The 56,183-nt window shown below is 61.0% G+C and carries 53 protein-coding genes (1 of these 53 running past the window's edge); 28 read left to right on the top strand and 25 right to left on the bottom strand.

Going from position 1 to position 56,183, the window contains the following annotated elements:
• Nucleotides 1–192 precede the first annotated feature (192 nt).
• Together ACP7AP_RS11575 and ACP7AP_RS11580 are read right to left on the bottom strand one after the other, a co-directional pair.
• Nucleotides 193–1,344 carry a fumarylacetoacetate hydrolase family protein gene (locus ACP7AP_RS11575; protein ID WP_426034363.1) on the bottom strand — a complete coding sequence of 384 codons (1,152 nt, stop codon included), beginning with the start codon at nt 1,342–1,344 and terminating at the stop codon, nt 193–195.
• 96 nt (nt 1,345–1,440) lie between these two features.
• Nucleotides 1,441–2,802, bottom strand: coding sequence for a four-carbon acid sugar kinase family protein (locus ACP7AP_RS11580; RefSeq protein ID WP_426034364.1), 1,362 nt, complete (start codon nt 2,800–2,802; stop codon nt 1,441–1,443).
• 73 nt (nt 2,803–2,875) lie between these two features.
• Between ACP7AP_RS11580 and ACP7AP_RS11585 the strand changes: the two genes are divergently transcribed.
• Nucleotides 2,876–3,703, top strand: coding sequence for a phosphogluconate dehydrogenase C-terminal domain-containing protein (locus ACP7AP_RS11585; protein WP_426034365.1), 828 nt, complete (start codon nt 2,876–2,878; stop codon nt 3,701–3,703).
• A gap of 49 nt (nt 3,704–3,752) precedes the next feature.
• Here ACP7AP_RS11585 and oiaX read toward each other — a convergent pair whose 3' ends face one another.
• Nucleotides 3,753–5,000: a 3-oxo-isoapionate-4-phosphate decarboxylase OiaX gene (gene oiaX / locus ACP7AP_RS11590; RefSeq protein ID WP_426034366.1), complete on the bottom strand. Its 1,248-nt coding sequence runs from the start codon at nt 4,998–5,000 to the stop codon at nt 3,753–3,755.
• 99 nt (nt 5,001–5,099) lie between these two features.
• Between oiaX and ACP7AP_RS11595 the strand changes: the two genes are divergently transcribed.
• Genes ACP7AP_RS11595 through nanR form a run of 3 tightly spaced genes read left to right on the top strand, consistent with a single transcriptional unit; the run spans nt 5,100 to nt 8,512 of the window.
• Nucleotides 5,100–6,119 (top strand): Gfo/Idh/MocA family protein, encoded by a 1,020-nt coding sequence (locus ACP7AP_RS11595; RefSeq protein ID WP_426034367.1) that lies wholly within the window; start codon nt 5,100–5,102, stop codon nt 6,117–6,119.
• The gene (locus ACP7AP_RS11600; RefSeq protein WP_426034368.1) at nt 6,116–7,753 is read left to right on the top strand and encodes a hypothetical protein; all 1,638 of its coding nucleotides are present in this window, start codon (nt 6,116–6,118) and stop codon (nt 7,751–7,753) included. The genes ACP7AP_RS11595 and ACP7AP_RS11600 overlap by 4 nt, the downstream gene beginning before the upstream one ends.
• A gap of 54 nt (nt 7,754–7,807) precedes the next feature.
• Complete coding sequence (gene nanR, locus ACP7AP_RS11605; RefSeq protein WP_426034461.1) at nt 7,808–8,512, top strand: transcriptional regulator NanR; 705 nt, start codon at nt 7,808–7,810, stop codon at nt 8,510–8,512.
• 127 nt (nt 8,513–8,639) lie between these two features.
• On the opposite strand, the gene dhaL is transcribed toward nanR, so the two are convergent.
• The 5 genes from dhaL to ACP7AP_RS11630 all read right to left on the bottom strand — a co-directional run bounded on the left by dhaL (nt 8,640) and on the right by ACP7AP_RS11630 (nt 12,336).
• On the bottom strand, nt 8,640–9,239 hold the full coding sequence (gene dhaL / locus ACP7AP_RS11610) for a dihydroxyacetone kinase subunit DhaL (protein ID WP_426034369.1): 600 nt from the start codon (nt 9,237–9,239) through the stop codon (nt 8,640–8,642).
• Between the two features lie 3 nt (nt 9,240–9,242).
• Entirely contained in the window at nt 9,243–10,241 is a 999-nt protein-coding gene (locus ACP7AP_RS11615; protein WP_426034370.1) for a dihydroxyacetone kinase subunit DhaK, read from the bottom strand.
• A gap of 111 nt (nt 10,242–10,352) precedes the next feature.
• The gene (locus ACP7AP_RS11620; RefSeq protein ID WP_426034371.1) at nt 10,353–10,802 is read right to left on the bottom strand and encodes an RpiB/LacA/LacB family sugar-phosphate isomerase; all 450 of its coding nucleotides are present in this window, start codon (nt 10,800–10,802) and stop codon (nt 10,353–10,355) included.
• Nucleotides 10,803–10,813: 11 nt separating this feature from the next.
• Complete coding sequence (locus ACP7AP_RS11625; protein WP_426034372.1) at nt 10,814–11,569, bottom strand: triose-phosphate isomerase; 756 nt, start codon at nt 11,567–11,569, stop codon at nt 10,814–10,816.
• Nucleotides 11,566–12,336 carry a DeoR/GlpR family DNA-binding transcription regulator gene (locus ACP7AP_RS11630; protein WP_426034373.1) on the bottom strand — a complete coding sequence of 257 codons (771 nt, stop codon included), beginning with the start codon at nt 12,334–12,336 and terminating at the stop codon, nt 11,566–11,568. The genes ACP7AP_RS11625 and ACP7AP_RS11630 overlap by 4 nt, the downstream gene beginning before the upstream one ends.
• A gap of 150 nt (nt 12,337–12,486) precedes the next feature.
• Here ACP7AP_RS11630 and fsa point away from each other — a divergent pair, with 150 nt between their 5' ends.
• Nucleotides 12,487–13,140 (top strand): fructose-6-phosphate aldolase, encoded by a 654-nt coding sequence (gene fsa / locus ACP7AP_RS11635; protein ID WP_426034374.1) that lies wholly within the window; start codon nt 12,487–12,489, stop codon nt 13,138–13,140.
• A 68-nt stretch (nt 13,141–13,208) separates the two neighbouring features.
• Here the strand turns inward: fsa and ACP7AP_RS11640 are convergent, their stop codons facing one another.
• The 5 genes from ACP7AP_RS11640 to ACP7AP_RS11660 form a co-directional block, all read right to left on the bottom strand.
• On the bottom strand, nt 13,209–14,156 hold the full coding sequence (locus tag ACP7AP_RS11640) for a sugar-binding transcriptional regulator (RefSeq protein WP_426034375.1): 948 nt from the start codon (nt 14,154–14,156) through the stop codon (nt 13,209–13,211).
• A complete protein-coding gene (locus tag ACP7AP_RS11645) occupies nt 14,153–15,274 on the bottom strand; it encodes an iron-containing alcohol dehydrogenase (RefSeq protein WP_426034376.1) in 1,122 nt (373 codons plus the stop codon). Before ACP7AP_RS11645 ends, ACP7AP_RS11640 begins: the two co-directional genes overlap by 4 nt.
• A gap of 10 nt (nt 15,275–15,284) precedes the next feature.
• Nucleotides 15,285–16,214 (bottom strand): TIM barrel protein, encoded by a 930-nt coding sequence (locus tag ACP7AP_RS11650; protein WP_426034377.1) that lies wholly within the window; start codon nt 16,212–16,214, stop codon nt 15,285–15,287.
• Nucleotides 16,215–17,696 (bottom strand): glycerol-3-phosphate dehydrogenase, encoded by a 1,482-nt coding sequence (locus ACP7AP_RS11655; protein WP_426034378.1) that lies wholly within the window; start codon nt 17,694–17,696, stop codon nt 16,215–16,217.
• 83 nt (nt 17,697–17,779) lie between these two features.
• Nucleotides 17,780–19,348 carry an FGGY-family carbohydrate kinase gene (locus ACP7AP_RS11660; protein ID WP_426034379.1) on the bottom strand — a complete coding sequence of 523 codons (1,569 nt, stop codon included), beginning with the start codon at nt 19,346–19,348 and terminating at the stop codon, nt 17,780–17,782.
• 655 nt (nt 19,349–20,003) lie between these two features.
• Here ACP7AP_RS11660 and ACP7AP_RS11665 point away from each other — a divergent pair.
• The 13 genes from ACP7AP_RS11665 to ACP7AP_RS11725 all read left to right on the top strand — a co-directional run bounded on the left by ACP7AP_RS11665 (nt 20,004) and on the right by ACP7AP_RS11725 (nt 33,243).
• Entirely contained in the window at nt 20,004–20,651 is a 648-nt protein-coding gene (locus tag ACP7AP_RS11665) for a DUF2291 family protein (protein WP_426034380.1), read from the top strand.
• On the top strand, nt 20,648–22,177 hold the full coding sequence (locus ACP7AP_RS11670; RefSeq protein ID WP_426034381.1) for a sugar ABC transporter ATP-binding protein: 1,530 nt from the start codon (nt 20,648–20,650) through the stop codon (nt 22,175–22,177). The genes ACP7AP_RS11665 and ACP7AP_RS11670 overlap by 4 nt, the downstream gene beginning before the upstream one ends.
• A gap of 9 nt (nt 22,178–22,186) precedes the next feature.
• Nucleotides 22,187–23,251 carry an ABC transporter permease gene (locus ACP7AP_RS11675; RefSeq protein ID WP_426034382.1) on the top strand — a complete coding sequence of 355 codons (1,065 nt, stop codon included), beginning with the start codon at nt 22,187–22,189 and terminating at the stop codon, nt 23,249–23,251.
• 90 nt (nt 23,252–23,341) lie between these two features.
• Entirely contained in the window at nt 23,342–24,289 is a 948-nt protein-coding gene (locus tag ACP7AP_RS11680) for a D-ribose ABC transporter substrate-binding protein (RefSeq protein WP_426034383.1), read from the top strand.
• Between the two features lie 84 nt (nt 24,290–24,373).
• Nucleotides 24,374–25,243: a DeoR/GlpR family DNA-binding transcription regulator gene (locus ACP7AP_RS11685; RefSeq protein WP_426034384.1), complete on the top strand. Its 870-nt coding sequence runs from the start codon at nt 24,374–24,376 to the stop codon at nt 25,241–25,243.
• 71 nt (nt 25,244–25,314) lie between these two features.
• The gene (locus tag ACP7AP_RS11690; RefSeq protein ID WP_426034385.1) at nt 25,315–26,823 is read left to right on the top strand and encodes an FGGY-family carbohydrate kinase; all 1,509 of its coding nucleotides are present in this window, start codon (nt 25,315–25,317) and stop codon (nt 26,821–26,823) included.
• Nucleotides 26,820–27,593, top strand: a complete 774-nt coding sequence (locus ACP7AP_RS11695; protein WP_426034386.1) for a DeoR/GlpR family DNA-binding transcription regulator — start codon at nt 26,820–26,822, stop codon at nt 27,591–27,593. Before ACP7AP_RS11690 ends, ACP7AP_RS11695 begins: the two co-directional genes overlap by 4 nt.
• Nucleotides 27,590–29,281, top strand: a complete 1,692-nt coding sequence (locus tag ACP7AP_RS11700; RefSeq protein ID WP_426034387.1) for an FAD-dependent oxidoreductase — start codon at nt 27,590–27,592, stop codon at nt 29,279–29,281. The genes ACP7AP_RS11695 and ACP7AP_RS11700 overlap by 4 nt, the downstream gene beginning before the upstream one ends.
• A gap of 39 nt (nt 29,282–29,320) precedes the next feature.
• Nucleotides 29,321–29,680 (top strand): winged helix-turn-helix domain-containing protein, encoded by a 360-nt coding sequence (locus ACP7AP_RS11705; RefSeq protein WP_426034388.1) that lies wholly within the window; start codon nt 29,321–29,323, stop codon nt 29,678–29,680.
• 57 nt (nt 29,681–29,737) lie between these two features.
• The gene (gene modA / locus ACP7AP_RS11710) at nt 29,738–30,538 is read left to right on the top strand and encodes a molybdate ABC transporter substrate-binding protein (RefSeq protein WP_426034389.1); all 801 of its coding nucleotides are present in this window, start codon (nt 29,738–29,740) and stop codon (nt 30,536–30,538) included.
• A 6-nt stretch (nt 30,539–30,544) separates the two neighbouring features.
• Nucleotides 30,545–31,261: a molybdate ABC transporter permease subunit gene (gene modB, locus ACP7AP_RS11715; protein WP_426034390.1), complete on the top strand. Its 717-nt coding sequence runs from the start codon at nt 30,545–30,547 to the stop codon at nt 31,259–31,261.
• Nucleotides 31,258–32,340, top strand: coding sequence for a molybdenum ABC transporter ATP-binding protein (gene modC, locus ACP7AP_RS11720; protein ID WP_426034391.1), 1,083 nt, complete (start codon nt 31,258–31,260; stop codon nt 32,338–32,340). Before modB ends, modC begins: the two co-directional genes overlap by 4 nt.
• 12 nt (nt 32,341–32,352) lie before the next feature.
• Nucleotides 32,353–33,243, top strand: a complete 891-nt coding sequence (locus ACP7AP_RS11725; RefSeq protein WP_426034392.1) for a bestrophin family protein — start codon at nt 32,353–32,355, stop codon at nt 33,241–33,243.
• Between the two features lie 66 nt (nt 33,244–33,309).
• On the opposite strand, the gene ACP7AP_RS11730 is transcribed toward ACP7AP_RS11725, so the two are convergent.
• The 9 genes from ACP7AP_RS11730 to ACP7AP_RS11770 all read right to left on the bottom strand — a co-directional run bounded on the left by ACP7AP_RS11730 (nt 33,310) and on the right by ACP7AP_RS11770 (nt 41,718).
• Complete coding sequence (locus tag ACP7AP_RS11730) at nt 33,310–34,002, bottom strand: ribulose-phosphate 3-epimerase (RefSeq protein ID WP_426034393.1); 693 nt, start codon at nt 34,000–34,002, stop codon at nt 33,310–33,312.
• Nucleotides 33,983–34,801 (bottom strand): alpha/beta fold hydrolase, encoded by an 819-nt coding sequence (locus tag ACP7AP_RS11735; protein WP_426034394.1) that lies wholly within the window; start codon nt 34,799–34,801, stop codon nt 33,983–33,985. The genes ACP7AP_RS11730 and ACP7AP_RS11735 overlap by 20 nt, the downstream gene beginning before the upstream one ends.
• Nucleotides 34,801–35,628: a sugar phosphate isomerase/epimerase family protein gene (locus ACP7AP_RS11740; RefSeq protein WP_426034395.1), complete on the bottom strand. Its 828-nt coding sequence runs from the start codon at nt 35,626–35,628 to the stop codon at nt 34,801–34,803. The genes ACP7AP_RS11735 and ACP7AP_RS11740 overlap by 1 nt, the downstream gene beginning before the upstream one ends.
• Nucleotides 35,628–36,704, bottom strand: coding sequence for a Gfo/Idh/MocA family protein (locus tag ACP7AP_RS11745; RefSeq protein ID WP_426034396.1), 1,077 nt, complete (start codon nt 36,702–36,704; stop codon nt 35,628–35,630). Before ACP7AP_RS11745 ends, ACP7AP_RS11740 begins: the two co-directional genes overlap by 1 nt.
• Before the next feature lie 19 nt (nt 36,705–36,723).
• Nucleotides 36,724–37,686, bottom strand: a complete 963-nt coding sequence (locus tag ACP7AP_RS11750; protein ID WP_426034397.1) for a sugar kinase — start codon at nt 37,684–37,686, stop codon at nt 36,724–36,726.
• A gap of 3 nt (nt 37,687–37,689) precedes the next feature.
• Nucleotides 37,690–38,454 (bottom strand): ATP-binding cassette domain-containing protein, encoded by a 765-nt coding sequence (locus ACP7AP_RS11755; protein ID WP_426034462.1) that lies wholly within the window; start codon nt 38,452–38,454, stop codon nt 37,690–37,692.
• A gap of 1 nt (nt 38,455) precedes the next feature.
• Nucleotides 38,456–39,508 (bottom strand): ABC transporter permease subunit, encoded by a 1,053-nt coding sequence (locus ACP7AP_RS11760; RefSeq protein WP_426034398.1) that lies wholly within the window; start codon nt 39,506–39,508, stop codon nt 38,456–38,458.
• A 130-nt stretch (nt 39,509–39,638) separates the two neighbouring features.
• On the bottom strand, nt 39,639–40,622 hold the full coding sequence (locus ACP7AP_RS11765; protein WP_426034399.1) for an ABC transporter substrate-binding protein: 984 nt from the start codon (nt 40,620–40,622) through the stop codon (nt 39,639–39,641).
• A 187-nt stretch (nt 40,623–40,809) separates the two neighbouring features.
• Nucleotides 40,810–41,718: a sugar-binding transcriptional regulator gene (locus ACP7AP_RS11770; protein ID WP_426034400.1), complete on the bottom strand. Its 909-nt coding sequence runs from the start codon at nt 41,716–41,718 to the stop codon at nt 40,810–40,812.
• A 165-nt stretch (nt 41,719–41,883) separates the two neighbouring features.
• On the opposite strand from ACP7AP_RS11770, the gene ACP7AP_RS11775 reads away from it, so the two are divergent.
• Together ACP7AP_RS11775 and ACP7AP_RS11780 are read left to right on the top strand one after the other, a co-directional pair.
• A complete protein-coding gene (locus tag ACP7AP_RS11775; protein WP_426034401.1) occupies nt 41,884–42,807 on the top strand; it encodes a tagatose-bisphosphate aldolase in 924 nt (307 codons plus the stop codon).
• Between the two features lie 2 nt (nt 42,808–42,809).
• Nucleotides 42,810–44,201, top strand: coding sequence for an ROK family protein (locus ACP7AP_RS11780; RefSeq protein ID WP_426034402.1), 1,392 nt, complete (start codon nt 42,810–42,812; stop codon nt 44,199–44,201).
• Nucleotides 44,202–44,424: 223 nt separating this feature from the next.
• On the opposite strand, the gene ACP7AP_RS11785 is transcribed toward ACP7AP_RS11780, so the two are convergent.
• The 3 genes from ACP7AP_RS11785 to ACP7AP_RS11795 all read right to left on the bottom strand — a co-directional run bounded on the left by ACP7AP_RS11785 (nt 44,425) and on the right by ACP7AP_RS11795 (nt 48,618).
• Nucleotides 44,425–46,896, bottom strand: a complete 2,472-nt coding sequence (locus tag ACP7AP_RS11785; RefSeq protein ID WP_426034403.1) for a M10 family metallopeptidase C-terminal domain-containing protein — start codon at nt 46,894–46,896, stop codon at nt 44,425–44,427.
• Nucleotides 46,897–47,073: 177 nt separating this feature from the next.
• On the bottom strand, nt 47,074–47,547 hold the full coding sequence (locus tag ACP7AP_RS11790; RefSeq protein ID WP_426034404.1) for a hypothetical protein: 474 nt from the start codon (nt 47,545–47,547) through the stop codon (nt 47,074–47,076).
• A 54-nt stretch (nt 47,548–47,601) separates the two neighbouring features.
• The gene (locus tag ACP7AP_RS11795; RefSeq protein ID WP_426034405.1) at nt 47,602–48,618 is read right to left on the bottom strand and encodes a LacI family DNA-binding transcriptional regulator; all 1,017 of its coding nucleotides are present in this window, start codon (nt 48,616–48,618) and stop codon (nt 47,602–47,604) included.
• A gap of 171 nt (nt 48,619–48,789) precedes the next feature.
• On the opposite strand from ACP7AP_RS11795, the gene ACP7AP_RS11800 reads away from it, so the two are divergent.
• From ACP7AP_RS11800 to ACP7AP_RS11835, 8 genes are all read left to right on the top strand, one after another.
• Complete coding sequence (locus tag ACP7AP_RS11800) at nt 48,790–50,106, top strand: ABC transporter substrate-binding protein (protein WP_426034406.1); 1,317 nt, start codon at nt 48,790–48,792, stop codon at nt 50,104–50,106.
• Between the two features lie 107 nt (nt 50,107–50,213).
• On the top strand, nt 50,214–51,158 hold the full coding sequence (locus ACP7AP_RS11805; RefSeq protein WP_426034407.1) for a carbohydrate ABC transporter permease: 945 nt from the start codon (nt 50,214–50,216) through the stop codon (nt 51,156–51,158).
• Entirely contained in the window at nt 51,155–52,093 is a 939-nt protein-coding gene (locus ACP7AP_RS11810; protein WP_426034408.1) for a carbohydrate ABC transporter permease, read from the top strand. Before ACP7AP_RS11805 ends, ACP7AP_RS11810 begins: the two co-directional genes overlap by 4 nt.
• On the top strand, nt 52,090–52,278 hold the full coding sequence (locus ACP7AP_RS11815; RefSeq protein WP_426034409.1) for a hypothetical protein: 189 nt from the start codon (nt 52,090–52,092) through the stop codon (nt 52,276–52,278). Before ACP7AP_RS11810 ends, ACP7AP_RS11815 begins: the two co-directional genes overlap by 4 nt.
• Before the next feature lie 3 nt (nt 52,279–52,281).
• Nucleotides 52,282–53,376 (top strand): ABC transporter ATP-binding protein, encoded by a 1,095-nt coding sequence (locus ACP7AP_RS11820; RefSeq protein WP_426034410.1) that lies wholly within the window; start codon nt 52,282–52,284, stop codon nt 53,374–53,376.
• Complete coding sequence (locus tag ACP7AP_RS11825) at nt 53,369–54,361, top strand: ABC transporter ATP-binding protein (RefSeq protein WP_426034411.1); 993 nt, start codon at nt 53,369–53,371, stop codon at nt 54,359–54,361. The genes ACP7AP_RS11820 and ACP7AP_RS11825 overlap by 8 nt, the downstream gene beginning before the upstream one ends.
• 10 nt (nt 54,362–54,371) lie before the next feature.
• Nucleotides 54,372–55,988 (top strand): dihydroxyacetone kinase subunit DhaK, encoded by a 1,617-nt coding sequence (locus ACP7AP_RS11830; protein ID WP_426034412.1) that lies wholly within the window; start codon nt 54,372–54,374, stop codon nt 55,986–55,988.
• A gap of 82 nt (nt 55,989–56,070) precedes the next feature.
• A protein-coding gene (locus ACP7AP_RS11835) for a c-type cytochrome (protein WP_426034413.1) crosses the window boundary here: on the top strand, nt 56,071–56,183 show its 5' portion. It continues 298 nt past the right edge of the window; 113 of the gene's 411 nt are visible here — the first part of the coding sequence; it begins with the start codon at nt 56,071–56,073; the stop codon falls past the right edge of the window.

Raw genomic sequence — 56,183 nt, forward strand, 5'->3', positions numbered from 1 at the left:
CTGCGAAGCTCCATAGGATGTGATTTGCCCATCTCGATCCCCTATATCTGGAAAGATCAGGGAATCAGAAACCGTCCAAGATGGGAAGCCTGAATCATATGAACGGCGACTTGCTCTAGTGGTCAGTTTGCAACAGATACACAAGTCATTCCCAGCGGGGAAGACCGGCTGAACCCGCCCAAAGGGCTTGGATCACAGCAGCCCACGCCCCGCCAAATTGCGCATCAGCGCAGCACTGCCAAAGGCCCACTCCGGTGCCTCGGTGGATAACCGCACTGTGTTCCGCAAAACCCCAAGTTCGGGCGCGGCGATACTCACCACGTCACCTAAATGATGGGTAAAGCCCTGCCCCGGCCCATCGCGATCTTGCACCGGCGAAAACATCGTGCCGCAATACAGCATGAAGCCATCGGGGTATTGGTGATGGCGGCCCCGGGTTTGCGCCACCAGATCGGCGGGGTCGCGGCTGATTTGGCGCATCGACGAGGCGCCTTGCAGGTGGAAGCCGTCTTCGCCCGTGACGGTGAGGGTAAGGTCAAGCTGGCGGACCGTATCGAGGGTGAAATTGCCATCAAAAATGCGGATAAACGGGCCGATGCTGGCCGCCGCGTTGTTGTCTTTCGCCTTACCCAGCAGCAGCGCCGAGCGGCCCTCGACATCGCGCAGGTTGACATCATTGCCAAGGCTCGCGCCGACGATCTGGCCTTGGGAATTGACCGCCAGCACCACCTCGGGCTCGGGGTTGTTCCATTGGCTGATCGGGTGCAGGCCGACCGATGCGCCGTAACCCACGGCAGACATCGGCTGGGCTTTGGTAAAGACCTCGGCATCCGGGCCGATGCCGACTTCGAGATATTGGCTCCACAGACCTTCAGCTTGCAGCAGGACTTTGACTTCGGCGGCTTTGGCGGAACCGGGGATCAGATCGCGCAAGCTGTTGCCGATCACATCCGCGACGCGGGCGCGTATCTCGGTAGCGCGGGCGGGGTTTCCGGCGGCGCGTTCTTCGATCACCCGTTCGACCATCGAGCGGGCGAACGTCACACCGCAGGCCTTCACCGCTTGCAAGTCGTTTGGGGCAAGGAGGTGGGTCTGGCTTTGGTCGGGCTCGATGGAGGCTGCGGCGATGTCGGTGAGGGCGCCTAGGTCTTCGCCTTGGATACTGCTGATAAATCCCGCGATATCAGGATGTTCCAGTGCATCGCACATCGTCGGAGCGGCTTTGCTGGTGATGTCGATGACGCGATCCTCGCGCAGGGTGACAAGGCTGGGGCCGATACCTGCACGCCAGACGCGACCAAGCCAAAGGCCATTGGGAAGGCTAAGATTTGCGGTTTGCGACATGGTTTGACCTTGGTTGGGATGTGGCGAGAGTGGGGGATTTTGGCGGTGGTGTCGATGGCTTAGCGCGGGATTCAGCACGGCAACTTAGCCGGGGATTTAGCGCAGTCCGCCGCCCTGCCTGATCCAGCCGAAATAGTCAGCGCTGCCCATCTGGCCGCCTTTCAACGCCAGTTGCAACCCGTCATGCACGCCGTCACCATGGCCGGTAAACAGCGCAGCACCGGGGATGGTGGGGGCAAGCGCGCTGAGGGCGAACAGGCCAAGCTGGCGCGCGCCATGGCCTGAGGTGTCACCGCCCGAGATCACGGCGCGGCGGATTTTGGAGGCTTTGAGGCTGGCATCCAGCACGCGGCCAAGGCTTTCACCGATGCGTTGGTTGGCGGCTTCGGCGGGGATTTGGCTTTGGCTTAGGGCGGTGCGAAAGGCGACCACTGCGGGGTCATTTGGGCCCGCGGCGGTAAGGATCAGCGGGCTTTGGCCACTGGCGATCAGGGTTAGCGCGGCTTGGGTGGCCTCGGTTTCGGCGGCTGCGGCGTTGCTGAGCAGGGTTGCGGCGTTCAGGCGAACAAGGCCGAAGCCGTTTGCGGCGGACCATTCGATCTGGGCGGCGGTGGTGGGAGAGACCGAACCAGAGACGGCGATGATCTGGGCAACCTTACCAGCCGAGGGCGTGGGTGATGCGGCGGGGATTAAGCCCTTGCGCTGCCAATATTCGATAAGTGCATATTCTATGCCTTGAGAGCCAACCAGGAGCCGTAGATTATCGCGATTCTGCCAGATCAGCCGACCTGCGGCGGCGTCAGACTCGGCTGTCATTGTATCAAAGCTCAGCAGGCGGGCCGTTTGCAGGGCCGTGTCTAGCGAGGTTTGGGCGGTTTGCGGATCGGCCAAAACCTCTAGATCCAGCAGGGCTGCGGGCAGATCGGTTTGGACAGCGAGGTGGCGCAGCACATCGGACTCGGCCATCGGAGTGACGGGGTGCTGCGCCATCACCGGGTGGCGGTCAAGCCGGAACACCCCCTGCGGGGTGCCCGCGAACAGATGGCCGAAGGCTTGGTAGCGGCGCATTCTTGGGGCCGCAGTCAGCAGCGGGATGCCTTTCGAGGGGCAGGCTTGCAGGGCAAGCTTAGTGGCTACGCCGATATTGCCGACATGGCGGGCGGAATCGAGGGTGGAGCAGATTTTATAATGCAGGAAGGGCGCGTTTAGGCCAGCCAAGAACGCCAACGGTGCGGGCATGTTTGCGGCCATCCATGCGGGGCTATGGCTGCGGGCGGTGGAGGCGATGCCGAGGCCACGGACGCCGGGAAAACGGGCAAGTTGCGCGGGGGTGGGGGTGTCGAAGAACAGGATCGAGGGCAGACCTGCGAAGGTTAATGCCTCCATCACCGCCGCCGAGCCGGTGAAATCGTCGCCATACCATGTGATCAGCAGACCATCGGGCAGGATTTCTCGCATTGTGCTTCCTTCGACTTGACCCCAGCATATTATCTCATCATACCAGTTGAGCAAGGGGCGAATGGAGAGAGCTATGACGAAGATTGCGTTGTTTGGGGCTGGCGGAAAAATGGGCGTGCGGCTGTCGCGCAATCTGGCGAAAACCGATTATGCGGTGGCGCATGTCGAGGTGTCCGAGGCGGGTCAGGCGCGCTTGCGCGAGGCTATTGGTGCGGAGTGTGTGGTGCCTGCGGTTGCGGTTCAGGGCGCGGATGTGGTGGTGCTGGCAGTGCCGGATACCGCGATTGGCAAGGTGGCGGGCATGGTGGTGCCGATGGTGGCACTCGGCACGATTGTGATCTGTCTGGACGCCGCAGCCCCCTTTGCAGGGCACCTGCCTGCGCGCGCCGATATCACTTATTTCGTCACCCACCCCTGCCATCCGCCGATTTTCAACGATGAAACCGACCCCGAGGCGAAGCGCGATTTCTTTGGCGGGGTGGCTGCGAAGCAAGGCGTGGTGAATGCGCTGATGCAGGGGCCGGAGGCGCATTATGCGGTGGGGGAAGCGGTGGCGCAGGCGATTTTTGCGCCTGTGGTGCGCTCGCATCGCGTCACGGTCGAGCAGATGGCAATGCTGGAGCCGGGGCTGTCAGAGACTGTGGTGGCCTCGCTTTTGGTGGTGATGCGCGAGGCGATGGACGAATGTGTGGCGCGCGGGGTGCCGCAAGCGGCGGCGCGGGATTTCCTGCTGGGGCATATGAACATCCTCGCGGCGGTGATCTTTGACGAACAGCCGGGGGTGTTCTCGGATGCCTGCAACAAGGCGATTGAGTTCGGCAAGCCGATGCTGATGCGCGATGACTGGAAGAAGGTGTTTGAGTGGAACGAGATTACCGCTTCTATTCAACGGATTACCTGAGGTTCTTAAGGTTAATGGACGCCCCCTTCCGCAAGGTTGGGGGCGTATTTCAGTTGCCTCCAAATTTCTGAAGCGCCTGCGCCAGCTCTTTGTGATCTTTGGCATAATCGGCCAAGGCGACGCCTTGTACTGCCGCCTCCCATGCCTGACGGATTGCGGCGACGCCCGAGGCCGCACCACCGGGATGGCCGTGGATGCCGCCACCGCCGAGATACATGAGGTCAGTGGTTTGGCCGGTTCTGGCATAGGTTTCAACGGCTTGGCCGCCCCATTGGCCTGAACCCACCACCGGCAAGGGACGATCTGCGGGGGTAAAAATCGGTGTCATGCAATCGTGGAACGAACGGATGAAACTATCATCAGGTTCCCAATATTTCGCAGCTATGCCGTTGATTTGAAACTGATCTACCCCTAGCAAGCGCCAGATTTTGCTCCACGCGGTGAACTGCATCCCCAGACCGGGATGCCGGGTCAGGATATCCCAGCCGTTGCGATGGGCGTGCAGGCACAGGGCAGAGCGTTTGCGCAGAAAGGTCATGCCGCCGTAGCCCACGGAATTGATGTTGATCACCGCCGCGTTGCCGCCAGCTTTGACGACAAGATCATGATTTTCCAGCATTTGATCGGGATCGGCGGAGGAGATGCCCCAAGCATACATAACCCGTTTGCCGGTGCGTTGTTCGTGGGCATCAATCACCGGCATCACCGCGGCGATGCGGTCAGCCAAGGGGGAATAGCCGGGACTCATCAGTTTTTCGTCGTCTTTGATGAAGTCAACGCCAGCGTCGCAAAGTTCCCGCACCATCAGCGCGGTTTCAGAAGGCGTCAGGCCCAAGGCGGGTTTGATGATCGAGCCGATGATCGGACGGTTGTAGACATTGGTGAGTTTGCGCGAACCCCCGATACCGAATTGCGGACCGGGATGGCGGGCAAAAGCGGCGGGCAGATCAAAATCCATCACCCGCACGCCGGACAGGCCGCGCACCGCATAGACACCGCCGACGGTGATCGTCATCAACGCGGCGATATCGGTGCCGACGGCTTCCAACGGGTAGCCGATCACCACATCAGCGCGGTGGAAAGTGCTGCCTTCGGTGGGGAAGGACGGGTTTTGGCTGTCGGGCAAAGCGGTGATTGACAGCACGCGGGCGGCGCAGCGGGCTTTTAAGGCTGCGGTTTCCCCCGGCAGATAGGTGAAGGTGCCGGTCGATTGATCCGAGGCGATTTTCGCCGCCAGCGCTGCGGGATCGCCGGGCGTTTCCAGACGGTAGGTGACTTTGATCAGATCATCGGACATCGGTGGCCTCCCCATGGATGTAGCTTGCATACTCATCATACCTGTTGAATTCAAGCGCCCTGCGTGGCAAGTTGGATGCAGTTTGGAAGGAGCCTTGTTTTGCCACAACCCCTGATCGGTGCCGTGATCGGCTGCAAATTTTTCGCCCAAAATCAGCTACATGCTTGGGCGGACTTGCCCGGCGCGCGGATTGTGGCTTTGTGCGACCGCGATGCGGTGCGGCTGGCGGAAACGGCCGCAAGGTTTGGCATTGCGCGAACCTATGCCGATGCGAGCGCGATGTTTGCGGCAGAGCGGCTGGATTTCGTCGATATCGCAACCACGGTCGCCTCGCATCGGCCCTTGGTTGAGGCGGCGGCGCGGGCGGGGGTGCATGTGATCTGCCAAAAGCCGTTTGCGGCGAATATGGTGGATGCGCGGGCGATGGTGGCGGCGGTGGAAGCGGCGGGTAAGACCCTGATGGTGCATGAGAATTTCCGTTGGCAATCGGCGGTGCGGCGGGTGATTGAGATTGTGCGGACAGAAGAATTGGGCGAGGTGTTCTTTGGCCGGGTTAGCTTTCGGTCCGGCTTTGATGTATTCTCTGGCCAGCCTTATCTGGCTGAGGGCAAGCGGTTTATTATCGAGGATTTGGGCATCCATATCCTTGATATTGCACGGGCTTTGTTTGGTGATGTGGTGCGGATGGCGGCCACGACGCGGCGGATCAATCCTGCGATCAAGGGTGAGGATGTGGCGACGATGCTGCTGTCGCATGGCGCGGGGGCGACAAGCGTGGTGGATTGTTCTTACGCCACCCAGCGCAGCCCGGAGAGCTTCCCGGAAAGTTTGATAGAAATTGACGGCACCAAGGGCAGCTTGCGGCTGGAGGCGGGGTATAGGCTGGTGATGGGGGAGCGCATTGAGGATCTGTCACCGCCCATGCTGGATTGGGCGAGCCGACCTTGGCACAATATTCAGGAAAGCGTGCTGATCATCCAGCGGCATTTTCTGGCGTGCATTGCGGCAGGAATCCAACCGGAAACCTCGGGCAAGGATAATTTGCAGACCCTCGCCTTGGTCGAGGCCGCCTATCTTGCAGCGACAGAGGGTCGGATGGTGGTGTTGGCTGCGCTATGAAGATCAGCCATGGCACGCTCAGTTTCAACTATGACGGCGTTGCGCTGCTGCGGATCAGTTTGGGCGAGGTCGAGGTGATCCGCGGCATCGCTTATCTGGTGCGCGATCGCGACTGGGGCACTTTGGTGCCGCAGATCAGCGATGAAGTGATTGAGCTAACGCGGATTTCCTACCGCGCCCGGTTTGAAAGCCAAGGTGCTGCTCTGGTGGTCAAGGTGGTGATCGACTTTGCCGAAGGGCTGAATTTCACGGCTGAGGCGCAGGCGGAGGGTGATTTTGAGACCAATCGCGCGGGCTTTACCGTGCTGCATCCGATCACCGGGGTGGCGGGCGCACCAGTGCTGGTCGAGCATAGCGATGGCACGCGGCGCGATGCGCAGTTTCCGCTGTTGATCGCGCCGTGGCAGCCGTTTCAAGACCTGCGTGCGCTGACGCATTGGCTGGGCGGCTGGCAAATCAGCTGCAGGATGGAGGGCGACGCCTTTGAAATGGAGGATCAGCGGCAATGGGGTGATGCCAGCTACAAGACCTATGTGCGGCCCTTGGCGCGGCCTTGGCCTTATCACATCGCGGATGCGGCGCGGTTTGATCAGGCGGTGCGGCTGAACTGGCAAGCGGCGGAGACGGTTGAAACCAGCCTGCCCCACACGACCGCCACCGGGGTTTTCCCGCAGACAGCGCTGGTGATCACCGCCGCAGAAGCAAGGCGGGCGGTGAAGCAGCCGGGCGATCTGGCCCTGGTGAAACCGCAGCGGCTGCTGTGTCACTTTGATGCGACCCGGCATGGTCTGGCAGAATTGCAGGCCTTCTCGGTGCTGCAAGCCAGGTATGAGGCCGCCTATGATCTGGAACTGATCGCCCGCTGTGATGGTGATCTGGATGCAGAATTCTCAGGCCATGCCAAAGACTTGGCCGCATCGAGGCTGCGCGTGGCCTCGATCATGATCTGCCCTTCGGGGGACCGACAATCGACCCCGCCGGGATCAGACTGGCCAGCCTGCCCGCCTTTGGCAGATGTCTACCAAGCCGCGCGTAAGGCTTTTCCGGGTGTGCGCTTGGGAGGCGGCATGGTCAGTTTCTTCCCCGAACTGAACCGCAAGCGGCCTCCGGTTGCGGGCTTGGATTTCGTCAGCCACGGGCTGTGCCCGATTGTGCATGATGCCAGCGACATAGGCGTGATGCAGACGCTGGAAGCGGTGGCGCATATCACCGCCTCGGCCCGCGCGATCATCGAAGGCAAGCCGTATCGCTTGGGGCCCAGCACGATTGCGATGCGACAGAATCCTTATGGCGCGCGGGTGATCCCCAATCCCGAAGCCGCGCGGATCTGTATGACCGATGATGACCCCCGCCATCGCACGGTGTTCGGCGCGGCTTATGTGCTGGGGCTGGCGGCGGCCTTGGTGGGGTCTGGGGTGGAAGTCTGGACACCAGCGGGGCTTTACGGGCCGCGCGGGGTGATGGATTGGAACGGGCAGGCCTATCCTTTAGCGCGGGTGCTGGCGGAACTGGCAGCGCGGGCAGGACAGCAAGTTGAGGCCGAACTGCTGCCAAATGTCTCGGCGCGGTTGCGGTTTTCCGGGGCCGAGATGACAACGAATCTGGCGAGTTATGTGCGCACAGAGCTTGCCTGACTGCAGGGTTTGCGCCTAAGCCGGATGGAGTGCGGTGATAAGATTGGGGGCGTGATGGTTTCGGAAAAGATCACCCGGCGTAAGCTTTCGGATCAGGTGTTTGATCGGCTGCGGGCAATGATCCTGACCGGCGAATTGGCGGCGGGCGCGGTGGTGCCTTCGGAGCGCGCGCTGATGCAGCGCTTTGGCGTGGGCCGCCCTGCGGTGCGCGAGGCCTTGCAGCAAATGCACACCATGGGCCTGATCAGCATCGCGCATGGCGAGCGCAGCCGGGTGAAAGCGCTGAACGCCAGTGCGGCGCTGGGTCAGGTCGATGCGGTGGCGCAGCTGCTGTTGTCGGCAGAACCGGGGGCCTTGGCGCATCTGAAAGAGGCGCGACGGATGTTTGAGGCGGGCATGGTACGGTTGGCAGCCGAGAAGGCCATTCCGGCGGATGTGGCGGATCTGCAGGCGATTCTGGCGCATCAGCGCGACTGTCTGGGCGATGCGCGGGCCTTTGTCGCAGCTGACGTCGCCTTCCACACCCGGATTGCCGCGATGGCCGGCAATCCGATCATGCTGGCGGTGTCGGAAGCGATGCTGAAATGGCTGTTTCGTTATCATTCGGCCTTGCTGCACTGGTCGGGCAAAGAGGATGTGACCCTGCAGGAACACGCTTTGATCCTTGCCCGCATTGCCGCCAAAGACGCGCCGGGGGCTGTGGCGGCGATGCAGGCGCATATCGCGCGCTCGGCGGATGTGATTGGGCATCACGGTTGAGACGGGCGCGGCATTTGGTATTTGCTCTTTTTGAAATACTCCCGCCGGAGGCTGCCTTGGTCAATGTCGGATGCCTCCGGCGGGAGTATTTTCGCCAAGATGAAAATTTTAGATAAGTTTTAACGGTTTAGCCGAGAGCCTTGGCGAATTCCGCGATGATCATGCAAGCGCTGACGGCTCCGAGGTCTTTGTGGCCTAAGCTGCGTGCGCCAAGCCGTGCGGCGCGGCCCAAAGTGGCTTGCATTTCGGCGGTGGCATCCGCTCCGGTTTGCGCGGCCTGCAGGATTTCGCCCCAGGTTGCGCCGGATTTGGCTGCCTCCGACGCCGGGTGCCAGGCGTCGATCATGGTCTTTTGGCCGGGTTCGGCTTTGCCGCGATGGGCGATGCCTTCAGCCATCGCGGTGATCAGGGTCGGGGTTTCGGCGCGGGGCATCGCGGTTCGGGGGCCTGCGATTTTGGCGGCGCGCATCAAGGCAGTGGCATAGAGCGGGCCGGAGGAGGCGCCGACGGCGTTGAGGAATGCGCGGGCGGCGGTGTTGAATTGGTCTTGCAGGGTGGGCAAGCCGGGTACTGCTGCGGCTGCGGCTTGCATGCCCTGTTCCATCGCGATGCCATGATCGGCGTCTCCGATCAGGCCATCCAGCGCACAGAGCGTGTCTCGCTCGGTGGCCATGCGGGCGGCGAGATTTTCGAACAGGGTTGTGAGGTTTTCAGTTGTGAAATCCATCGCTTAGCCAACCCGAAACATGGCGCAGTCGCATGGGTGGTCGAGCATTTGGGTGAGTTCATCGTCGAGGTGCATGATCGTGATCGAAGCCCCGGCCATCTCCATCGAGGTGCAATAGGGGCCGACAAGGGCGGTGTGGACCGTCAGGCCAGCACTCGCCAGACGCTCGGCGACGCGGGCGTAGAGGATGTAAAGTTCCATCAAGGGGGTCGAGCCGAGCGAGTTCACCAGAACCGCGACCTTCCCGCCCCCAGGCGCGGCCATCTCAGTGAGGATCGCGTCGATGATCTCATCGGCGACCGCATTCGCGGGCTTCAGAGGCCCGCGCCGGATGCCGGGTTCACCGTGGATGCCCATGCCTATTTCCATCTCGCCGCCCGGCAGATCGAAGTTCAGGCGGCGGGTTTGTGGCAGCGAGCAGGCGGAAAGCGCCACACCCATCGTATAGGTGCGGGCGTTGGCGTGGCGGGCGATGCGCTCAACCTCGTCCAGCGGCAGCATCAGATCAGCGGCAGCCCCGGTGCATTTGAAGATGAAGACATTTCCGGCCACGCCGCGCCGTTTGTTGGGGTCAGGCGAGGAGGCGATATCGTCGGTGGTCTGCACAGTGCGGGCCTCGATGCCCTCCATCTCCAACAGCTCCGACGCCATATCGAAATTCATCACGTCACCGGCGTAATTGCCATACATGAACAGCACCCCTGTCCCGCCGTGGCTCGCCAAGGCGGCATCAACGGCGGGTTGTGGCGGCGGCGAGGCAAACACGTTGCCCACCGCTGCGGCATCGGCCAAGCCCTTGCCGACAAAGCCCAAAAATGTCGGCTCATGCCCCGAGCCGCCGCCGATCACCAGCGCGACTTTGCCCACGCGAGGGCCATGCCTGGCTAAAATGGCGCGCGGGGCGGCGAGGGTCAGATGGTTGGGGTGTGCTGCGAGAACGCCCACCAGCATCTCATCCACCGCATGGTTGCCATCGTTGATCAGCTTTTGTGTGGGTGCCATCTGCGCCTCCGGTTGTGCCGCAAGGATGCCTTGGGCATGAAATTGAAACAAGCCCGGCCGCGGAGGAAGCCGGGCTTGCTCTGCCTCACGGGCGAGCGTGCAGCCGCGAGGTTACGCGTATTTCTTATCCAGCGCGTTGATCGCATCGACATTGGTGGCCGAGCGGCCTTGGGGATCGAAAGTTTGCGCAAGGAAGGCATCGGCGATGGCCTTCGCCAGTTCCGGGCCAATCACCCGCGCACCCATGGTGATGATTTGCGCGTTGTTCGACAAAGCCGCACGTTCCGCCGAATAGGTGTCATGCGTCAGCGCTGCACGGATGCCGGGCACTTTGTTGGCGGAAATGCAGACGCCAATGCCGGTGCCGCAGACCAGAATGGCGCGGTCGTATGTGCCTTGCAGGACTTCGTTGGCGACCCGGTCGGACAGATTGGCGTAGAAGGCATCCGCGCCCGCTTCGGTGCGCGAAATCTCCGACACCTGATGCGCGCCTTTCAGATGGTCGGCGAGGATTTTGGCAAGGCCTTCGCCCGCAGAGTCGCCCGCGATTGCAAGTTTCATTGGGTTCTCCTTCACAAAGTTGCGGCAACGCGGGCGAGGATGTCGAGATAACCTGCGACATTCCAGGCCGAGCGGCCAATGAACAGCCCGTGGATATGCGGGCAGGTGATAAGTTCGGCGGCATTGTCGGAGTTGACCGAGCCGCCGTAAAGACAGGGGATGCGGCGGTTCAGGATGGTTTCAGCGGTGGCGATGATCTCGGCTTGGCGTGCGTCGGCATAGTCCGATGTCGCGGGGATGCCATTGGTGCCGATGGCCCAGACCGGTTCATAGGCCAGCAGGATCGTGCTGGACTTTTGCGCGGCGGAAAGCTTGCTCAGAGCGCCTTTGACTTGGGCCGCGAGGGTTTCGGTGGCGCGACCAGCTTCTCGTTCGGCGAGGGTTTCGCCAATGCAAATCAAGGGTATAAGGCCGTGGCGCACCGCTGCTTCCACCTTCAGGCCGACGGTTTCATCGGTTTCATGGAAGAATTCGCGGCGTTCTGAATGGCCCAACTCGACGATATCCAGCCCGCAATCCTTTAGCATCAAGGGTGAGATTTCGCCCGTCCAAGCGCCGTCATCGGCCCAGTGCATGTTCTGCGCGCCGACTTTCACCGAGGTATTGGCGAGCATAGCCTTGACCTCTCGCACGGCAGTAAAGGGCGGGATCACGAAGCGTTGGATGCGGGGATCTGCTTGTGCGGGCAAACCTTCGACGAAGGCCCGAGCTTCGGCGAGGGTTTTGTTCATTTTCCAACTGGTGCCGACCCAGACGTGTTTGCTCATGCGCGGTCTCCTGCGATGTTTAGGCTGATCCCAGCCCGGTCCAAAGCGGCGCGGGCCTCAGATTCGGGCGGGGCATCGGCGATAATGGTGTCGAATTCGGAGAGATCGGCCAGCACATGCAAGGCTTGGCGGCCAAAGCGTTGGTGGTTGACCAAAAGACAGGTCTTGGCGGCAGAGGCGATCATCGCGCGTTTGGCGCGCACCGCGTTGTCATCCATGTGAAACGCGCGGGTGCCCTGCACGGCGGGGGCAGAAATGAAGGCCACATCTGCGTGCAGACGGGTGAGGGTTTCTTCGGTGACAACACCAAAGAAGCCATTGAATTTATAAGAGTAAACCCCGCCCAAGGCGATCAGGGTTATGCCATGTTCGGCCCTAAGCGCATCCATGATCGCGGCATTGTTGGTGATCACCGTCAGCGGACGCTTTTCCGGCAGCATCGCGCCCAACACGGCGGCCATCGAGCCATCATTGATCATTAAGGTCATGCCCGGCTCGATCAATTCCAGTGCTGCGCGGGCCATGCGGGCCTTGGCGGCACCCTCTTGGCGGGCACGAAAGCGGAAGTCGGATTCGAACTGGGTGCCTGATTCAATCGTCGCCCCGCCGCGCATTTTGCGCAACAGGCCCTCGGATTCCAGATCATCGAGATCGCGGTGAATGGTCATTTTCGACACCGCAAAGCGTTCGGCCAGATCATCCAGATCGACCGCATGCTGCTCGACCAGCAGATCCATAATCGCCTGTTTGCGATCTTCGCGCTTCACCAGATTCCCCTTGTTTTGACAATATTTAACATCGCAGATCACGAATGAAAAGTTATTTATGTGATTTTGCGACTTTAACTTGTGATAATCTGCCAGTTCCTGTAGCTGTTAGTGCAAGCATACACATCGATTCCCGCAGAGGAGAGCGTGATGAAATTCTTTGTCGATACCGCCGTTGTCAGCGAAATCGCCGAGTTAAACGATTATGGCTTTTTGGATGGCGTCACCACCAACCCCAGCCTGATCGCGAAATCTGGTCGTGATTTCAAAGAGGTGATCGCTGAAATCTGCGCTTTGGTTGAAGGCCCGGTTTCGGCTGAGGTCGCTTCGATGGACTACGATGGCATGGTGGCCGAGGGCGAGCATCTGGCGAAGATCGCCAAAAACGTGGTGATTAAGCTGCCACTGACTCTGCCGGGTTTGAAGGCTTGCCGCTATTTTGCGCAAAAAGGTATCAAAACCAATGTGACATTGTGCTTCACCGCCAATCAGGCGTTATTGGCGGCGAAAGCCGGGGCGACTTACATCTCGCCCTTCCTTGGCCGCTTGGACGATATCAACATCGACGGCATGGATTTGATCCGCGACATCCGCGAGATTTACGACAACTACGGCTTTGAGACGCAGATCCTTGCGGCCTCGATCCGCAGTGCCAACCATGTCAAGGAAGCAGCCCTTGCGGGTGCCGATGTCGCGACGATTCCTGCCAGCGTTATCAAGGGCTTGGCCAATCATGTGCTGACCGAAAAAGGCCTTGAGCAATTCGCCAAAGATTGGGCGGCCACTGGCCAAACCATTCTTTAAGGCGCCTTGAGGTAACACCTCAAAGCGCTTGGCGATAGGCCGGGCGACCGTGGTGGGCCAGCCCGGCCTCATTTCCCCAAAACCAGCGCGCGGGCGGTGGTCTCATCGGTGATCAGGCCCTTCAGGCGGCGGCTGGACAACACCGCGCGGATTGATTGCACCTTGTCCGGCCCGCCCGCGATGGCGATGATCTGATCGCCCGTTTTGGCAAAACTGACCGCCAAAGTCCGGGCCGTCAGCTGGGTTTGCAGGATGTTTCCGGCGGCGTCAAAGAAATGGCCCAGCAACTCGCCGACACCGCCTGCAGCCTGTATCGCTTTGATTTCCTTCGGCTCTATCATGCCCGAGGCCACCAGTTGCGCATCGACCTCGACCGTGCCGATGCCAACCAGTTTCAACCCCGCACCCTGTGCCAGAGCGAAGACTTCGGCAACGCCGCGCTGTGCCAGCAAAACCTCGCGGTCCTCAGCGGTATTGGCGAAAAACGGCACCGGCATCACATAGGCGCGCGCACCGGTTTTCTCGGCAATGCGGTGCATCACGTCATGTGGATTTGCCGAGTAGTTCCGGGTAAGCCCGCCTAATAGAGAGACAAAATTCAGATCAGGGGCCTCGATGCGTGGCAAATGCTGCAGCATCGCGGCCAAAGTGCGGCCATGGCCCAGCCCGATCACCGGGATGGTGGCAAGCTCGATCTGGCGGTGCAGAAAGCCCGCCCCCGCCATGCCCAAGGTGCGGATCGGCAGGCCAACTTCATCCAGATCGGGCGCAACTTCGCAGAAATCCAAGCCATAGCGAGCGGCGAGTGCGGTCTCTAGCTCGACACATTCGATGATATCGCCGTCGATGGTGACTTTCACAGCACCCTCGGTCACCGCGCGGGCAATCAAACGGTGGGCTTTCACCGAGGTGATCCCCAGCCGCTTTGCCACAGCGGCTTGCGTCAGCCCGCCGACGTAGTGCAGCCAGGCGGCGCGGATCGCCAAAGAGCGTTCGGGGTCAAGCGCGCGGCTCATGCGGTGGCCATAAGGATCGCCAGATCGGAAGCGGAAAGCTGCGCCGGATTGGCCTGCATCGACGAAGATGTGGCGGCAGCTTCGGCGGCTTGGAGCAGGTGCTGCGGCGTGAAGCCCATCTGCGCAAGGCTGGGCAGACCGTTTTGGCGCGACCATTTAGTCAGCGTTGGCAGGGCGTTTTCATAAGGGGTTTCAAAGGCTTCTGCAATCCAACCGATCACCTGTCGGATGCGCGTGGGATTTTCAGCGCGGGCGGCGTTCAGCGCCAACCCATGCGGCAGCAGCGTGCCACAGATCGCCCCATGCGGCGCTGGCAGCAGCCCGCCCAACGGACCAGCAAGGCCATGGATCACGCCAAGCCCCGCATTGGCCAACGCGAGACCACCGCAAAGGCTGATCCACGCCATGTCATCACGGGCTTGCGCATCCTCGTTCACCATTAACCGCCGCATTGCGCGCAAACCCTGCGGGATCGCATCGCGGCAAAGCGCATCGGTCAGGCGGTTGGCGCGGGTGCAGATATAGGGCTCGATCACTTGGGTGATGGCGTCAAGGCCCGAGGCGAGTGTGATGGCTTTCGGCGTATTGTCGGTCAGCGCGGGGTCGATAATCGCCAAAGCGGGCAGCATCCGCTTGTCGCGCAAGGATACTTTGCGGCTGTGTTCGGGGGAGCCGATCACCGCGTTGCGGGTGACTTCCGCACCGGTGCCTGCGGTGGTGGGGATGGCGACAAACGGCAAGGGTGCGTGATCCAGCGGCAGGGATTTGCCAATAACTTCAAGGTGATCCATCAACGGTTGCGTGGCGGGGAGCATCGCCGCCACGGCTTTGCCTGCGTCAATCACCGCGCCGCCACCAAGGCTGACCACGACCTGAGCACCTTTGGCCGCCATAGTTGCGGCCTCGATCATCGCGATGTCAGGCTCGCCCTGCACCGTAAAGCGGGTAACATCACAGCCCTGCCCTGCCAGCGCCTCGGCCAGCCAATCGGCGCGGGCGGGGGTGCCGTGCAGCAGGAAAACCCTTTTGCCGAGGGCTTTGATCCGGCTCGCCGCTTGTGCCGCCTGCCCACGTCCGAACAGAATTTCTGTGGCGGTTAGGAACGCGAATACAGACATGGCAGCCTCCTCAGATGTGAAGATCGTTAACGCCGCTGTTAATATGTGGGGCCCAAAACGCAATGCTTTCCGCGATTTGCGCGATCACCTCGCGGTCATTCGGGTCGCGCTCTTTGAACGACAGCTCCAGACAGATTTCATTATCCTGCGCCCCGCCTTCTGCGAAGGCTTTGAGCAAGGGTTCGGGGTGAATCCGCCCCTTGGCGTTGAAAGCAGCGGTGAAGGGGCGGTGGCCACCTTTGTCCATAAGGCTTTGTTTTATATGGATAATCGGCGACACTTTTGGGGTCGCGCGCGCCCAAGCGTAGGGGGCGATATCATCGGGGTTCGGGCTGGTCAAATCGCCGTGGTCGATATCGGCCATCATCCACATCGGGATCGCCATATTGGCATTGGTGAGGCGGGTTTGCAGAGCGAGGGCCGCGGCGATGGTTTCACCAAACTCACGACCGACGCTCATCGGCTCCCAGAACACATATTTCAGGCCCGCGGATTTGGCGTGTTCGGCGACCTCGGCCCAACAGTCGATCGCGGTCTGGATCAGGGCTGCGCGGCGGTTGGGATCGTCGAAATCCTGATAGGTGAAGATGGCAAACTGGGTGCCGACGCTGCTACCGCCCAGATCGGCGGTGATCTCAGCGAAGGTTTTGAACCAGTCGATATAATAGCGGCGCACGTCGCGGTCGGGGTGGCCGAAGTGGTTAAGACGGCCATAGGGCCCGGTCATCCCCGAGGTGACGCGTACCCCAGTGCGCTGCATCGCTGTCTGCATTTGCCGAGTCAGACGGCGGATCACGGCGGCGGGCCAGCTTGGGTTGATAAACTCATGCGTCAGTTGCAGATCGCGGATGCGCAGGTCACGCGCGACTGTGGTGATCAGGTCATCCGGGTCGGCGAAGCGATTGACGAGGGGGTTGGTGTTGAGCGACAGCGTTAACATTTATGCCCCCTGCCCGACCCAAGCGGTGAAAGCAGCCTGCTGATCGGCGGTTAGATGCAGGTTGTGCTTGGTGCGCCGGGTCAGGATATCTTCCGCCGTTTGCGCCCATTCGCGCGCCATCAGATAGCGCGCTTCAGCCTCATAAAGATCACCGCCGAAGTGCTGACCCAAGCCGTCTAGCGCTGTTGCTCCGCCCACCAAATCGCGGGTGCGCGCGCCGTAATGGCGGCCATAATGTCGGATCAGGCTGCGTGGCATCCACGGATAGGTCACGCGCAAGTCATTGGCAAAGCTTTCATAATCGGCATTCGGCATCTCACCGCCGGGTAGTGTGGCGGTGGCGGTCCAATCCGGCCCCATCTGCGGAAAGATCGCTTTCAGGCGGTGCAAGCCACGCTCGGCCAACTCACGAAAGGTGGTGATCTTGCCGCCAAACACGTTCAGCAACGGCGCGCCGCCTGTCTCATCCAGATCAAACACGTAGTCGCGTGTCACCGCCGAGGGATTGCCTTTGCCATCGTCAAACAACGGGCGCACACCCGAGAAATGATGCACCACATCGGCGCGGCGCAGCTTTTCCTTGAAATAGCGGTTAACGGCGGCGATCAGATAGTCGATCTCGGTCTCGCTCGCCGTCACCTCCTCCGCCCGGCCCTCATAAGCCACATCGGTGGTGCCAATCAGCGCCTTGTCGCCCTCATAGGGGTTGATGAAGATCACCCGTTTGTCGTGGTTTTGCACGAGATACGCGTGATCTCCGGCCCAGAATTTCGGCACGATGATATGACTGCCCTTGACCAGCCGCACGTTGCGCGCCGAGTTCGCCCCCGCCACGCGTGTGATGATATCCGTCACCCATGGCCCCGCCGCATTGACGATACACCGCGCGCGGAACGCCCGCGTTTCGCCGTGCTGATCGGTGGTCTCAACCGTCCAGGCGCCGTTCTCGCGCCGCGCCGACGTGCAGGCGGTGCGGGTCAAAACCAATGCGCCCTTTTCCGCCGCATCCAAAGCGTTCAGCACCACCAGCCGCGCATCATCGACCCAGCAATCGGAATATTCAAAGCCGCGTTTATATTGATCAAGGATCGGCGCGCCTTGCGGATCGCGGCGCAGATCCAGCGTGCGGGTGCCGGGGAGTTTTTTGCGCCCGCCGAGGTGGTCATACAGGAACAGGCCCAACCGGACCAACCACGCGGGCCGATCAGTGGGCGAATGCGGCAGCACGAACCGCATCGGCCAGATGATATGCGGGGCTGCGTTCAGCAGCACCTCGCGTTCGATAAGCGCCTCACGCACAAGGCGAAATTCGTAATATTCCAGATAGCGCAACCCGCCATGCACCAGCTTGCCGGAGCGCGACGAGGTACCCTGCGCCAGGTCATCCTTCTCGCACAGCACCACCGACAAGCCCCGCCCCGCCGCGTCGCGCGTGATGCCTGCGCCGTTGATGCCGCCACCAATGACGAACAGATCAACCAAATTAGGCTCAGAAAAAATATCGTCAGTTTTTCTAGGGTCAGAAAAACTATGGTTAGAAATGCTAGGCTCATAATTACTAGGGCTCATTCGGCGGTCCTGTCTTTGGCTTGGCGGCTGTCCGCAAGGTGCGACCATGCGGTGGTCAGCCCCTCGCGGGCGGATTTATAGGCGGGATAGGTTTGGGCGTAGGTTGCGGTCAGCGACGGATCGGGGGCTTCGGCCGCGCCCAGCAAAGGCGTCACCCATTCGGCAATGCAGGCGTCCATTGACGGATATGCGCCAATCGCCACCGCCGACATCATCGCGGCAGCAGCAGCGCCAGCCTCTTCGCGCGCGGACACCCGCACCGGCGCGCCCGTGGCCGCCGACAACACGCCGCGCAGGCCTTTTGATCGCGCAGCCCCCCCGGTAAGCCGCAATTCCAATGGCATAGCGCCCATCGTGGCGTAGCAATCGCGGGTCGCCATGCCCAAACCTTCGATCACAGCGCGCAGCAAATCGGCGAAACGGTGGGTGAAATTCAGGCCGACAAAGCCCGCGCGGGCGTCGGCATTGACAAAGGGGCCGCGCTCTCCCGCCTCTGAGATATAGGGGTGATAAAGCAAAGCGCCGGGCTTGCTGGCAGCTAACCAGCTTTCGATCAGCGGCACCAGATCGGCATGTTTGGTGGGCCGTCCGAAATCTGACATCAGATCAGCGGCCATCCGCAGCAGCCAGTCGATGTTCAGCGTCGCTGCCATATTGGTCTGCACCTGCGTCACCATCCCCGGCACCGGCAGGCAGATCACATAGCCGGTGCCCTCGGCGTTCAGATGCACGCCGTCAACCGGGGTAGATCGCATATGCACACCCGTCGAGCCAACTGTCGAACAGGCCGCCCCCGCCGCGCCAGTATGCACGCCCGCCCCCAGCGCCGTCATCACCATATCGACGAAGCCAAGGCTTACGGGCGTGCCCGCGCGCAGGCCAGTTTGGGCGGCAGCCTCGGGCGTGAGGGGATGGGTGATCTGGCTGCCGTCGATGATTTCGGGCATGAGGTTGCGACGATGGTTAAGGCCCAAAGCGTCGATCACGGTATCGTCATAGGCGCGGGTTCGGAAGTTGCCGAAGGTAAAGCTGGCCTCGGACGGGTCGGTCGCCCGCACCCCGGTGAGATTCAGATAAATCCAGTCTTTACAATGCAATACCACCTCGGCTGCGTCCAGCAACTCGGGGTAGAAACGGTCAATATGCGCCATCTGGCTGCCCTGTTGGCAGGTGTTCAGCCCCGTGCCTGTCGCCTCAAACCGGGCGCGATTGGCGGGGCTTTCGGCGAGACGCGCGACTGTTGGGGCGGCACGGGCATCCAGCCACAGCCACGCGTCGCCGACAGGATTATTGCCCGGCCCGGCGAGCCAAGTGCCATCGCCCTGCGCTGTGACCGACACCGCCGCAGTGCGCGCGGCCAAGTTCGGCACCTTTTCGGCCAAGCCACGCAGGGCGGTCGCACAATCGGCCCAAGTCTGCGCAAGGCTTTGCGTTGCTGCCCCATCCGCGCCCGTCCTGTAGGCGTTGGGCACCGCAAAGGCCGCGATTTGCGCGCCATTCGGGGTAAACGCTACCGCTTTGACCACCGAAGTGCCCGAATCAATGCCGATCAAAAGCTCTGCCATGCCGCCTCCCGCTGAGCCCGCGCAGATTCCCAGCCGCTCCGACTGATCTTGCCGCATTATCACAGAGAGATAACACAGTTAGTGAATTATTTTACGGACACCGCAATTTCTTTCAGATAAACTATGCTATGTCAACCAAAGTTCAAGGCCGATCGGCGCGATCACGACCCACTTGAGGTAGGGGCCGTCGAGGCACCTCTCGCTCTGAAGGGTCTGAAACAATGAGAATTGTATATTATCTATAGTTCATATTGTCTTGCGTTTAATTGCGGCTGGTATTTTTCACGCATTTTCGCCGCAATGCAGCACCTTTCTCAGGTGCAGAAATCACCCGCGACTCGGACCGCGCGGGCGAAAACAATTGACAGATTGCTGAGAATACAGGCAGATCGCCCGCAAAAGACTCGATTGACAGATGCAAAAACTTATAACATTGTTGCAAGAGTTGATACCATAATTCTATCACGGTTATAGATGTGCGAGAGGCCAGATCGGCACGGCGGGAGGAAATCGCCGCGCAGATCAGTAGATTGGGGGGAGTCATGCTGAATTTGCAGCCGTATCGCGGCCTGGCGCGCTGTTCGTGCTTGGTGCGAGTAGTGTTTCTCACGGCCCCTCTCTGCACATCCACCGTTAACTATAAGGTCGGAGTACGATGAGCCAACACCCCGCCATCGCCCCGCACGCCGATCAGCCACGCGCCAATCGCACGCAACGGATCGCCGCCGCCGTGGTCGTGGCGGTGCTGGCTGCGATGGCGCTGGATACCACGGTGGTGCGGATCGGCTCGGAGGCCGATGTGCGCGCGGCGGTGTTTTCGCCCGAGGTGTTTGGGGCTGAAACCTTCCCGAAAGTGCAGGCCAATGTCACGGCGCGGGCGGTGGATGCGGTGGAATTGGCCACGGCGATTGCAGCCAATCCGAAGGCGGCCGAGGCGAAATATTCTATCGGTGGCGTCTATTCGGTGAAGCTGGAAGGCGTGGTGGGCGAGGGAAAATCCGGCATCTACTTCGTTGATGTTACAGGGATTCCGGCCCCATTGCGCTTGCGCGTGCAGACCGGTCCTGCGATCAACGGCACCGAACTCCGCGATGCCACAGGTGAGATCAGCTTCCGCCAGTTCACCAATCAGATCGAGTATCAGGATGCAGGGTCGGCGCTGAACAAAGAGATGAAAAAACTGGTGTTGGACGGCATTGATAACAGTGCTTTGACCGGCAAAACCGTGGTTGTGATAGGTGCGTTCAAACTGGTGAACCCGAAAAGCTGGATGATCACCCCGGTGTCTTTGGAGGTGAAATGAGCCTCGATCTGCCACAAGAACCCATCCTGTCGGCACGCAATGTTGCCAAGGCTTACGGCAATATTCACGCCTTGAAAGGGGTGAATTTCGACATCCATCGCGGGCAGGTCACCACCCTGTTCGGCGAGAATGGCGCGGGCAAATCGACGCTGATGAAGATCCTGTCTGGCGTGGTGAAGCCGACTTCTGGGCAGATCGTGCTTGATGGCGCTCCGGTGACATTCACCAACTCAACAGATGCGCGGAACCGCGGGATTTCTATTATCCACCAAGAGCTTAGCCTTGCCACCAATATGAACGTGCGCGACAATATCTTCATGGGCCGCGAGATTATGACCCGCACTGGCGTCGATTTCGCCGAGGAAGAACGCCAGACTCGGGCTTTGATGGCCGAGTTGGAGGAAGACATTGATCCGCTGACTCCGGTGGAAGAATTGCGTCTGGGTCAGCAGCAAATCGTTGAAATTGCACGGGCTTTGTCGGTGAACTCGCGTATCCTGATCATGGATGAGCCCACCTCTGCGCTGTCAGCGACCGAAGTGGAGGTTTTGTTCAAGGTGATCCGCGATCTGACCGCGCGCGGGGTGTCGATCGTCTATATTTCGCACCATCTTGAGGAAGCCTTGCAGATCACCAACCACGCTGTCGTGCTGCGCGATGGCGCGATGACCGCCTATGCCGAGCGCGCCGAGATTGATCTGGAATGGATCGTGCGCAACATGGTCGGTGAGAATTTCGACCTCGGATCGCCGCCCGACGGCTATGCGATGGGTGACACCGCGCTTAGCATTGAAAACCTGTCGGTACCGGATGCGGCGGGGGTGGGGTTCTCGGTGGTGGACCGGCTTTCGTTGTCGGTACGTGCCGGGGAAATTGTTTGTATTTATGGGCTTATGGGCGCGGGCCGCACCGAATTGCTGGAATGTGTGGCGGGCCGCTTGGCCGCTTCGGGTGGCCGGGTGATGTTGCAGGGGCGTGATGTATCGGGCCTGACCATCGCGCAGCGTATCGCGCGCGGGCTGGTTTTGGTGCCAGAAGATCGCCAGCGCGACGGTCTGGTGCAGACCATGACCGTTGGTCAGAATCTGTCGCTCGCCAGCATTGGGGCGTTTACCAAGAGGCTGTTCACCTCGCGGAAAGCCGAGGCTGCGGTGGTCAGCGATGCCATCCGCAAGGTGACGGTGAAGACCGATGCCTCGGGGACAGCGCCGATTGGCGCGCTGTCGGGCGGCAATCAGCAAAAGGTGGTGATCGGCAAGATGCTGGCCACCAATCCGAAGGTGATCGTGCTGGATGAACCGTCGCGCGGCATCGACATTGGCGCCAAGGCCGAGGTGTTCCGCTTGCTGTCGGAAGGCGCGAAACAGGGGCTGGCGGTGGTCTATTCCACCTCGGAAGTTGGTGAATGTCTGTCGATTGCGCACCGGATTATCGTGATGCACCGGGGCCGGATTTCGGCTGAGTTTGACCATACCGTTAGCAAAGAAAAGATCATGGCCGCCTCGGGCGAAGCCGTGGTTCACTAGGAGCACCCGATGTCATCTACCGCAAATTCTGGAACCCAAAAAACCGCTGTAAAACAAGGGTTTGACCCGATTGCCCTGCTGCTGGAAGGTCGTGCGTTTTTCGCGCTGATCGCGATCATCGTGGTGTTCTCGCTGCTAAGCCCACATTACTTTTCGTTGGCGAATTTCCTGATCATGGCAAGCCATGTGGCGATCTATGGCATCCTTGCCATCGGCATGTTGCTGGTGATCCTGAACGGCGGGATTGACCTTTCGGTGGGGTCCACGTTGGGCCTTGCGGGCTGCGTGGCGGGCTTTTTGATGCAGGGCGTGCAGATCGACAGCTTTGGCGTGATCCTCTATCCGCCGGTCTGGGCGGTGGCGCTGCTGACCTGCGCTCTGGGGGCGTTTGTCGGGCTGGTGAACGGGGTTTTGATCGCCTGGTTCAAGGTGCCTGCCTTTGTCGCATCGTTGGGCGTGCTCTATGTGGCGCGTGGCGTCGCGTTGCTGATGACAAATGGTTTAACGTTCAACAATCTTGGCGGTAAGCCAGAGCTGGGCAATCAAGGCTTCAACTGGCTCGGCTTCAACCGCCTTGGATTTAGCCGCGAATGGAGCGTGCCGATTGGTGTCGTGGTGCTGGCAACCCTCGCCATCTTTGCGGGCCTGATGCTGTCGCGCACCGCCTTTGGCCGCTGGCTTTATGCCTCGGGCGGCAATGAGCGGGCGGCAGAATTGTCGGGCGTTCCGGTCAAGCGGGTGCAGATCACGGTTTATGTTTTGTCTGGCATCTGTGCCGCCATCGCGGGCCTTGTGCTGTCATCGCAACTAACCTCGGCTGGCCCCACCGCTGGCACCACCTATGAGTTGACCGCCATCGCTGCTGTCGTCATTGGCGGCGCGGCCCTGACGGGCGGTCGAGGCACCATTCGCGGCACCATGCTGGGCGCTTTCGTGATCGGCTTTCTGTCCGATGGTCTGGTGATCATCGGCGTGTCGTCCTACTGGCAGACCGTGTTCACCGGGGCGGTGATCGTTCTGGCGGTGCTGCTGAACTCGATCCAATACAAGCCGAAGGCTCGCGCCAAGGCGTAACCCACTTCGCCGCAATGGCTGCTATCCATTGCGGAAAGACCGAGCCAAGCGATTGGCAATGCTAACTAAATCAACCAAGGGAGAGAGACTATGTTCACCATGACCAAGCGCGCGCTGCTCGCCGCTGTCGCAATCAACGCCCTGCTCGCAGGCACTGCACTGGCGGATGGCCTGATCACCATCATCGTTAACGACCCGGCAAACCCTTATTGGAAAACCGAGGGCGATGTCGCGGCTGCCACCGCTGAAAGCCTTGGCTACACCGCCAGCGTGTCTGCGCACAAGGGCGACACCAACGCGGAATCGACGATGATCGACACCGCGATCACCAACAAATCCGTCGCGATCATCCTTGATCCGGCGAACGCCGATGGTTCCATCGGGGCTGTGCAAAAGGCTGTGGACGCAGGCATCCCGGTGTTCTTGGTGAACGCCGAGATCAACAAGGAAGGCCTCGCCAAAGCGCAGTTGGTGTCGAACAACGCGCAGGGTGCCGCGATGGGCGCGCAGCAATGGGTGGCCTCTGTCGGCGAGACCGGCAAATACGCCGAACTGTTCGGCAACCCGGCCGACAACAACGCCGCCACCCGTTCGAACGGTTACGAGACTGTGCTGACCCAGTACCCCGATCTGGTGAAAGCCGCCAAGGAAGTCGCCGATTGGGACCGCACCAAGGGCCACGACAAGATGCAGTCGATCCTGCAAGCCAACCCCGACATCATCGGCGTGATTGCCGGCAATGACGAGATGGCTTTGGGCGCGATTGCGGCTTTGAAAGAAGCAGGCAAGCTCGATGCGGTGAAAGTCGGCGGCTTTGATGGCTCGCCGGACGCAGTGGCTGCGATCACCGCAGGCGAGATGCAATACACCGTGTTGCAGCCCGTCGCCGTGTTCTCGGCTGAAGCGGTCAAGCAAGCCGACAGCTTTATCAAGACCGGCGCAACTGGCGCTGCGACCGAAAAGCAGCTGTTCGATTGCCTGCTGATCACCAAAGACAATGTGGACAAATACACCGGCCCGTTCACCCTGTCGCAGTAATCTGACCTTGGGGGGCGCTGGCAACGGCGCCCCCTTGCTTTTCACCATCGGCGCGGGCGCCGCGAGACGAACAGGGAGGCGAGAATGACCGATATGAAACCGCCCTCTGGTCTGATGGCGGACCAACTGCCCTCGGACAGCCGCCATGCCCGCCAAATCGCGCGCAGGCAACTGATCACCGAGGCGGTGATGGCCGAAGGCTCGATGCGGATCGAGGATTTGACCGAACGGTTCGGGATTTCGTTGATGACCGCCCACCGCGATCTGGATGAATTGGTCGCACGCGGGCTGTTGCGCAAAGCCCGTGGGATTGTATCAGCTGCGCCGACCAGCCTGATTGAGGCCTCAGACGTTTATCGCTTTTCCCGCCAATCGGTCGAGAAAAAGGCACTTGCGGCGGCGGCGATGCAGTTTGTCGAACCCGGTCAGGCGGTGTTTTTCGACGATTCCACCACGGTTTTGCAGATGGTCGCCCACCTGCCCGCCAAGGTGCCGCTGACCGCGATCACCAATTCGCTGATCCTGATGAATGAGTTGAATGGCATCCGAGATCTGACCCTGCTGGGGCTGGGCGGGCAGTTGCACAACTGGTGCAACGCGTTCATGGGGCGGATGACCACCAACGAAATCAAACGTTTGCGGGCAGATACGCTGTTTTTGTCGATGCCTGCGATCACCGACGACATCGTGTTTCACCAGTCGCCCGAGATGGTGGAGACCAAGCGCGCGATGTTTGAATCGGCGTCCAAGCGCATCCTTCTGGCCGATCACACCAAGTTTGGCCGCCGCGCTTTGCACGCGTTTGCTGACCTTACCGAATTCGATGTGGTGATCGTCGATCAGGCGACAGACGCCGCCCATGTCACTCGGATGCGCGCCAAGGGCATTAACGTTGTTGTCGCGGCGGAGCCTGCGCAACGGGTTGAGGCTGACGCCGAGGTCGAAGCGTTGTAACGCGTGTTGCCGTTACAATCCCAACATGTCATGTTCACTTCATCGGATCAGCTCACGCGGTGGAGAACCATATGACCAGCCTTTTGGGCATCGACAACGGGTTGACCGTCACCAAAGCGGTGATCTTTGACGCCTCGGGGCAGCAACTCGCCGTCGCCCGCCGCCGCATCCCGCAGCTTTTGCCCCAGCCGCATCACGTCGAGCGCGATATGGAAGGCCTGTGGCGCGCGACGGCCGAGGCGATTGCCGAGGCCATCCAGCTTTCGGGCCGCCCTGCCAGCGATATCGTCGCCGTCGCGGCCACCGCCCATGGCGACGGCCTCTATCTGCTCGACCGCGAAAACCGCCCGCTCGGCAACGGCATCCTGTCGCTGGATGGCCGCGCCGGGGCAATCTGCAACAGCTGGCGCGACCGCGCGGATGCCGCGCTAAAGCTGACAGGCCAAATCCCACCCGCGTGCTCGCCCGCAGCTCTGCTCGCCTGGGTGCGGGATAATGAACCCGAGCGTTTCGCGCAGATCGGCACATTCTTCGCCTGCAAAGACTGGTTGCGCTTCTGCCTGACTGGCAGTATTGGCACCGACCGGACAGAGGCGTCCACCGCCTTCACTGATGTGCAAACTCAAGACTATACCCTTGATGCGCTGCAACTTTTCGATCTGGAAAACGTCGCCCATGCCCTACCCGATATCGCGGAATCCGCCGAAATCATCGGCCATATCACCGCCGAAGCCGCGCTATTGACCGGCCTTGTGGCAGGCACCCCCGTCGCCGCTGGCCTGCATGATGTGACGGCCTCTGCCTTGGGCATTGGCGGTCATGCTGAGGGCGTGGTGGCCATTATCGCGGGCACTTATTCGATCAACGAAGTGGTCTCCAGCGCCCCGAACACCGATCCGCGTTGGCTGTGTCGCAACGCGATTGAGCCATGCAAATGGAACAACATGGCTCTGTCGCCCGCGTCTGCCGCGAACTACGACTGGTTCATCGAGACCTTGTGTGAAGCGGAGTTGATAGAGGCCGATGCGTCGGGCGAGTCGATTCACGCGACACTTGCGCGCGAGATTGACGCGGCACTCCAGAAATCTACCACCTTGATATTCCATCCCTATCTCTACGGCTCGCCCTTTGGCCCACAAGCCAGTGCCAGCTTTATCGGGTTGCGCGGCTGGCACGTGCGCGGCGATATGCTGCGCGCGGTGCTGGAGGGCATCATCTTCAACCACCGCACCCACGTTGATGCCCTGCGCGCAGGCTTCCCGGTGCGCGAGGCTCGGTTGACCGGGGGCATAGCGCGCAACCCCGCTTTCGCGCAGATGTTCGCCGATATTCTGGGCATGCCCGTCACCACCAGCCAAACCGAGGAGGCCGCAGCTTGGGGGGCGGCTTTGTGCGCGGGGGCTGCTGTGGGTCTCTATGCCTCGCCGCTGCATGACCCACGCGATATGTCGAAACTGGGGCAAACCTACACCCCCAACCCCACCCGCGCCGCCGCCTATGAAAAACGCTTTCAACTTTATACCAAAATCACCGACACCTTCGCCCTGCTCTGGCCCGAAATCGAAGCCCTCGTGCCATGACCCCCGAAACCCGCCGCGAAGAAATCGCAGCTTATGTGCTACAACAAGGCGAGGCCCGGATCGACGATCTGGTGCAGCGTTTTGGTGTGTCGCGCATGACCATCCACCGCCATATCGATCAACTCGCCGCAGCGGGCCTGCTGCGCAAGCTACACGGATCGGTCAGCGCGCTGCCCTCGGGCGTCTATGAAAGCCTGTTCCGCTACCGACAAACCGTGGCATCCGCTGAGAAATCCAGCCTCGCCCGTGCCGCCTTGCGCTATATCGCGCCCGGCCAAGTGGTGATGATCGACGATTCCAGCACCAGCCACGCCATCGCCGCCCTACTGCCCGAAATCGCCCCGCTGACGGTGATCACCAACAGTCTCGCCTCGATCCAGACCCTGACCGGGGCCGACGGCATCACCCTGATCTGCCTCGGCGGCCAGTATCATGCCACCTACAACGCCTTCATTGGCCATCTCTGCGAAACAGCCCTGCCCGCCTTGCGCGCCAATGTGCTGATCTGCTCGGCCTCTGCCGCGCAGAACGGCACGGCGTACATCCAGGACGCGCAAGTCACCCGCGCCAAACAAGCGATGATGGCCGCCGCCAACAGCCGTATCCTGCTCTTGAACCACGAGAAATTTGGCCGCTCCGCCCTGCACGCGCTTGCCCCCCTCACCGCCTTTGACGCCGTTCTCACCGGAACTGCCCTGCCTGCCGCTGAAGCCTGCGCCCTGAAAGCCGCCGGTGTGCCGCTGCATCTGATCGAAACGGATACCCCATGACCCACGCCACCCGCCTGCAAGACCTCAGCGAAAACGGCACCGATGTGCTGATCCTTGGCGCGGGCATCAATGGCGCGGGGCTGTTTCGCGATCTTGCCGAACAAGGCCTGCGCGTGCTGATCGTCGAGAAGGGCGACTATGGCGGCGGCACCTCTGCAGCCCCCTCGCGGCTGATCCACGGCGGGTTGAAATATCTGGAAACCGGGGAGTTTGGTCTGGTCGCACAATCCACCCTAGAGCGCAACCTGCTGCTCAGAAACGCCCCCCACGCTGTCACCCCGCTGCCCACGCTGATCCCGATTTTCTCTTGGACCAAGGGCGTCTGGGCGGCTTTGCGCACCCTGTTCGGCTCCACCACCGCCGCCCGCAGCCGGGGTGCCTTGCTGTTGAAAGTCGGCCTCACAATCTACGATTATTACGGCAGCCGCGCCAATGTGATGCCGCGCCACAAGATGAAATCCCGCGCCAAAACCCTCGCCGAATTTCCCCAGATGACCCCGCGTATCGTCGCATCTGGCCTCTACTACGACGCGAAAATCGCTGGACCCGAGCGGTTGGTCTGGGAATTGCTCGCCGATGGCATGGCAGCCAACCCACAGGCCCTCGCGCTGAACTATACCCAGATCAGCGCCCACGACGGCTCCGAGCTCACCTTCACCCGCGAAGATGGCACCGCCTTCACCATCCGCCCGAAGCTGGTGATCAACGCCGCAGGCCCGTGGATTGACCGCGTCAACGCCGCTTTGGGCGAACAGACCAAGCTGATCGGCGGCACCAAAGGCTCGCATATCCTGCTGGATCATCCGCAGCTTTTGAAAATGCTGAACGGCCAGATGATTTACTTTGAGGCCGACGATGGCCGCATTCTGCTGGTCTACGACTACCTCGGCAAAGCCCTTGTCGGATCGACCGATATCAAAGCCGCCGACCCCGAAAATGTGCGCTGTGAGGATGACGAGATCGCCTATTTCCTCACCTCTCTGCGCGCCCTGCTGCCCGGTCTGCCGTTTGATCATGAGCATATCATCTACGCCTATTCCGGCATCAGGCCGCTGCCTGCCTCTGATGCCGCCACCCCCGGCCTGATCAGCCGCGATCATTCCGCGCCCGTGCTGGAGGCCACAGCCCAGCGCCCCTACCCGATCATCTCACTGGTCGGCGGCAAATGGACCACCTTTCGTGGCTTTGCCGAGGAAGTCGCCGACACCTGCCTGAACCGGCTAAACCACCCCCGCCGCATTTCCACCCGCGACCTTGGCATCGGTGGCGGCAAAGCCTATCCCGCTGACAACGCGACCAAATCCCGCCTGATCGCCAGCGCCGCCGCCACCGGGGGCCTTACCCTTACCCGCGCGGCAGAGCTATTCACCCGCTACGGCACCAGCCTGACCCGCCTTGTCGCCCATAAATCCCCCCACAGCGACAGCGCCCGCCTGCCCCATGCCACCGCCTACAGCCATGCCGAAATCGACTGGATCGCCCGCACTGAGTCCGTCGAGCACATGTCAGACCTCGTGCTGCGCCGCACTACCCTCGCCGTCACTGGCGCGCTGAACGCCGCTGACCTCGCCCACATCGCCGATATCATCGCCACCGCCAAAGCTTGGTCGCCGAAGCGGCGCGCCACGGAAATCGCCCAACTCACCGCTCAGCTTGGCCACACCAACCGCCAGACCCTGACGCCATAACCCCTTGCATTGCGCGCGGTTTGGCAGGACGCTCGCGCCATGAAACCCCAGCCCCACACCCTGCTGCGCTTCACCTTCGGCGGCACCAAAATTGGCCCCGGCAAGATCACGCTGCTGGAGCATATCCGCGACACCGGCTCAATCTCTGCCGCAGGCCGCGCGATGGAGATGAGCTACAAGCGCGCTTGGATGCTGGTCGAGGAAATGAACGCGGCCTTTACGGCTCCGCTGGTGACAAGCGCACGCGGTGGGGCAAAGGGCGGCGGCGCGCAGGTCACAGCGTCCGGGCTGGCGGTGATCAGCCATTACCGCGCCGCCGAAGCCGCCACAGCACGGGCGACTGCGCCGCACCTGCAAGACCTGCACAGCCTGCTTCGCGATATTTCCGAGCAGAAATAACGCTTGCACCCACACGCCGCACCGATATGTTCGTCAAAACATATCAACGGAGGCTTCATGACCCTTTTCACCCGCCGCAGCGCCCTTATCGCGGCCATTCTCGCCAGCCTTGCCCTGCCCGCCAGCCTTGTGCTGCCCGCAAACGCCTCCGCCGAGGAAATTACCGTCTTCGCCGCGGCCTCCCTGAAAAATGCTCTCGATAGCATCGCCGCCGATTGGCAAAAGCAAACCGGCAATACAGTGGTGATTTCCTATGAAAGCACCGCCAAGTTGGCGAAGCAGATCGAGCAAGGCGCGCCCGCTGATCTGTTCATCTCGGCATCGAAAAAGTGGATGGATACCCTGTCTGATGAAAATCTGATCAACAAAGACAGCCGCAAAGACATCCTTGGCAACAGCCTCGTGCTGGTCGCCGCTGGCAAAGCCGCCCTGGTTGAAATCAGCAAAGACCTTGATCTGAAAGCACTTCTGGGTGACGGTAAGCTGTCAATGGCGACTGTCGATTCCGTCCCCGCAGGCCAATACGGCAAGGAAGCTTTGGAAAGCCTTGGCCTCTGGGCAAGCATCGAAGCCAATGTCGCACAATCCGACAACGTTCGCGCCGCCCTCGCACTGGTCGCCGCAGGCGAAGCCCCCTACGGCATCGTCTATGCCTCGGATGCCATCGCCGATGACGAAGCGGGCGATAAGGTGACGGTTGTGGGCACCTTCCCTAGCGACAGCCACAAACCAATCGTCTACCCTGCGGCTGTTCTCACCTCTAGCACCAAGCCCGCAGCGCAAAGCTTTCTGGAGGCTTTGTCCAGCGAGGCAAGTGCTGCCATATTCACCGCCCAAGGCTTCACCGTTCTGAAATAAGGCCCGATGCCCGACTGGTTTACCCCCGCCGACTGGTTCACCCCCGATGATTCGCGCGCAGTGGCTTTGTCACTGCGCGTTTCGGTATGGGCAACTTTGCTCAGCCTGCCCTTCGGCATCTACACCGCCCACCTGCTGGCGCGGCGCGCGTTTTGGGGCAAACACATCCTCAACGGCCTCGTGCATCTGCCGTTGATCCTGCCCCCGGTTGTCACCGGCTACCTTTTATTGCTGGCTTTCGGGCGTAAGGGTTTTATCGGCCAATATCTTGACCACTGGTTCGGGCTGGTGCTGGCGTTCAAATGGACAGGCGCTGTGCTCGCCGCCGCCGTCATGGCCTTCCCGCTGATGGTCCGCGCCATCCGTCTGGCGTTTGAGGCGGTGGACCCAAAGCTGGAACAAGCCGCTGGCACCTTGGGAGCATCGCCCTTATGGGTCTTCCTCACCGTCACTTTGCCGCTGATCCTGCCCGGCATCATCGCAGGCGCGGTGCTGGCCTTCGCCAAAGCCATGGGCGAGTTCGGCGCGACAATTACCTTCGTCTCCAACATCCCCGGACAAACCCAAACCCTGCCCTCGGCGATCTATACCTTCCTGCAAGTCCCCGGTGGCGACCCGCAAGCCTTCCGCTTGGTGCTGGTGTCCATCGCCGTCGCCATGCTCGCCCTGATCCTATCCGAGTTTCTCAGCCGCGCCATCGCGCGCCGGATCGCCGGATCATGAGCCTCTCCGTCGCCCTCAGCCACCGCTTCCTCGGCTTCACGCTGGAGGTGAATTTCACCGCCCCGCCCGGCCTCACCGCTTTGTTCGGCAAATCCGGCTCGGGAAAAACCAGCGTCATCAACGCGGTGGCGGGTCTGCTGCACCCCGATCAAGGCCGCATCACCGCCGATGGCACCACTCTCCTAGACACTGCCCATGCCATCAACCTGCCCCCCCACCGCCGCCGCCTCGGCTATGTTTTCCAAGACGCCCGCCTGTTCCCGCACCTGAGCGTCCGCCAGAACCTTGCCTACGGTCGCTGGTTCGCACCCCCGTCGAAAGGCCCCAATTTTGACGACATCATCACCCTCTTGGGCCTGAACGCCCTGCTCAACCGCCGCCCCACAGCCCTCTCTGGCGGCGAGAAATCCCGCGTGGCGATCGGGCGCGCTTTGCTCTCCAACCCCGCCCTGCTACTGATGGACGAACCCTTCGCCGCCTTGGATGAGGCCCGCAAAGCCGAACTGCTGCCCTATATCGAAACCCTGCGTGACCAGACCCAGATCCCGATCCTCTACGTCAGCCATGCCCTTGCTGAAGTCGCCCGCCTCGCCACCACCCTTGTCGTGCTCGACCAAGGCCGCACCCTGCGCGCTGGCCCCGCCGCCGATCTGCTGGCTGACCCCAATCTTGCCCCCAGCCTTGGTATCCGCGACGCTGGTGCCGTTCTCACCGCCACCGTAACCGCGCAAGACCACGACGGTCTGACACAGTTGCACACCCACGGCGGCCCGATCTGGCTGCCCAAGATCGTCGCCGCCCCCGGAGCCACCCTGCGCATCCGCATCGCAGCGCAAGATGTGATCCTGTCCCGCCAACGCCCCGAGGGCCTCTCCGCCCTGAACATCCTGCACGCCACCATCACCGAAATCCGCCTCTCCGACGACGGCGCGCTGATCCAACTTGGCCTTGGCCCCGAGCATCTGCTCGCCCGCATCACCCGCCGCTCTGCCGAGGCGCTCGGCCTTGCCCCCGGCCAAACCGTGTTTGCGATTGTGAAATCCGTCGCGGCGGCCCAAACAGATATCGGCACTCGATAAGGAAGGCTGCAAATGATCATCCGCGACAAACCCCGCGCTTGGGAATTGGCCTTTGCGATGCGCGGCTCCGTGCTGCCGCATATCGCGCTGCCACTGCTGGGTGTGATCGCCCTCGCCGCCGTGATGGTGGTGCTCGACCACAAATTCGGTATCCTGCCGCATATCGAGGGCATCCCCTTCACCGTCTTCGGCATCGCTTTGTCGCTGTTCCTCAGCTTTCGCAACAACGCCGCCTATGATCGCTGGTGGGAGGCCCGCAAGCTGTGGGGTGGGCTCTTGGCCGACCTGCGCAGCCTCGCGCGTGAGTTGGAAGTCTTCCTGCCCGAGCAATCCCTGCGCCACCGCATCCTGCGGCAATCGCTGGCTTTTCTGCACCTGCACCGCGCGCAACTGCGTCGGTTGACCCATGATGCAGAAACCCAAGCCCGATCACCTGAACTTCTGGCCGATCCGCATCCGCCCTGTTCGGCCTTGAACGGGATCAACACCGATCTGGCGGCAACCTATGCGGCAGGCCAAATCGACGGCTTCGGCGCACGCACCCTGACCGCCCGCTTGGGCAGCATCGCCCTACAACAAGCCGGCTGCGAGCGCATCGCCGCAACCCCCTTGCCCTTCGTTTATTCGCTGCTGATCTACCGCACCACCTACCTGTTTTGCCTGCTGCTGCCGATGGCTTTGGTCAGCACCTCCGGCTGGTTGACCCCCCTGTTCGTCGGCATTGTGGCCTATGTTTTCCTGGGGCTGGCGGAAGTCACCGAGGAACTCAGCCACCCGTTTGGCACCACCCTGAACGCGCTGCCGCTGGACGCGATCTGCCGTGCCGCCGAGATCAGCCTCGCGCCACATCTGGGCCAGCCTGCCCCGAAACCGCTACAGCCGAGTGATTTCCACCTCAGCTAACGCATATCCAAGCCGCCCCGGCCCTGAGCCGGGGCGGCTTGGGGAAAATACGGCCAACGCCATGCGTCACAACCCATGCAGCCAGCGCATCCGCTCGGCCAAATCCGGCGCGCCAAACGCCAGCGAGCCCATCACCACCGTCTCGGCCCCCGCGTCCCGCAACAGCGGCACCGTGGTATCCCTGATCCCGCCATCCGCCGCCAAAATCACCCGCCGACCCGAAGCTGCAATCAAAGCGCCCGCCTCACCCAACCGCGCCCCTGCTGTCGGGTCAAGCCCCTGCCCCTTCACCCCAATCGCGGTGCCCAACAGCGTCAGCATATCCAAGCGGCTGACCCACTCCGCCGCCCGAACCACCGGCGTTTCCACCCGCAAAACCATCCCCGCTTTCAGCCCATGCGCGCCGATCCGCCGCAAACCATCGCCCGCATTGGCGTTCTCAACATGCAGCGAAATCAGATCGGCCCCGGCCTCGGCGAACTGGTCAATCTGCGAAAGCAGCACCGCATCATCCACCATCAGATGCACATGGATCGGGGTCGCAGTGCGTGCGCGCAGCCCCGCCACCAGATCGGGAAAGAACAGCAAAGCCGGGGCAAAATGCCCATCAGCCACGTCGATATGCAGAATATCGGCATGTGGCGTGATCCTCTCCAGATCATCGGCGAGGCGGATCAAATTGGCCGACCACATCGAATATTCCGCCAGCAAGCGGTTGCGCGGCAGTGCCGAAATCCAGTCAAGTTGCGGGCGGGGCATCGTCAATCTCCTTCAGAAATTTTGTCATCGCATCAGCAAGTGCCGCCAGATGCGCCACCTTATCCCGCGCCTTCGCAGGCAGTTCCACCAACCGCGCCTGCGGGATCAACGCGGCCAAAGCCTGCGCATGTTGCATCGGATGAACGGCATCCTGCGCACAGCCGCATACCAGCGCCGGAATACGCAAACCGCGTAAATCCTCCGCCGTAATCCCCGGCCCATCGGCGGAAATCGTCGTCAGCAGCCGAGCGGTTTCCAGCTGCGGCCTGCGATTGAAAAAGCCTTTCAATGAGGCGAGGTTATCTGGTGCTTCAACCTCCAGCCGCCGCGCCGTCTCACCTTCCGCGAAGAACGCCCGCGCCTGATCCAGCGGCAACATCTCCAGCAACATCCCCACCTCGGCGTTCGGCGCCATATTCTGCGGCGCGTCATCGACCAGCCAAGCGGGCCGCACTAGTATCAGTGCGCGCACCAGATCGGGCCGCGTCACCGCCAGCCTTGTGGCAATCGCCGCGCCCATTGAGATGCCGCCCAAGACCACAGGCGCGCCAATCGCTTCAATCATCGCCGCCACATCGTCCGCGAAACAGGCGATGGAAACCGTATCGCCTAAGGGTGACATCCCATGCCCGCGACACTCCAGCCCCTGCCAGCGCTGTGATCCAAGCCCTTGCATCACCTCAGAAATCTGACCGGAGCCCCCGCACAGCCCATGCTGAAACACCAGCGCGGGGCCAGTCTCGCCATCGCGATACTCCGCCAGGTCCAAGCCATCGCGCAACAGGGCTGATATCTGCATCACAGATCCGCCAACACGCGGCCAAGGTAGCCCGCCACGCCCGCCGCTTCCTCGGCCGCCAAGCCATGCGTCACCAAATCGCCGTCAAACCCCGCCGCGCGCAATCGCCCTAGGAAATGCGGAAAATCCACCACGCCCTTGCCCGCCGTGGCAAAGCCGCCCGAAGCATCGCGGTCCTTCGCATGCGCCATCAGGGTCCGATCCGCCAGCAAATCCACCGAACGGCTGAGCAAATCGCGTTGATCCGCCGGCGTCGCCACCTCAAACAGGTTCGCCGGGTCCAGCACAACCGCCAAAGCCGGGCTTTGCAGCGTATCCAGCAGCAACCGTGCCCGCGCCGCCGTATTGACCACATTCGCCAGTTCCGGCTCGATCCCCAGCTTGATCCCCAAAGGTTCGGCCAAAGCGCAAGCCTTGTCCATTTCCACCATCAGATCGCTCCAAGCCTCTGACGAACCATTGTCATGATGATGCCGCCATTGATCCTCGGCATCCCGCGTACCCGTACACAGCGTCACCATCGCCGTCCCCATCGCCGCCGCATTGCGCAACAAAACCTCCAGCCGCGCCAAACCCTTAGCCCGCACCGCAGGATCAGGATGGATCATGTTATACGTCCCCGACACCGCTGCAATCGCCACGCCCGAGGCCTTCCGCGCCGCCGAAACCGCCGCCACATCCTGCGCGCTCAAAGCATCCGGCATCGCCGACAACCCCGAGCAGGCCATATTATATTGCACGCAAGCAAACCCCGCAGCCTTCGACGCAGCCAGCACCGTTCCCGGATCACTGCCCGCAAAGGTTTTGGCGAAAATACCCAACCGCATCAAAGCGCCCCCGCCACATCCGCCAGCTTCACCGGACGCCCCTCACGCGCCGATTGCGCAATCGCCACCATGGCGCGGACCGAGGCAATGCCGTCCTCAATATCGGCTCCCGATTGCGGCACCCCGTTCAGAATGGTGTCGGCAAAGCCCTCCATCTGGCGGCGGTAGAAATGCCCATCCGCGCCCAGCATCCGGTGCGTTGCACCATCGGATTCCTTGAAAATATCCACCTCTGACGACTTATAATACCACGGATTATAGGTTTTGCCGATCACCGAGCCCTGCGCGCCGTAGATCTGGAACCCCTCGTGCCAATCCATCCGCACCGCCACCGTCAGGTCAAGATGCCCCAGCACGCCGCTGGCAAATTCGACATCGACAAACCAGCAACGCATCCCCGCCCGGTTGAGCAACCGCGCATCCACCGCGACGATCTCGCCCGCAAAATAGCGCGCCGTATCAACCAGATGGCTGCCATGCGCCAGCATGTAGTAACGGTCCAGATCGGCCTTCGGGTTCTCGGCGGGCTTTCTCGCGTTCTTCGAGGTGACAATCAGCGGCTGCACCGCATCGGTCATTGCATAGCGATGCGTGTTGTCGCAATACCACGCCTTCAGGGCCACCAACTGCCCCATTTCACCATCAATAAAGCCCTTCGCCGCCTGCAATCCGGCGTCATAGCGCTTCATATGGCCGACTTGCAGCGTAAGCCCAGACGCCGCCACGGCGCTCCGTAAACTCTCGGCTGCCTCAATACTCACAGCCAAAGGTTTTTCGCAGAGCACATGCTTGCCCGCCTGCAACGCCATCAACGCCGCTGGCACATGGAACGCATCCGAGGTGGCAATCACCACCGCCTCTAACGCCGGGTCGGCCAGCATTCGGGCATAGTCACTATAGCTCTGCCGCGGCGCATGGGTCGCCGCCATCCTGTCCCGCAAATCATCCGCAACATCGCAAATCGCATAAAGCTCGGCATTGCGCGCCTTGGTGCAGCTTTCAAAATGCGCGGCCTGCGCAATCGGGCCGCAGCCCAGCACACCCACCCGCAGCAATCGTTCCTGTTTCACGGGCATCGCTTATCCCTTCACACCGTCAATTCATGCCGTCAATTTCGGCCAAGGAAGAATTTCCCTCCATCGGCCCCAGCTTTTGCACCGCCAAAGCCCCCGCCGCATTCGCCCGCGCCAGCGCCTTGGCCAAAGGTTGTCCCGCCGCCAACAACGTCACCAGAGTCGCACAAAAACAATCGCCCGCCCCGGTGGGGTCCACAACCGTCACAGAATGCGCGGACAAAGCCACCGTGCCGCTGGCATCGCGGCCGATACAGCCCTGATCGCCGCGCTTCAACACCACGACCTCCGCCGCCCCCGAAAGCAAACGCCCCGACCAAGTGTCAAAATCCTGCCCCGGATACAGCACCTCGGCATCCGCATCCGATGGCAGGACATAAGCAGCCATCGCAATGATCAACCGCAAGGCTTCGATATACCCAGCATCAGAGATCAACTCGCCCCGGATGTTCGGATCAATCGAGATCGCAACCCCTTGATTTGCCAATTTTTCGCACAATGCCAGCCCCACCGCCCGCATCGCCGCATCGCCAAGCATGGAACCCGAAATATGCAGCACCCAAATCCCCGCTGCCAGAAACCCCGTCGCAATTTCCTCCAGCGCGGGCAGCCGCGCCGCCGCCGAATGGGCGATGTTGAACACGAAATCCCGGCTACCATCGGAATTATAGCTGACAAAGGCAGACCCCGTAGGCACCCCCGGCACCACCCGGATCAACCCTCGATCAACGCCATCTGCCACCAGCCGATCCAAGATCACCGACCCAAACGCATCATCCCCGACAGCCCCGGCAAACAGCGCCCGCCCACCAAAGCTCGCCGCCACCCGCGCCGCCTGATCAATGAAAATCCCCGGCGCACCCGAGGGAAACGGCCCGACATAAGGCGCGGACACCAAGTTGCGACCATCTTTTTCAGCGCAGACAAACTCCACCAACAACTCGCCGATGGACCCGATCACCACGGGCCGTCGCACGGGGCCCATAACTTAGCCACCAACCATCAGCTTGACGACCTCATCATGCGTGGTCTCGGAAATCTTGCGCTCTCCGGCCTGCACGCCGCGCCGCAGCACCACGATCCGATCCGCCACCGCGAAGATGTCCTGCATATTATGCGAGATGAAAATCACCCCGCGCCCTTGTGCCTTCAACTGGTGTATCAGTTGGATCACCTTGCGCTGTTCCGGCACGCCCAAAGCCGCCGTCGGCTCGTCCATGATCAGGATTTGCGCGTTCCAATACACCGCGCGGCCAATCGCCACCGCCTGCCGCTGCCCACCGGAGAAATTGGAAACCGGAGCGTCCAGACGCGATACATGGAAGTCCAGCAAAGCCATCGTCGATTTCGCCGCCTCAGCCATCTTGGCGCGATCCAGCACTGGCAAGACGCCAAACGCGCGGCGCATCGGCTCGCGGCCCAGAAAGATATTCGCGCCGATTGTCAGGTTATCAGCCAGAGCCAAATCCTGATAAATCGTCTCAATCCCGATATCGCGCGCCTCTTGCGGCGAGGCAAAACTGACAGGCTTGCCCTTTAGCAAAATCTCGCCCGATGAGGGCTGATACACCCCCGAAATCGCCTTGATCAGCGTGGTTTTCCCCGCGCCATTGTCGCCAGCTAAAGCCACAACTTCGCCCGCCCGCACCATCATCGTCAGATCATTCAACGCCTGCACTGGGCCGAAATTCTTCGACAGGTTGCGCACTTCCAGCAGCGGCTCGCCAATTTTGGTTTGCCCGATTGGGGTCATCTCACTCACTTTGCCGCCCTCCCGAGAACCGCCGTTGCGCTTGGTCAATCAGCACCGAAATGATGATCACCACGCCAACCGAAATAAACTGCCAGAATGGGGCCACATTGATGAAGACCAGCCCATATTGAATAACCGCGATCACGAACGCCCCGGCAACCGTGCCCAAAATCGTGCCCGATCCGCCAAACAAACTTGCGCCGCCGATCACCACAGCCGCCACCGAATCCAGCAGCAACGGTTCGCCCGCCTGCGCAGCCCCCGCGCTAAACCGCGCCGCGTAAAGCACCCCCGCCAGCCCCGCGCACACCCCCGACAGGATATAAAGCCGTAGCAAATGCCATTTGATGTTGATACCCGCCCGTCTAGCTGCCTGCGCATTGGCCCCAATCGCATAATTATGCTGGCCAAACCGCGTCTGTCCCAGCAGGTAATGCATCAGCAGCACGAACACCGCCGTCACCAGAATGATATAGGGCACGCCGTAAATCTTGCCGTTGCCCAAGGCGGAAAACACCTCGTTCTTCACCGGAACCGTGGTGCCACCTGCGAGCAAAAACGCCACGCCGCGCGCCACGCCGAACATGCCAAGCGTGCCGATAAACGGCGGCACTTTCAGCAAAGCCACCAGCAAACCGTTGATAAAGCCGGGAATGGCCGAGATTGCCACCGCCACCAAAGACCCCAGCAACACCGCGGGCCAGAACCCCAAACCCGGCGTCAGCCAGTTGATCACATGCGCAGCCACCACCGCCGCCAGCCCCATGATAAAGCCCATCGACAGATCAATCCCGCCCGAGATGATCACAAAGGTCTGCCCGGTCGCCAGCAACAACGGTGCCACCGCGAACACCGCAATTGACTGGATGTTGAACGGGTTGAACAGGAAGGTGCCGCCAAAATCCAGACGCGACCACAGCTCAAAGCCCAAAATCAGAAAGGCCAGAAACAGCCAGGCCCGCAGATCGGCGACGCGCTGCAACAGGGTGCGCGCCTTATCGGCATGATCGGCTTGCGGGGCGACATGCGGTGCCGCAACAGGGGGGGATGTCATGTGAAATTCCTAAACTTGGGCAGGCCTAAAGCGGCCCGCGCAAAAACCAAGTCACCCAGCTTGAGAGGCCGTTTTGTGTCGGTAAACTTGGGCCGGTAAATGGGGGAGGTCTGCCCTCCCCCAAAATCGCTCACTCAGAGTAGATGTATTTCGCCACTTCCGGGTCGTCGATGTTCGACTTGTCCATGATGGTGAAACCAGTGCCAATGCTGACCGGGATCGAGTGGCCGGTCAGATGGGCATAGGCCGCAACCACGCCGAAATAGCCGATCTCTGCCGGATGCTGCGCGATGGCCACATCGACCAGACCCGACTTGATGTTGTCCACGATGGACCCCGGCGCATCAAACGCCACAACCTTGATATTGCCGGTCTGCCCGGCTTGCTGCACGCCAGTGCCTGCGCCCAAAGCCGAGAACAGGTTGGCCCCGAACACGCCTTTCAGATCAGCGTCCCGCGCAAACACGCCCTGCAACTGTGACGCGGCCTTGTTGGCGTCATTGTCGTTGAACTGGGTTTCCAGCACGGTGACTTTCGGGAAATTCTCGGCCATTTCGGCCTTGAAGCCTTCTTCACGCTGGTCGGTGGTGGAAATCCCCGGCTTGACGTTGGACACGAACACTTTGCCCTCGCCACCAATCGCCGCCGCCAAAGCCCGCGCGGCCATCCGCCCCCCCAACACGTTGTCCGAAGCGATGTAAGACAGCGGGAAATCGCCATCGCCCGCCCCGGTCTGATAGACGCCAGTGCCGATGAACGTATCGACGGTGATCACCGGAATACCCGCGTCATTGGCCTTTTTCAGCGGCTCAATCAGCTGCACCTTGTCGGTCGGCGCGATCAGGATCGCATCGGGCGCGCGGGCGATCACCGCGTCCAGCACCGGAACCTGCGTCACCGGGTTGAAGTCAGGGGCGCCTTGGAACACCAGCTCGACGCCCAAAGCATCGGCTGCGGCCTGCGCGCCCTTTTGCATGGTGATGTAGAACGCATCGGTGGTCAGACCCGGCACAAGCGCGATGGTGTATTTCTTATCCTCTGCAACCGCTGTGCTGGCGATCGAGAAAGTCAGCGCGAATGCCGAAGCAGCGCCCAGAAAACTACGACGTTTCATTCATATTCCTCCCTGAATATCCGCCGGGCCACCTCCTCAAGTGGCAGGGCAGTTGGCTGTTTCACGCAACACGAGCGCCGCCAATGCCCCGGATAACACGTCGTTCATCCGGCTTCGTCAAGAGAAATATTTTGCTGCAAGTATTTTCTTCAATGTGCCGACCGCAGAAAGACCCCGAATCGCGGCCCTAATCCCGCCGCGCCAAAGCATCCAGAACCGCCTCAGCCGTGCGCGTATCGGTAAGCAAGCCCGAGATCAGCCCCGCCCGTGCAGCCCCTATGATCGAAGGCACTTTCGCCTCGCCCACTGCGACGCCAATCACCAACGGCGTGCGGCGCAACTGCGCGCAAGACACCGCGATCATCGCGCCCTCGCCGCGCCATTGCACGATCTGGCCCTGCGCATCGAAATAATGCCGCACCACATCGCCCGCCGCTTCCGCCAAATCCGGGTCCGCCGCCCCCGCAGCACCCTGCACCGGACGATCCAAGCCATAGGGCAGACCTACGCCAACCACCGCGACGTCAATGCGATCCCACAGTGCCACCGAAGCTTCAACCGCAGGTTCCGCCAGAAAGAAATCCAACGCCTCGGGGGCGGGCAGATACGGCGCATGGATGAAATGCGGCACCCCGCCAGTCACCTCTGCCGCCCGGCGCGAAAACTCATTGCTCTGGAAATGCTGGGCATGCTGGCTCATCCCGCCGGTTGAGGGCACCACGCTAACCCCCGGCAAACTGGGCAACCCACCGTCGATGATCGCCGACACCGTCCGCCCCCAGCCCACCATCAGGACCGAGCCTTGCCCCAGCCCCTGCGCCCCCACCATCCGCGACAATGGCCCGGCCAAGGCCTGCACACCCGCCGCAACCGGCGCGTCCACCGCCACCACCGCCTTTAACCCCAAGCGTTCCGCCAGCATCCCGCCCAAAGCATCCGGCGCGTGGATATCCCGCACCTCAATGCGCACGATTCCCTCGGCGCGTGCCCGTTGCAACAGACGCGAGATCGTGGCCGTCGACAGCCCCAACTGCTTGGCGATCTGTACTTGGCTCAGATCGCCCTCGTAATGCAGCTTGGCGACGGTGTGCAGCATGGCTCGGTTTTCACCGATGACGGCTCCGCTGGAAATTGACAGGTTGCAATTCCTTTCTGCAAGGTGTTACACGTTTCGCAGATCAAACTTATCCCGCAATATCCGCGTTCAGGCAACTGGCATCTTCGTCCCCCCTGCGCCGCGCCACATATCTGGAGACTTCCGATGGCTGCCCCGATGTCTAGCCCGATGTCTAGCATGACAACCGCCGAACGCCGCGGCTATCAACAAATCTGCGGCGACAATGGCGCGATGATGGTGATCGCCTGCGATCAACGCGGCGGGATGCGCACGCTTCTGGCCAAAACCGCCGACGAACAGGCCGCAATCAGCAACGCCACCTTGGGCGAAACCAAAATGGATATCACCGCCTATCTCGCCCGCCAAGCCGGCTGCGTGCTGGTCGATCCGCTCTGCGCTGTTCCGGCTTTGGTTGACGAAGGCGCGATCCACCGCTCCACCGGATTGCTGATCGGCCTCGATGCTTCGGGCTTTGATCTCACCCCCGAAGGCTACCGGATTTCCAACATGGTCGAAGGCATCAACGCCCGCCGGGTCCGCGAATTCGGCGGCACCGGTGCGAAGATCATGATCTACCTGCGCTCGGATACCCCTGCGGCGAACACCGCCAACATGCAAACCCTACGCGACAGCATCGCAGATTTCGCCGCCGAAAACCTGCTGTTGGTGGTCGAATTCCTGACCTATTCCTTGCCCGGCGAGCAGCCCGAGGCTTATGCCGCCAAGATCCCCGAACTCATTGAGGGTGGCTCAAAGCTCTGCCTCGACGCGGGCTCAAAAGTGCTGAAAATCCCCTATCCGGGCACGGCTGAGGCCTGCGCCAATATCACCAAGATGAGCGGCACCGTGCCGTGGGCAGTGCTGTCGGCAGGCGTTGACCACGCCACCTTTCTCGGCCAGGTTGAGATTTCCATGGCCAACGGAGCCTCTGGCGTGATCGCAGGCCGCTCGCTGTGGAAAGACTGCATTTCGCTGGATCGCGCCGTCACCAAGACCCGGCTTGAGACCATCGCCGTCCCCCGCCTGCGCGAAATTCAGGCGGTTATCGCCAAACATTTCAAGGCCTAAGCATGACAACGGGCACCGCCATCGGCATCGACATTGGCGGCACCCGCCTGCGCGCCGCCCGTGTCACCGATGGCGTGATTGAAGCCCGCGCCAGCGCCGAAAGCGCCCGCGACCCCGCCACAGTCACCGCTCGCGTGCTGGAATTGGTAGCCAAGGTGCGCAACCCGTCCGTCACCGCCCTCGGCATCGGCGTCCCCGGCCAAGTCCACGCCACAACAAGGCAAGTCCTGTCCGGCGGCTATGTTGATCTCTCGGGTTTCGACTTCGCCGGGCAGATTGAAGCCGCCACGGCCCTGCCCGTCACGCTGGAAAACGACGCCACCATGGCCCTCTTGGGGGAAGCCGCCTATGGTGCTGCCAAAGACCAGCAAAACGTGGTGATGCTGACCATCGGCACCGGCATCGGCGGTGCGATTTTGGATCAAGGCCAAGTCCTGCGCGGGCGCGGCGCTGCGGGCCAACTCGGCCATATCGGCATTGATCCGCAAGGTCGCCAATGCGTCTGCGGCAAGATCGGCTGCGTGGAAACCACCTCCTCCGGCACCGCCTTTGGCGTGCATCTGGCCGAGGCTGGCCTGCCGCCTGATACCCGCGCCGAAACCCTGCTCAACAGCCAAGACCCCACTGCCCGCACCGTGATCCACGCTTGGGCCAGCCCGCTGCGCTGCGCCATCGACACGCTGATCGCCATCCTCAACCCTGATTGCATCCTGATCGGCGGCGGGGCCGGAACAGCCGCCCACGCCGCCCTCGCCCAATTCCCAGCAGCCCCATCATGGTTCAAAGCCCCCGTCCTCGCAGCCACCTTGGGCGACGACGCAGGCGTGATCGGTGCCGCCACCACAGCGCTTAAAAGCCGCCCCCATAAACGCGCGGTCTTGGTCAATGGCGTCCCGGCCTCCGGTAAATCCGGCGTAGCACGCGCTTTGTCCGATGCCACGGCCTGGCCGATCCTCGCGCTCGACACCGTCAAAAACCCGTTCCTGACCACCCTGCCTCCCGGCGACCGCCTGTTCAACCGCACCTTAGGGCGCGCCTCTTACGCCGCCATCTTCGATCTGATCGCCGACGCCCCCGCCAACACCACCCTGATCATTGACGCATGGTTCGGCTTCCAACCGCTTGAGACCCTACAAGCCCATATCCAACGCGCAGGCCTTACCGATATTGCCGAAATCTGGTGCTACGCCCCGCCCGAAACCATCGGCGCCCGCTATGCCGACCGCTTGGGCCAACGCCCCGCAGGTCATCCGGGTGCCGATTATGTCCCCGAACTGATCAGCCTCGCGGCAGCCGCAAAACCCACAGGCCTCGCCCCGCGCTTGGATGTAGACACGACAAAGCCCATCAACGCCACGCCCCTCACCGACTGGCTGGCGCAACTCTGGCGCTAATACCAAAGCGCAACCGCCCCCGATAAATCACCGCGCCAGCACATTGCTCTTTTCAAAATACTCCCTGCGGAGCATCCAACACCCGCCAGCACCGCATCGCCAAAAGATTAAGAAATCCTTAAATCAGCCATCCAACCCATTGATATATTTTGATAAAAAAAGGTCCCGAGTTGGGACCCAAAAACAGGGCCAGCCCCAAAAGGCCAGCCCCCTCAAAACCCGATCAAATAATCGAAAACTCGCCCACCCCAAAGCCCAGCACATTCACGCCGACATTGGCAAACACCAACCCCGCCGCCCCGCCAAACCCATCGGCATCATAAAACACATTCCCCGTATCGGTCTCATAAATGATCCGATCCGTAGCCCGCACCGCAAGCCCGCTGAGATTGGCCGCAAAATTCACCGCAGCCAACGCCCCTACCGACAGCGCCCCAAACGCTGCATCATCCAGCCTGATCCGATCGTCCGCCGAAACATAACCGCTGATCGTATCCGAACTCGCAACCCCAGTGGCGGCGTTAAACACGAATACATCCAATCCCGCCCCGCCAATCAACAGATCCTTGCCCAACCCACCGTTCAGCACATCATTGCCGATGCCGCCGTTCAGCGTATCAGCCCCCTCCAGACCAATTAGCGTGTCATTGCCGCCCAGCCCGATCAACTGGTTCGCCGCCTTATTGCCCACAATCGTCTGCGTCAAACCATTGCCGGTCAGATGGATCACCGTGCTCAGCGCCGCATCAATCGTGGTCAAAATCTCAATGTCATCATCCGCCGCCAACACATAGCTGGCCAAGGCCCAGACCCGGTCTGCCGTGCCGTGTCCGGCGATCTCGACAATGCTGTCTTGCTGGGTGTTGACAAAATACCAGTCGTCGCCGCCACCGCCGTCCAGCGTATCATTGCCCAAGCCGCCGTAAAGTTGGTCCGCCCCGCCAAGCCCGTACAGCCGATCATTTCCACCCGAACCCGCCAGAATATTCACCCCAGCATTGCCAGTGATTGTCTGCGCCAAGTCATTGCCGGTCAGATTAAGCGCCTGCGTCACGGCAACATTGGTGGTGGTGAGAAATTCGATATCATCATCCAAAGCGAGGCTGAAGCTGACCGAGGCCGCGACGTGATCCGCCGTGCCAGCGCCGCCCACCTCGTTGATGTGGTCCAAGGCGTTGTCAACGATATAGGTATCATTGGCGCTGCCGCCCGTCATCACATCCCGGTCCACCCCGCCATTCAGCGTATCTGCACCTGCTCCGCCCTCCAGTGTGTCGTTGCCGCTGCCACCGATCAGCATATCGCTGCCATTATTGCCGCGCAGCAAATTGGCACTGGTGTTACCAGAGATCACATCATTGCCGCTGCCGCCAAACGCCCTCTCGACCACTGTGCCATAAGCGATGCCCATATTCAGGCGACCACCCAGCACATCCGACGAAGCGCCCCGCTGCAAAGCAATCCGCTGCGCGCCCGCGAATCCCGCCATATCGACGGTATCTGCGCCGCCATTGTCGAAGATGGTGAAGGCGACATAATTGTCGTTCGCCGGATCATTCAAACTCACCGCCGCATCCAGCGCCGCATTTCCGGTGTTGGAGTTATAACCATAGGTGGTGTTGCCGGTGCGGGTGGTTGTGGACAGCCCGTAGAGATTGCTGATCGCCAGAATATCCGCAATCATCGGCGTCAGCACCCAGCGGAATTGCGCGTTGACGAAGGTATTGTAATCAGTGCCATCGCGCGAGAATTCGTCATGCATCGACTGCATGTAAGACATGATCGACAGATGCTGCGAATCGTTCAGATAGTAATTGCTGGTGCCATAAGTCGCCGAGCCGTTGTAATTGCCGCCATGACCTAAGCCAAGCGCGTGGCCCAGTTCGTGGACGGTTGTTTCAAAGGCGTAACTGTCCAGCGTCGTGCCAAACTCGGTCAGCCAGCCTGTGGTGATCATCAAAGACGAGCTGGTGATCGTGCCATCCACCAAAGTGACATTGTTGTTATAGGCGTTCACCCCCGCCTCGCTGTCATCAAAGCTGATCTGCGCCGCACCCACCGTCGCGGTAAAGGTGATGCCGCTGATATCCGACCACATTTGCAGCGCCTGCACCGCCATGGCCGCCCCAGCCGCGGTCAACTGGGTGACATTATAGGTGATGGTGCGCCCGCCCGACAGATCATAGGCAGTGGCGGGAACGTTCTGTGACGCGTCCGCCGCGAAAAAGCGCTCAAAATTGTTGCTCAGCTGCCACGCCACTTCATCCGCCGTCAGCACCACGCCCGCTGCTTCATGCCGGACGGCCGAGATCAGGAAATCGCCTGAGTTTGTGCCGAAACCGCTGGCATCGACAAAATAAGTCCCTGTCGTCGTCGCGGTAAACGTCACAAGGGAATTCAGCGACAACGCAGCGCCAGCATCGTCATTTGACACCAGAATCGAGCCTGAAGCATCGCGCAGAGCCAGAAACGTATCAGAGACCGGCATGCGCCCCACCCCTAACAACCGGAAATCATAGCTTTGCCCGGCGACCAACGTGACCGCAAACCAGTCATGATCCCCCGACGCATCCACCGTGCCATAGGTACTGGTGCCAAGAGTAAGTCGCGCGGTTGTCGCGCTGCTGCCTGCGACATCCACCAGCGGCAAAGGCAGCGCATTGATCGACTCGGGGTTTGGGCTGGGGGATGGCATTTTAATCTCCTTATTTCACTACAAAATATGCCGCAAAATATGCGACAGTGTATAAAGTGCTCGGTCAATCGAATTGGGTTGCAAGCAGCAGCATGGTCCCAAACGGGATTTTTTTAGACGTTATGGAAATTTTAATATTTGGCAAACATTCTGTCTACGCCGCCATCTGGCACAAACTCAGCGCAGTGTTTCCAGCAGGTTGACCATTGGATAGACCAAAGCTGCCGCTGATCCGGCCTGCAACGGCGCATCCATGCTGCCCAAACGCATCTGCTGCGTGGCCGAGGGCACGAATTGCCCGTTAATTTGCCGCCCGCCCGCAAGCTGCACCGTGGCGCGATGGTCATTGCGCGGTGCAACGGTAACAACCAGAACCTGCGCGCCTTCGGGTGGGGCGGCCTGCGTGCTGACCACGCGGCCTGACTGACGGGTAAAATCCGCCAGCAGCCGCGCGCAAAACCCGGGCACTTCAAAGCTTGGCTCAGCCGCAAACTGACAATGCAACCAAACCGGGGCCTGTTGTTTCACCATAACGATCCCCTTCTCGCTGCGATTGGGCTTAGTTTGAACTGTCGCCGCACAAACAGCTGCACCCCCCAGTGCGACACTCAGCGCCAGCATCCCCCCGATCTGCGATACATGCTTAAGCATCAGCCCCTCCAATCTCGACAAAGCGCTCTTTAACGCGAACTGCCAAGCCCCAGTTTACAGGTTTTCCCTAAGGAAAATCTCGATCCTGATCTTCTCCTGCGAGGCCAAAATCTCGCGCCGATCACAGCGCGCCCGCAAAATCCGCATCGCCGAGCGCACCAGATGGCCGGGGTCTTGCGTGATCAGCGCATCAATCTGGCGCGACAGCACGGCGGCCTCGGTGAACGGCGTGCGTTCATGCGCGATGATGGTGGCACGGGCGGGCTGCGCGGTGACGATTTCTAAAGGCACCCGCGCTTCCGGCCCCAGCACATAGACCCCGGCAATATCGGCATGGCTGGCAAAACTGGCGCGGATGATCCGCGCAGAACGCTCCGGGTCGCCATAGGTTTCCAAGGACGGCAGCACGGTCAGATGCGGATAGTCGGCATGGATCACCTCATCAAAGCCCAAGCGCCTCTCTAAGCTATCGCGGGCGTGCATCGTCTCGGCCACCACCAGAATTTTCCCCGCAACGCGGGGCGCAAACCGCCCCATCAACCGCCCCGCCGTCGCCCCGGCGGCGCGGTTGTCAATGCCAACAAAATCCTCTGGCGCAGAACTGATCTGCCCCGAGATAAAGCTGACTGTGGCAATCCCGCGCTCTGCCAGTCGCGCCATCGCATCGCGCACCTGCGGAAACTCGGGGGCCATGATCGCCACGCCGTCCACTTGATTGGCATCCAAGCCGCCTAAAAGGTTGGCAATCTGATGTGGATCGCTGTCATGGATATGGCGCACCTCGGCCCGCATCATCTCGGGCGCGAAGGCCAGATTGGCCTCAGTGATTCGCGCCACCACGCCTGCCAGAAACTGATCACCGCCACGCGGCAGCAGAAACAAAAACCGATAATCTTTACCGCGCGCCAGATTGGCTGCGACCAGATTTCGAATAAATCCCAGCTTTTCAATGGCTTGGTTAACGCGCTCGACGGTATCTTTGCGCACGCCGGACCGGTCGTTCAACACGCGGTCAACCGTGGCCAAGCTGACCCCCGCGGCAATCGCAAGATCCTTCGTCGTCGGTCGCATCGGATCTAAATCCCTCTCCTGCAATTCTTTTGTTCGATATTTCCGCAGCTTGCAATCAAATTGAGGTACGCACCTCAAAAAACACTTGCCATGAGGTACGTACCTCATCTAGCCTTTACCCAGCAAAGAGTCGTGGCGAGGAGGCCGTGGCCTGCAACCGGGAGGAATAAAATGAACGCGAAGCTGCTGTTATCCACGGCGTCCGTGGCCATCATGGCGATGGGTGCCGCCAAAGCCGAAGACCTGACCCTGTGCTGGGCCGCATGGGACCCCGCCAACGCCCTGATCGAGCTTTCCAAGGAATATGAGGCGCAATCCGGCAACACCATGCATTTCGAATTCGTGCCATGGACCAGCTTTGCCGACCGCATGCTGAACGAGCTGAACTCAGGCGGCAAGCTGTGCGATCTGATGATCGGCGACAGCCAATGGATCGGCGGCGCGGCTGAAAACGGCCAATATATCAAGCTGAACGATTTCTTCGACGCCAACGGCATCAAGATGGATGACTTCATCCCAGCCACCGTCACAGGCTATGCCGAATGGCCAAAAGGCACGCCGAACTACTGGGCTTTGCCCGCCTTTGGCGATGTGGTCGGCTGGACGTATCGGAAGGATTGGTTTGCCAAGCCCGAGTTGCAAGCCGAATTCAAAGAGAAATACGGCCACGATCTCGCCCCGCCCGCCACCTTTGACGAGTTGAAACAAATCGCCGAATTCTTCCAGAACCGTGAGGTTGACGGCAAAAAGGTCTACGGTGCCTCGATCTACACCGAGCGCGGCTCGGAAGGCATCACCATGGGCGTGATGGACGTGCTGTATTCCTTCGGCTTCAAATACGACAACCCCGAAAAACCCTATGATATGGAAGGCTTTGTGAATTCCGAAAGCGCCGTCAAAGGCCTTGAATTCTACAAATCGCTCTACGATTGCTGCGTCCCGCCAGGCTCGTCGAACGGCTACATGGGCGAAGGCGTCGATGCCTATAAATCCGGCCAAGTCGCGTTGCAAATGAACTTCGCCTTCACCTGGCCCGGCTTTAACACCGATGCCAATGTCGGCGGCGACAAGACCGGCTATTTCGCCAACCCAGCCGGCCCGAACGGCGATAAATTCGCCCAGCTTGGCGGTCAGGGCATTTCGGTGGTCGCGGCCTCCGACAAGCAAGACGCGGCCCTTACCTATATCAAATGGTTCGCCCAGCCCGAAGTTCAGGCGAAATGGTGGAAACTCGGCGGCTATTCTGCGCTGCGCGCCGTGGTCGAAGATCCCGGTTTTGCCACCAGCCAGCCTTATGCGCAGACCTTCCTTGATAGCATGGCGATCGTGAAGGATTTCTGGGCCGAACCCAGCTACGCCACCCTGATGCAGTCGTCGCAAAAGTGGTTCCACGATTATGTTGTAGCAGGCAATGGCACCGCGAAAGAAGCCCTCGACGGTTTGGTTGCCGATTGGCACGCGACGTTTGAGGAAGAAGGCAAATACTAAGCCAACTCTCTCCCCCACCCGAAAAGGTGGGGGTCCGCGCGAGGCTCTTGAGGGCCAACAGAGCCTCGCGCATGATGCTTTAAGCGGCCCTCAGGAAAGCTTATCCCATGCCCGATCCCCTACAGCGCGTCGCGGCCGCCACGCCGCCGAAACTTGCACATCAAATTCGCGGGTTATCCGACCGCACCATCGCGTGGCTGTTCGTCGCCCCCACGATTTTCCTCCTTCTCGCCGTCAACATCTTCCCGCTAATCTGGACCATCCGCCTAAGCCTCACCAACTTCCGCACCAACCGCCCGAACAACGCGGTGGAATGGGTGGGCATCGAGAATTACCGCAAGATCCTGACCAACCCCGACACTTGGGCCTCGCTGCAAGCCACCGCCCATTTCCTGGTCTGGACCATCACGCTGCAAGTGCTGATCGGCTTCACCCTCGCTTACCTGATCAACAAAAAGTTCCGCACCAATGATCTGTGGACCACTTTGATCGTGCTGCCGATGATGCTGTCCCCCGCCGTGGTCGGCAATTTCTGGACCTTCCTCTATCAACCACAAATCGGATTGTTCAACTATTTCATCGCCTTCCTGACAGGTACCGATCCCGCCAGCTTCTCCATGATCGGCGAAGTCGCCCTCGCGCCTTGGGCCATCGTCATCGTCGACACCTGGATGTGGACCCCCTTCGTCATGCTGATCTGCCTCGCTGGCCTGCGCTCGATCCCGCCCTCGATCTACGAGGCAGCCGAATGTGACCGCGCCAGCAAATGGCGGCAATTCTGGACCATCACCCTGCCGATGGCCCTGCCCTTCCTGATGCTCGCCGTGCTGTTTCGCGGCATCGAAAACTTCAAAATGTTCGATCTTGTCGTGCAACTGACAGGCGGCGGGCCCGGTGCCACCACGCAACTGACCTCGATTGATCTGAAGCGCGAAGCCTTTGAGAAATGGCGCACCGGCTACGCCTCTGCCTATGCGGTGATCCTGTTTGTCACAGTGTTCGGCCTCGCCTCGATCTACGTCAAAGCCCTGAACAAGGTAAAAGACAGATGAGCTATTCCATCACCGAACCCTCCAACCGCCAAAAGTGGATCGCCGGTGGCTTAGTCATAGCCTACGCCATCCTCACCCTGCTGCCCCTCGCATGGATCATCGCCACCGGCTTCAAAACCCCCGCCGATGCCATCGCCTACCCGCCAAAGGTGCTGTTCACGCCGTCGCTCGAAGGCTACGTCAACCTGTTCACCTCCCGCTCCCGCGTCACGCCCGAAGACCTCGCGGCGCTTGGCCCACCGACCACATGGTATGACACCATCGTGCGGCAATACGGCATGGTGATCACCGGCGCGTCCCGTTACGGCGAGCGGTTCCTGAACTCGGTCATCATCGGTTTCGGATCGACCTTCCTGTCGGTTTTCTTAGGCACCATCGCGGCTTACGCGTTCAGCCGCTTCAAAGTGCCGCTGAAAGACGACCTTTTATTCTTCATCCTCTCCACAAGAATGATGCCCCCCATCGCCGTCGCCATCCCGATTTTCCTGATGTACCGCCAGCTTGGCCTGTCCGACACCCACCTCGGCATGATCCTGCTTTACACCGCCGTGAACCTGTCCCTATCGGTCTGGCTGCTGAAAGGTTTCATCGACGAAATCCCCATCGAATACGAAGAAGCCGCCCTGATCGACGGCTACACCCGCTTCCAGGCCTTTTACAAAGTTGTGCTGCCGCAAGCCGCGACCGGCATCGCCTCCACCGCGATCTTCTGCCTGATCTTCGCATGGAACGAATACGCCTTCGCGGTGCTGCTGACCTCCGGCACAGCCCAAACCGCCCCGCCCTTCATCCCCACTATCATCGGCGCGGGCGGCAAAGACTGGCCCGCCGTCGCCGCAGGCGCGACGCTGTTCCTGCTGCCGATCATGATCTTCACCATCCTGCTGCGCAAACACCTGCTGCGCGGCATCACCTTCGGAGCGGTGCGCAAATGAAAAACTTTCTCAACGGCATCCTGCACTTCCGCCGTGGCCCGTGGGAGATGCTCGCCACCATCCTGATAGCCCTAGGCGTCTTCATGCTGATGCAACCCTTCGCCTTGATCTTGTTCACCTATTCCTTCGTGGTGACGCTTATCGGCACGGTGATGTTCATCATCACCAGCCATTTCCCGGAGTAAGAGATGGCCCAAATCGTCATCAAAAGCCTGCGCAAAGAATTCGGCGCGTTCACCGCCGTACAATCCTCCAGCTTCACGATCGAGGACGGCGAATTTTTCATGCTGCTCGGCCCCTCTGGCTGCGGCAAAACCACCACTTTGCGGATGATCGCCGGGCTGGAGTTACCCACCGCAGGTGAGATTTTCATCGACGGGGCTGAGGTTTCCCAAAAGCCCGCCAGCCAGCGCGACATTGCCTTCGTGTTCCAGATGTTCGCGCTCTATCCGCATATGAATGTGCGCAAGAACATCTCCTACCCCCTCGTCAGCCAAGGCATGAAACGCGACCAAGTCCGCGCCAAAGTCAACGAAGTCGCCGAGATTCTCGGCATCACCGCGATCCTGGAAAAGCCCGTCGGCGGCCTGTCCGGCGGCGACCGCCAACGCGTCGCCTTGGGTCGCGCCATCGTCCGCGACCCCGCCTGTTTCCTGATGGACGAGCCCCTTGGCGCACTAGATGCGGAATTCCGCGAACATATGGCCCTAGAACTGCGTGCCCTGCACTACCGCATGCGCGCCACCACGGTTTACGTCACGCATGACCAGCTCGAAGCCATGCAGATGGGCGACAAAATCGTCGTGATGAATCACGGTGTTGTCGAGCAATTCGGCCGCCCGCAGGAAATCTACGACTGGCCCGCCACCACCTTCGTCGCCCGTTTCATCGGCTCGCCCGCGATGAACCTGCTGAATTTCGACGGCATGGTCGGCAATGGCAGCACCGAAGTCACCCTCTCAGACGCCGCCATCCAAATCCCGCCGATGATCAGCGGCGGCAGTGGCACCCTCACCCTCGGCGTGCGCCCCGAACACATCCGCCTCGACGATGCCGCCCCGCTCAAAGCCCGCATCCTCGCCGCTGAATACCTCGGCACCACCCAGATCATCACCCTGCAAACCGCCCACGGCCCGGTCAAAGCCCGCATCGCTTCCGACCAGCCCGCCACCATCGGCGACACCACCGGCCTCACCTTCGATCCCCGTTCGATCACTTTGTTCGACCCCACCGGCCACGCCCTGATCTCTGAGGCAAATCAAAAGGTTCTATCCCATGGCTGAGGTGATCCTGAACAACGTCTCAAAATCCTACGGGGCGCAAACCGCCCTAGACAGCGTCAGCATGACCATCCCCGACGGTGCTTTCGTGGTCTTGCTCGGCCCCACCGGAGCAGGCAAAACCACCATCCTGCGCCTTGTCTCGGGCCTTGACACCCCCACCACGGGCGACATCCGCATCAACGGCCAAAGCACAAAAGGCCTCACCCCCGCCCAACGCAATGTCGCGATGGTGTTCCAGCAATATTCGCTTTACCCGCATCTGACCGTGCGCGAAAACATGGAATTCCCGCTGAAATCGCCGCTGCTGCGTACCCCGCGCAGCGAGATCACCCGCAAAGTCGCCGAAGTCGCCGAAATCCTGCAAATCTCCCACAAGCTCGACAACAAGGCGACGGCCCTTTCGGGCGGCGAGATGCAGCGCGTCTCCATCGGTCGCGCGCTTGTGCGCAACCCCGCCGTCTATCTGATGGATGAACCGCTCAGCAGCCTCGACGCCAAACTCCGCGCCGATCTGCGGGTAGAGCTGAAAAATATCCAAGCCAACCTTGGCGCGACTTTCCTCTATGTCACCCATGACCAGATTGAGGCGATGACAATGGCCACCCATGTCGGCGTTCTCGACCACGGAAAACTCGTGCAATTCGGCACCCCGCGCGAGATTTACGAACAACCCGTCAGCATTTATGCCGCAGGTCGCTTGGGTCAGCCGCATATCAACATCCTGCCCGCCGATCTGTTCGGCCCCGCCCCCGCCAATGCGACGAAAATCGGCCTGCGCCCCGAGCAAATCCAGCAAGGCGCAGGCGAAGATGCGCTGGTGAAACGCATCGAACATTTGGGCGATCAAACCCGCCTGCATCTGTCGTTCAAGAACCACGACCTGACCACCGTGACCGAGGCCCACACGCCCTTGCGCAGCGGCGACATCCTGAAAATCCAACCGCAGCGCCCGTTCTATTTCGACGCCAACGGCACCCGCATATAAGGAACCCGCGATGACTCAATTCATGAACAAACGCGAAAACATCGTGACCGAGGCGATTGACGGCCTGCTGATGGCCTCGGGCGGGCGACTGGTGCGGCTGGATGGCTACCCGCATATCCGCGTCGTCCTCCGCGCCGATTGGGACAAATCCCGTGTTGCCCTCGTCTCGGGTGGCGGCTCCGGCCATGAGCCTGCCCATGCCGGTTTCGTCGGCCCCGGTATGCTGACCGCCGCCGTTTGTGGCGATGTGTTCGCCAGCCCTTCGGTCGATGCGGTGCTGGCAGGTATCCTCGCCGTCACCGGTCCCGCAGGCTGCCTGCTGATCGTGAAGAACTACACCGGAGATCGCCTGAATTTCGGCCTCGCCGCCGAGCGCGCCCGCGCCTTTGGCATGAAGGTCAGCATGGTGATCGTCGATGACGACATTGCCCTGCCCAATTTGCCGCAAGCGCGCGGCCTTGCCGGAACCTTGTTTGTCCATAAAATCGCGGGTTACCTTGCCGAACAAGGCCACGATCTGGCGGCTGTCACAAAAGCCGCCGAAGCCGTGATCGCAGGCGCGACCTCGATCGGCATGTCGCTGGATACCTGCACCGTCCCCGGCTCGGCGAAAGAAAACCGCATCCCGCAGGGCATGGCGGAACTTGGCCTTGGCATCCACGGCGAACCCGGCGTTGAACAAATCGCTTTCACGGACGCCGCCCATGCCATGACCGCGATGATCGACAAACTTCAGCCCAGTGACGGCCCGTATGTCGCGCTGCTGAACAACCTCGGCGGCGCGTCTGAATTGGAAATGTCTGTGCTGGCCTATGAACTTCTCCGCTCTCCCCTTGGGACTAAAATCAAATACATTATAGGCCCAAGTGCCATGATGACCTCGCTCGATATGCGCGGGCTTTCGATCTCGCTCCTCCCGCTCACCCGCCAAATCGAAACCGCTCTCACAGCTCCCGTTCCCCTCACTGCATGGCCCGGTTGTCAGCCGAACACCGCCATCAAAACAAAAACCCTGCCGGATGGGCTGACGCCAATCCGCCCGATTCCATCCCAACACAAACCCACTAAAGATTTCCTAATCAAATGCTGCCAGATCATGATTTCCTTGGAATCTGACCTCAATGTGCTCGACGCCAAATCCGGCGATGGTGACACCGGATCGACCCTGTCAGGTGCCGCCCATGCCCTGATCGACGCCGTCGACCAGCTGCCGCTGTCGGATCACACCCAGCTCTACCGCGCCATCGGCCTTGAACTCAGTCAAACCATGGGCGGCTCGTCGGGTGTGCTGCTCGCGATCTTCTTCGCCGCCGCTGGCGATGCCGCCTCATCTGGCTTGACCATGCGCGATTCGCTACGCGCCGGGCTGGAGCGGATGCAGCAAATCGGTGGCGCAAAACTCGGCGACCGCACGATGATTGACGCGCTGCAACCCGCGCTTGACGCCCTAGATCACGGCCTGCAAGCCGCCGCAGATGCCGCACGAGCCGGGGCAAACCACACCGCCACCATGCTGACCGCCAAAGCCGGCCGCGCCGCCTATATCAACGCTGGCAACCTGCAAGGCCATATCGACCCCGGTGCCGAGGCTGTGGCGCGGCTGTTTGAAGCACTTGCCACGAATTGATGTGAATCGCCGCAGGCTGCACTATAACCTGATGGGTGGAAGCGGAAGCGTCCGCTCGCCAGCCCTTCAAGGAGCCCGCCAGATGAAATACGCAATCAAAACTTTAGTTCTCTGCGCCACCCTCTCCACCCCAGCGCTTGCCGAAGGTGACGCTGACAAGGGCGAGGGCTTGTTCAAACGCTGCCTTGCCTGCCA

Source organism: Cypionkella sp. TWP1-2-1b2 (assembly GCF_049896245.1).
Taxonomy (GTDB): domain Bacteria; phylum Pseudomonadota; class Alphaproteobacteria; order Rhodobacterales; family Rhodobacteraceae; genus Cypionkella.

Excerpts from the sequence above, each read along its gene's own strand:
- ACP7AP_RS11575 (WP_426034363.1), bottom strand. The coding sequence starts at position 1,344 with ATGTCGCAAACCGCAAATCTTAGCCTTCCCAATGGCCTTTGGCTTGGT.
- ACP7AP_RS11580 (WP_426034364.1), bottom strand. The coding sequence starts at position 2,802 with ATGCGAGAAATCCTGCCCGATGGTCTGCTGATCACATGGTATGGCGAC.
- ACP7AP_RS11585 (WP_426034365.1), top strand. The coding sequence starts at position 2,876 with ATGACGAAGATTGCGTTGTTTGGGGCTGGCGGAAAAATGGGCGTGCGG.
- oiaX (WP_426034366.1), bottom strand. The coding sequence starts at position 5,000 with ATGTCCGATGATCTGATCAAAGTCACCTACCGTCTGGAAACGCCCGGC.
- ACP7AP_RS11600 (WP_426034368.1), top strand. The coding sequence starts at position 6,116 with ATGAAGATCAGCCATGGCACGCTCAGTTTCAACTATGACGGCGTTGCG.
- nanR (WP_426034461.1), top strand. The coding sequence starts at position 7,808 with ATGGTTTCGGAAAAGATCACCCGGCGTAAGCTTTCGGATCAGGTGTTT.
- dhaL (WP_426034369.1), bottom strand. The coding sequence starts at position 9,239 with ATGGATTTCACAACTGAAAACCTCACAACCCTGTTCGAAAATCTCGCC.
- ACP7AP_RS11615 (WP_426034370.1), bottom strand. The coding sequence starts at position 10,241 with ATGGCACCCACACAAAAGCTGATCAACGATGGCAACCATGCGGTGGAT.
- ACP7AP_RS11620 (WP_426034371.1), bottom strand. The coding sequence starts at position 10,802 with ATGAAACTTGCAATCGCGGGCGACTCTGCGGGCGAAGGCCTTGCCAAA.
- ACP7AP_RS11625 (WP_426034372.1), bottom strand. The coding sequence starts at position 11,569 with ATGAGCAAACACGTCTGGGTCGGCACCAGTTGGAAAATGAACAAAACC.
- fsa (WP_426034374.1), top strand. The coding sequence starts at position 12,487 with ATGAAATTCTTTGTCGATACCGCCGTTGTCAGCGAAATCGCCGAGTTA.
- ACP7AP_RS11640 (WP_426034375.1), bottom strand. The coding sequence starts at position 14,156 with ATGAGCCGCGCGCTTGACCCCGAACGCTCTTTGGCGATCCGCGCCGCC.
- ACP7AP_RS11645 (WP_426034376.1), bottom strand. The coding sequence starts at position 15,274 with ATGTCTGTATTCGCGTTCCTAACCGCCACAGAAATTCTGTTCGGACGT.
- ACP7AP_RS11650 (WP_426034377.1), bottom strand. The coding sequence starts at position 16,214 with ATGTTAACGCTGTCGCTCAACACCAACCCCCTCGTCAATCGCTTCGCC.
- ACP7AP_RS11660 (WP_426034379.1), bottom strand. The coding sequence starts at position 19,348 with ATGGCAGAGCTTTTGATCGGCATTGATTCGGGCACTTCGGTGGTCAAA.
- ACP7AP_RS11665 (WP_426034380.1), top strand. The coding sequence starts at position 20,004 with ATGAGCCAACACCCCGCCATCGCCCCGCACGCCGATCAGCCACGCGCC.
- ACP7AP_RS11670 (WP_426034381.1), top strand. The coding sequence starts at position 20,648 with ATGAGCCTCGATCTGCCACAAGAACCCATCCTGTCGGCACGCAATGTT.
- ACP7AP_RS11675 (WP_426034382.1), top strand. The coding sequence starts at position 22,187 with ATGTCATCTACCGCAAATTCTGGAACCCAAAAAACCGCTGTAAAACAA.
- ACP7AP_RS11680 (WP_426034383.1), top strand. The coding sequence starts at position 23,342 with ATGTTCACCATGACCAAGCGCGCGCTGCTCGCCGCTGTCGCAATCAAC.
- ACP7AP_RS11685 (WP_426034384.1), top strand. The coding sequence starts at position 24,374 with ATGACCGATATGAAACCGCCCTCTGGTCTGATGGCGGACCAACTGCCC.
- ACP7AP_RS11690 (WP_426034385.1), top strand. The coding sequence starts at position 25,315 with ATGACCAGCCTTTTGGGCATCGACAACGGGTTGACCGTCACCAAAGCG.
- ACP7AP_RS11695 (WP_426034386.1), top strand. The coding sequence starts at position 26,820 with ATGACCCCCGAAACCCGCCGCGAAGAAATCGCAGCTTATGTGCTACAA.
- ACP7AP_RS11700 (WP_426034387.1), top strand. The coding sequence starts at position 27,590 with ATGACCCACGCCACCCGCCTGCAAGACCTCAGCGAAAACGGCACCGAT.
- ACP7AP_RS11705 (WP_426034388.1), top strand. The coding sequence starts at position 29,321 with ATGAAACCCCAGCCCCACACCCTGCTGCGCTTCACCTTCGGCGGCACC.
- modA (WP_426034389.1), top strand. The coding sequence starts at position 29,738 with ATGACCCTTTTCACCCGCCGCAGCGCCCTTATCGCGGCCATTCTCGCC.
- modB (WP_426034390.1), top strand. The coding sequence starts at position 30,545 with ATGCCCGACTGGTTTACCCCCGCCGACTGGTTCACCCCCGATGATTCG.
- modC (WP_426034391.1), top strand. The coding sequence starts at position 31,258 with ATGAGCCTCTCCGTCGCCCTCAGCCACCGCTTCCTCGGCTTCACGCTG.
- ACP7AP_RS11725 (WP_426034392.1), top strand. The coding sequence starts at position 32,353 with ATGATCATCCGCGACAAACCCCGCGCTTGGGAATTGGCCTTTGCGATG.
- ACP7AP_RS11730 (WP_426034393.1), bottom strand. The coding sequence starts at position 34,002 with ATGCCCCGCCCGCAACTTGACTGGATTTCGGCACTGCCGCGCAACCGC.
- ACP7AP_RS11735 (WP_426034394.1), bottom strand. The coding sequence starts at position 34,801 with ATGCAGATATCAGCCCTGTTGCGCGATGGCTTGGACCTGGCGGAGTAT.
- ACP7AP_RS11740 (WP_426034395.1), bottom strand. The coding sequence starts at position 35,628 with ATGCGGTTGGGTATTTTCGCCAAAACCTTTGCGGGCAGTGATCCGGGA.
- ACP7AP_RS11745 (WP_426034396.1), bottom strand. The coding sequence starts at position 36,704 with ATGCCCGTGAAACAGGAACGATTGCTGCGGGTGGGTGTGCTGGGCTGC.
- ACP7AP_RS11750 (WP_426034397.1), bottom strand. The coding sequence starts at position 37,686 with ATGGGCCCCGTGCGACGGCCCGTGGTGATCGGGTCCATCGGCGAGTTG.
- ACP7AP_RS11755 (WP_426034462.1), bottom strand. The coding sequence starts at position 38,454 with ATGACCCCAATCGGGCAAACCAAAATTGGCGAGCCGCTGCTGGAAGTG.
- ACP7AP_RS11760 (WP_426034398.1), bottom strand. The coding sequence starts at position 39,508 with ATGACATCCCCCCCTGTTGCGGCACCGCATGTCGCCCCGCAAGCCGAT.
- ACP7AP_RS11765 (WP_426034399.1), bottom strand. The coding sequence starts at position 40,622 with ATGAAACGTCGTAGTTTTCTGGGCGCTGCTTCGGCATTCGCGCTGACT.
- ACP7AP_RS11770 (WP_426034400.1), bottom strand. The coding sequence starts at position 41,718 with ATGCTGCACACCGTCGCCAAGCTGCATTACGAGGGCGATCTGAGCCAA.
- ACP7AP_RS11775 (WP_426034401.1), top strand. The coding sequence starts at position 41,884 with ATGGCTGCCCCGATGTCTAGCCCGATGTCTAGCATGACAACCGCCGAA.
- ACP7AP_RS11780 (WP_426034402.1), top strand. The coding sequence starts at position 42,810 with ATGACAACGGGCACCGCCATCGGCATCGACATTGGCGGCACCCGCCTG.
- ACP7AP_RS11785 (WP_426034403.1), bottom strand. The coding sequence starts at position 46,896 with ATGCCATCCCCCAGCCCAAACCCCGAGTCGATCAATGCGCTGCCTTTG.
- ACP7AP_RS11790 (WP_426034404.1), bottom strand. The coding sequence starts at position 47,547 with ATGCTTAAGCATGTATCGCAGATCGGGGGGATGCTGGCGCTGAGTGTC.
- ACP7AP_RS11795 (WP_426034405.1), bottom strand. The coding sequence starts at position 48,618 with ATGCGACCGACGACGAAGGATCTTGCGATTGCCGCGGGGGTCAGCTTG.
- ACP7AP_RS11800 (WP_426034406.1), top strand. The coding sequence starts at position 48,790 with ATGAACGCGAAGCTGCTGTTATCCACGGCGTCCGTGGCCATCATGGCG.
- ACP7AP_RS11805 (WP_426034407.1), top strand. The coding sequence starts at position 50,214 with ATGCCCGATCCCCTACAGCGCGTCGCGGCCGCCACGCCGCCGAAACTT.
- ACP7AP_RS11810 (WP_426034408.1), top strand. The coding sequence starts at position 51,155 with ATGAGCTATTCCATCACCGAACCCTCCAACCGCCAAAAGTGGATCGCC.
- ACP7AP_RS11815 (WP_426034409.1), top strand. The coding sequence starts at position 52,090 with ATGAAAAACTTTCTCAACGGCATCCTGCACTTCCGCCGTGGCCCGTGG.
- ACP7AP_RS11820 (WP_426034410.1), top strand. The coding sequence starts at position 52,282 with ATGGCCCAAATCGTCATCAAAAGCCTGCGCAAAGAATTCGGCGCGTTC.
- ACP7AP_RS11825 (WP_426034411.1), top strand. The coding sequence starts at position 53,369 with ATGGCTGAGGTGATCCTGAACAACGTCTCAAAATCCTACGGGGCGCAA.
- ACP7AP_RS11830 (WP_426034412.1), top strand. The coding sequence starts at position 54,372 with ATGACTCAATTCATGAACAAACGCGAAAACATCGTGACCGAGGCGATT.